Origin of the sequence: Glutamicibacter protophormiae, from assembly GCF_014647495.1 — a bacterium.
In the GTDB taxonomy this organism is placed as follows: Bacteria; Actinomycetota; Actinomycetes; order Actinomycetales; family Micrococcaceae; genus Glutamicibacter; species Glutamicibacter protophormiae.
On the sequence record NZ_BMPH01000001.1, the window covers coordinates 226,344 to 281,973 of the forward strand.

Genomic DNA, 55,630 nt, shown 5'->3' on the forward strand with positions numbered 1-55,630 from the left:
GCCGTGGAGCTGACCAGCGGCGAGCCGCGCGGGGTGCAGCTGACCTTCGCCGCCGGCACGGATGCGGCCCAGCGGGCCAAGGTCCGCGAGGCCTGGCAGCGCGCCTACGGGTCCAAGGCCTGGATCCTCAGCCGCGATGAGGCCGTGGAGCTCGGGTATTTCGGACCGGTTCGTCCCGAATTCCTGCCCCGCCTGGGTGACCTGATGATCCTGGCCGCCGAAGCCATCGCGTTCTACGATGGGCGCCGGGTCAAGCCGATGGCCTTCGAGATGGTGGGGCAGCACGGCTCGCTCACCGCGGCCGAGCGTTTCGTCCCGCTGTTCGTGCACCGTACCGCCTAGCTGGCGGGGGCCGCCGCACGCAAGAAACCCGGGAGCAGCCAACTGGCTGCTCCCGGGTTTTTGGTATTCAGTGTGGGGCGGGTGCGGACCTAGGAGTCGGTATCCTTTTTGCGCTTGCCGAACATGATGTCGTCCCAGCTGGGCACGGAAGACCGCTTGGCCTTGCGTCCGGCGCCGTCCTCGGAAGGCTCCTCGGCAGGCTTCGGGGCCAAACCGGAGGACTTGTCTGCGTCGGTGACGATCACCAGCTGCGAGGTGCGCGGAGAGATGCCCTGCGGCAGGTGCGGCAGCGACTCGTCTTCCTCGGCATCGTACTTGCTCATGCCCCGCTCGATGATTTCGTTGTAGCGGGCCTCGCGCTCCGGATCCTGGTCCTTGGGACGCTGGCCGCGGCGGGCATTGAGCAGGGATACCAGCTCCTCGGTCTCATCCGGTTCCGGGGCGGCCGGAGCCGCGGGTTCCTCGACCTGCGAGATGGCCGAGACCGGGCGGAAGTACTCCGGGGCGACCTGTTCGCTGAGGGTCTGGGCCCAGCGGTTCAGGTTGCTCAAGGTCTTGCGGGCCGGGGCGAAGGACCAACGGGCCACGTTGTCCGGCTGCGGCAGCGCATTGTCCAGTTTCTCGACATTGTCGGCCTGCAGCGGCGAATCAAATTCGACGGTGACGATCCACTGTCCCTCGGGATCCTTCCACGAGTCCCAGCGGGCCGTGAGCGGATTGATATTCAGCTGGTGCAAGCGGTGGGCGACCATGGAGCCCAGATCTGCGGGCTCCTCTCCGAAGACTTCGCGGTACTCGGCATCGGTCTGCGGACCGGAAACCTCCACGCGGCGGGCGAGCTCGGCGATGTGCTCGCGCTCGGCCAGCACCGGCCCTTCGTACTTGACGATCGACTCGACGGGAACGTCCCACTCCAGCGCCAGATCGTAGGCAGAAGCACCCGCGCGCACGCGGGCCTGGATCTCCCTGGGGGTGTGCACCGAGGATTCATCACGGTTGCGCGGCGCCCTGGAACGAGCGATTTCGGCCATGGCACTGCGCAGGGCATCGTCAACGGGCAGCTCGAAGCTCATCCCGTCGTCGCTGCTGACCTGCAGACTGGAACCATTTTCATGAATTCCTACCAGTCTCAGCTGACGCATTACTACCCTCCACACGGTTCATTTACTGTGTAAAACTTTGCCACTTGTCGCCCGATTTTCCTACCACCGGGCGGGGCGTGGCGCAAGATTAGTCGACAAGTTCACGCAGAAAGTTGCGTTCGGGCTTCCGCCGTGGGCATAGCCCGCCGAACGCGGGCAGTTTCCAGGGCCTTCGGACGTTATACTTCTATGCCGGAATGAAAATCCTTCCGCGGATTGACGTCCACTTCATCGCCTGCAGGAAAGAGCTGACAATCACCATGGCCACACAGTCTGCCGCCGTCCACCCGGCCGAAGCCGAGAAGGCGCGGGTCCGGGAAATTGCCGCGCTCAAAGCCGGGAAAACCGCGGCAATGGCGAACTTGATCGATGAATCGGAATCCGAGCTGGCCGAGCTGTTCATCCTGCCCGGGGGAGAAGCCCAGTCCGAAGAGGCCAGCATCGACATCGTGCCGGAGCAGGCCGACGAGTTCACCTGCGCATCCTGCTTCATGGTGCGCCACCGCACCCAGCTGGTGCGCGAAGCGGGCGGGCAGAAGTTCTGCGCCGAATGCGAAGGCTGAGCGGCCCCGCCTCCTGCCTGCGTGCCGCCATCCCGGAGCGCGCAAAAGAACCCCGGACCCCGCCTTGCGGCGGGTTCCGGGGTTCGATGCGTTGCGGGGAAGCCTAGGGCTCCCGGGGATGATCCTCGTCCGCCGCGGCGTCCGCCTGCCGGCCTTCGTCGGTGAATTCGTACATGATCCCGCCCAGCGCCGCGGTGAGCTCTTCGGGGCGGCGGGTCGAAGCCAGCCAGTAGGGGGTGGCGTCGCGTTCATCGGTGACTTCCATGCGGACCACCGCGTCGAGGTAGCCGCGCAGCAGCATGAAGGCCAGGCCGTGCAGCTTCTGCCCGCGCTGCTTGAAGGCCTCTTCACCGCGGTAGCCGATGACCTGCCCGATGTAGCGGCGTTCAATGGTCGCGCGGCCGACGGTGACGGTCTGCCCGGTGACCTCGATGACCGGCACGCGAAGGAGCATGATGACAGCCAGGGCCAGCATGACGATGATGCCGGTGGCGTAACCGGCAGCGATGTTGATCGGTGCCACGGCGATGCCAGCGGTGAGGGCAATCAGCAGCGGCCACATCCACGATCCGAACGATGGCCAGATCTTTTCGCGAAACAGGACGTTGGAAGCCTCTGGGCTGCTATTACTCATGAGTCCTAGTCTAGGCAATCTTTCGGGGGACGCCGAACTGCCGGATGTGGTCCGCGGTCCGGCCGGGCGCGATAGAGTTGTGCAGGTAAACGCAGACCAGCTACAACTTTCCAGAGTTCCGGGGGATGACCAAACCACGATGAGCGAGCCTACGATCTCAATCTCCATCAAGATGCTCGATAGCGAACTACCCGTTCCAAGCTATGCCCATCCTTCGGATGCGGGTGCTGACCTGCATGCACGCACCTCCTTGGTGCTCGAACCGGGACAGCGCGCCCTGGTGCCGACCGGAATCGCCTTGGCGCTGCCGCACGGATACGTCGGACTGGTGCATCCGCGCAGCGGCCTGGCCGCCAAGCATGGCATCACCATCGTCAACGCCCCGGGGACCGTCGACGCCGGATATCGTGGTGAGATCATGGTCACCCTGTTGAATACCGACAAGGACCAGGCCTTTGAAATCTCCCGCGGCGACCGCATCGCCCAGCTGGTGATCCAGAAGGTCGAGCAGGCGGTCTTCGTCCAGGTCGACTCCCTGGAGGATTCGGCCCGGGGAACCGGCGGCTTCGGCTCGACCGGTGGATTCAGCGCCAACTAGGTACGCTTGGTGCCAAGCGAAACTCTCTAAGGACATCATGATTTTCAAGCGCAAGAAGTCTAAAGCCGAGCCAGCAGCCGAGCAGGCGGCCGGCGCCGTCGAGCAGGCCGCCGAGACCGCCGCCGAGGGCGCGGACCCGGCCGAGCAGCAGCCTGCCAAGAAGCCGACGCTCAACGGCCCGTTCGACTTCGCGGACATCGAGAACACCGACGACTACCTGGACTTCGGCTCCATCCTGGTCAAGCCGGTTGCCGGGCTGAAGGTGCGCATGGACGTCGAACAGTCCAACCAGCGCGTCATCGCGGTCTCCCTGGAGCTGGCCGAGTCCCGCGTCCAGCTGATGGCGTTCTCCGCCTCCAAGTCCACTTCGCTGTGGCCCGGGATCAGCGACAAGATCCGCGAGGACATCGCCAGCCAGAACGGCGAGATCTACCAGCGCGACGGCGAATACGGCCAGGAGCTGCTGGCCCAGGTGCCGCAGCAGCTGCCCGACGGCCGCGCAGGCCACGTCGCGTTGCGCTTCGTGGGCATCGACGGGCCGCGCTGGTTCCTGCGCGCCGTCATCGGGGGCGCCGCCATCGGCGACGAGGAAGCCTCCCGGGCCGTCGACGACCTGCTGCGCAGCATCGTGGTGAACCGCGGCGACAAGCCGCTGCCTCCGCAGGAACTGCTCCCGCTGAACGTCCCGCACAACGCCCAGACCCGACCGGACGCCGAGGCGCAGGTCGATGCCGGGAACCCGGACGCGGCGGCGCAGCGTCCGGAACGCGGACCGGAAATCACCCAGATCGGCTAACCTGGTGCCCCTAGAATCCAAGCCGGTCACCCCGCAGCTCGACGGCACGCAGGCGGCCCGCACCTTCACCCGGCTGCAGTCGCTGGAGCAGCTGCCGGCCAAGGGGAGGGTGGAGCACACCGGCTACATCCAGTCGGTCAGCTATTCGGCGCCCGACGCGGCGCCGCTGCTGACCGCGGTGGTGGTCGACCGGCTGGGCAGCGGGGCGCCGCGCCGCGGAACCGCGCCGCACGTGCGGCTGAGGTTCATGGGCCAGAAGAACGTTCCGGGCATCAAACCCGGGGTGAAGGTCCGCTACGCGGGGATGGTCGCGCCCGTCGACCAGATCCCCACCATTTACAATCCGCGCTACGTCATCGTTCCCGTTCCCCGAGGGTGAACGAAGAACGCCACCGGCCGCAGCGCCTGCCGGACCAGCCCCACCAGGCGGAAGCGAGAACACCGTGAACGAAAACCCACCGACCGGCCAGCAGCCGGAGCCGGAGAAGAAGCCGAGCCTGGCCGAGGCGATCGGCGCGAACGCCAAGGTCGCGCAGAACGCCGACGGCGGCATCGACGTGCTCTCCACCGTGGGCGGGGTGCGCGGCATCCTGGAAACCGTGGTGCCGGGCTTCGTGTTCGTGCTGGTCTACGCGCTGGGCAACCAGCTGTCCTGGGCGCTGCTGTCCTCGATCGCGCTGGGTGTGGTCTTCATGGTGCTGCGCCTGCTGAACAAGTCGACGCTGGTGCAGTCTGCCAGCGGCCTGATCGGCATCCTGATCTGCGCGCTGGTGGCCCGCACCTCGGGCGACGCCCGGGACTACTACGTTCCCGGCTTCCTGATCAGCGGCGGTTACCTGCTGGCCCTGATGGCATCGATCTTCGTGAAGTGGCCGCTGATCGGCCTGCTCTTCGGCTTCATCCGCAACGAGGGCGTGGCCTGGCGCCAGCAGCCGGACCGGCTGCGCCGCTACGGCATCGCCACCTGGATCATCTGCGCGGTATTCGCGCTGCGCCTGGCCGTGCAGCTGCCGATGTACTTCACCGACCAGGTGGTTTCGCTGGGCATCGCCCGCGCGCTGATGGGGGTGCCGCTGTACGCGGCCGGCCTGTGGTTCGCCTGGCTGGTCTCGCGCCCGGCCACCGCCGGGCACGCCCCGACGCCCGAGGACCTGGCCTCCTAGTACTGCCGTCGTGTTTCCGCTCCCAGCGGCCGCGCACGGCGAAAACCCCGCCCATCCCGTTGCGGGATGGGCGGGGTTTTCCCTTTTCCGAGGCGGCGCCGGCTACCGGGTGGCCGCCTGCAGCACGCGGCGCAGCAGCGGTTCGGCCTGCGGGGTGGTGATGAAGAAGATTTCGTCGCCGCCCTCGATGACATCGTCGTCGCTGGGCGGGAACGGGGTCTTGTCGCGCACCACGGCCATGAGCGTGGTTTCCTCCGGCCACGGCACGCGCCCGATGGTGCGCCCGATCATGCCCGAATCATGCGGCACGGTGAACTCCACCAGGTAGACCTCGCCGGCCTTCAGCGTGAGCAGGCGCACTAGGTCGCCGACCTCCACGGCCTCCTCGACCAGCGCGGTCATCAGCCGCGGGGTGCTCACCGCGACGTCCACGCCCCAGGCGTCGTCGAACATCCACTCGTTCTTGGGATTGTTCACGCGGCCCACGGTGCGGCGCACCCCGAACTCGCTCTTGGCCAGCAGCGAAACCACCAGGTTGACCTTGTCGTCGCCCGTGGCGGAGACGACCACGTCGTAGTCCTCCAGCTGCAGGCGCTGCAGCACGGCGAGCTCGCAGGCGTCGCCGATCAGCCATTTGACCCCTTCGAGGTCGGCGCGCTGCCGCATTTCCGCCTTGAGGTCCACGAGCAGCACCTCGTGGTGGTTGGCCACCAGCTCGCGGGCGATGGAGGACCCGACCGAGCCGGCTCCGGCGATCATAACCTTCATTCTTCGGCCTTTCGCTTAGTCTGCAGGGGCGGGCTTGGGGGCGCTGGCCAGGATCTTTTCCACTTCCTGGCTGCGGTCCAGGTGCATCATGACGTGGATCAGGTCCCCGCCCTGCAGCCGGGTGCGGCTTTCCGGGATGGTCCCCTCGCCGAAGCGGGTCAGGTAGGCCACGCGCACCCCGGCGGCGGCCTCCAGGTCCTTGACCAGGCGGCCGTACCATTCGCGGTGCAGCGCCACCTCGGTCAACACCAGGCGGCCCGAGGGCTCGCGGAAGTCCCCGCGCATCGAGTAGTCCGGCAGGATGCGGCGCAGCACCTGGTCGGTGCTCCAACGCACCGCGGCGACCGTGGGGATGCCCAGCCGCTGGTAGATCTCGGCGCGGCCCGGGTCGTAGATGCGGGCGACCACATGCGGCACGTGGTAGGTTTCGCGGGCGACGCGGGTGGCCAGAATGTTGGAATTATCACCGCTGGAGACCGCCGCGAAGGCGTAGGCCTCGTCGATCTTCGCCTGCTCCAAGGTGTCCTTGTCGAAGCCCAGGCCGGTGACCTTGCTGCCGGAGAACTCGTCGCTGAGCCGGCGGAAGGCCTCCGGGTTCTGGTCGATGACCGCCACCGAATGCCCGGCGGAATCCAGCGTATGGGCCAACGCCACACCCACTCGGCCGCAGCCCATGATCACAAAGTGCGCCACCAAAAACTCCTCGGGGTCCAGCATCAGGATGAACATCGTCGCGGCACCGCTGCTGGTGCCACGAATGCAACAATAGCGCTGATCGGCGCCGCGTTGAGCCCAATGAAGACGGCATGCCGCGCGGAGCCTGCGATAACGTTGTCTCGTGCCTGCTTTATTTGATGGTCTGAAACGGATCCTCGTGGGCCGGCCCTTCAGCACCGAACAGCTGAAAAAGAAGCCGCTCCCACCGAAAATTGCGCTGCCGGTTTTCTCCTCCAGCGCCCTGTCCTCGCTGGCCTACGCCCCGGACGAAATCCTGCTGACCCTGGCCATGGCCGGCGTCGCGGCGACCATGCTCTCCCCGGCGGTGGGCGTGGCCGTGCTGGTGGTGCTCGTGGTGCTGGTGCTGTCCTACCGGCAGTCCATCAAGGCCTACCCCTCCGGCGGCGGCGACTACGAGATCGTGCGCACGAACCTCGGCGCCCGGCCGGGCACCGCCGTGGCCGCGGCCCTGCTGGTGGACTTCGTGCTCACCGTCGCGGTCTCCAGTTCCTCGGCCGCCCAGTACCTCAGCGGGCTGTTCCCGGTGCTGGGGGAGCACCGCGGCCTGGTCGCGGCGGGCATCGTGGTTTTCCTGGTGGTGGCGAACCTGCGCGGGCGCGGCCAGAGCCGCTGGGCGCTGGCGGTGCCGGTGTACCTGTTCGTCTTCGGCATGCTGGCGCTGATCGCGATCGGCGGGCTGCTGGCGGCCACCGGCAAGCTGGGCCTGGCGCCCAGCGCCGAGTTCACCATTGTGCCCGAGGAGCAGTTCTCCAACGGGCTGCACGGCGTGGTGGGCGCGCTGCTGATCCTGCGCGCCTTCTCCACCGGCTCCGCGGTGCTGACCGGCATCGAGGTGCCGATCTCCAACGTCCAGTCCCTGGCCAAGCCGCGCGCCCGCAACGCCGGGCGCATCCTGCTGGTGGTTGGACTGCTCTCCGGGGTGCTGACCCTGGGCACGCTGATGCTGGCGCGGGCCAGCGGCATCAAGGTCGTCGCCGACCCCCAGAAGTCCCTGATGCTGGACGGGCTGCCGGTGTCCGCGGACTATGTCCAGGTGCCGGTGCTCGGCCAGCTGGCGCAGGCGGTGTTCGGCGACTTCATGCTGGGCACCGTGGTCGTCTCGGTGCTGACCATCCTGGTGCTGCTGCTGGCCGGCAACCAGGCCTTCAACTCCTTCCCGTCGCTGGCCAGCCACCTGGCCACCGACGGCTACCTGCCCCGCCAGCTGCGCACGCGCGGTGACCGGCTGGGCTTCTCCAACGGCATCCTGTCCCTGGGCGTCGCCGCGGTGCTGCTGGTCCTGGTGTTCCAGGGCGATGTCACGATCCTGATCCAGTTGTACGTGGTGGGTGTGTTCGTCTCCTTCACGCTGAGCCAGCTGGGCATGCTCAAGCACTGGAACCGCGAGCTGGTCCCGGTCGCGGACCGGCGCATCCGCGCCGCGAAAAAACGCCAGCGCCTGCTGAACCTGGTGGGCCTGGTGCTCTCCGGGCTGGTCCTGCTGATCGTGCTGGCCACCCGCTTCGTGCACGGCGCCTGGATCGCGGTGCTGGGTATCGTGCTGCTGATGTTCGTGATGAACTCGCTGCACCGCCACTACCAGCAGGTGGATGCCGAACTGTCCATCGAGGACGGAGGCCAGGCCACCGCGCTGCCGGCGCGCGTGCACGCCCTGGTGCTGGTCTCCACGCTGCGCAAACCGGTGCTGCGCGCGCTGGCCTTCGCCCGGGCCAGCCGCCCCTCGAAGCTCGAAGCGATCATCGTCGACGTGGAGCCGCAGAAGACCCAGCGCACCCTGCAGGACTGGGAGCGGCTGCGCATCCCGGTGCCGATCACCGCGCTGGCATCGCCCTACCGCGACATCCCCGGGGCGCTGATCGAGCACATCCGCTCGATCAAGCGCGAGTCCCCGCGTGATCTGATCGTGGTCTACATTCCCGAATACGTGGTCGGCCACTGGTGGGAGCAGCTGGTGCACAACCAGACCGCCCTGCGGGTGAAGAACCGGCTGCACTATGAGCCCGGGGTGCTGATCGCCTCCGTGCCCTGGCGCCTGCTGAGCGCCAAGAACGCCCTGGGCGGCGGGCCGACCGAGGAATCCTCGGCCCACCGCGAACCCAAACCCCTGCCGAAGGACTAAACCCCGTGACTGAATTACCCACCCTGACCCTGCGCCTGGGCGCCATCGCCCACGGCGGACACACCGTGGCCCGCCACGAGGGGCGGGTCATCTTCGTCCGCCACGGCATCCCCGGCGAACTGGTCACCGTCCGGCTGACCGAGAGCGGCGAGAACGCCAAGTTCTGGCGCGCCGACGTCGTGGAGGTGCAGGAAGCGAGCGAGCACCGCGTTCCGCATTTCTGGGCCGCGGCCGACGCCCTGCGCCGCCGCGACCCGGTGGGCGGCGCCGAATTCGGCCACATCACCCTGGAGCACCAGCGCGAGCTGAAGGCCGCGGTGGCCGCCGAGCAGCTGACCCGGCTGGGCGGCCTGAAGGCCGAGGACTACAACTTCCCCGCCGTGCAGCCGGTGGCCGGGCAGGGCGACGGCCTGGGCTGGCGCACCCGCATGTCCTACTCCGTGGACGCCGACGGCAAGCTGGCCATGAGCGGCTTCCGCAGCAATACGCTCACCGCCATCGACTCCATGCCGCTGGCCCACCCGGCCATCGAGCGCACCGGGCTGTACGCGATGGACTTCAGCGGTATCGAGCGGGTGGAGGCCGCTGTCTCCAGCGCGGACGACGCCACCGTGCTGATCCTGCTGGCCGAGTCCCGCCCCGGCGCGGCCCGCAAGGCGGCCCGCCAGTTCCCCGAGGGCGTCAACGTAGCGGCCTTCAGCCAGCAGGGCGGCTCGGCCGCCGACGGCCGCGGCGAGCTGCAGGCGCTGACCGGGCGCAGCTGGCTGCAGGAGTCAGTGCTGGGGGAGGGCTTCCGCATCACCGGCGAGGGCTTCTGGCAGGTGCACCGCGCCGCGGCCACCGTGCTGAGCGAACGGGTCCTGGAACTGACCGAACCGGCGCGCGGTGAGCAGATCGCGGACCTGTACGCCGGGGCGGGCCTGTTCTCGCTGCCGCTGGCGAAGGCCGTGGGTCCCGAAGGGCGCGTGTTCTCCATCGAGGGCGCGCCGGGCACCCACGCCGATGCCAAGAAGAACCTGCGCGAGCTGCGCCAGGCCAGCGTCATCCGCGGCCGCGTGGAACGCGTGCTGCGCCAGGTCGCCCGCGACGCCCAGCTCGATGCGGTCGTGCTCGACCCGCCGCGGGCCGGAATCGACAAGCAGGTGGCCGCCGAATTGGGTTCCAGCGGTGTTTCGCGCATTTGTTACGTCTCCTGCGACCCGGCATCTTTCGCCCGGGATACCGCTCGATTGACCTCCCGTGGCTACGAATTAGCGCACATGGAGATTCACGATTTGTACCCGCACACCCACCACATGGAGTCGATCGGGCTCTTTGTACGCCGTTAGACCGGCGAATATTGCCGTTTGGACACGAATTTGGCGGAAAATTATCCCTGTTCATTCTTTTTGTCCTAGTTGGCGATAGACTGTTTTTAGCTCTGCAACGATACAAGCATGAGAATCTCAGTTAGGAACTCCTAACTGGAATGCGAGTGTGTGCGTGCAACAGAATGAGTGTCTGGCGAGAGGAGTCCCACGTGAGCAATGTGGACAGCTTCGGTGCCAAGGGCGTACTTGACGTCAATGGAACCGAATACGAAATTTACCGACTGAATACGGTCGAAGGCTCAGAAAGCCTTCCCTACAGCCTTAAGGTTCTTCTGGAGAACCTGCTTCGCACCGAAGATGGTGCGAACGTTACCGGCGAGCACGTCAAGGCGCTGGGACAGTGGGATGCTTCGGCGCAGCCGAACACCGAAATCCAGTTCACCCCGGCCCGTGTGATCATGCAGGACTTCACCGGCGTTCCATGTGTTGTCGACCTTGCCACCATGCGCGAGGCCGTCAAGGAACTGGGCGGCGACCCAACCCGTGTGAACCCACTGGCTCCTGCCGAAATGGTCATCGACCACTCGGTGCAGATCGACACCTTCGGTTTCGAAGGCGCCGTCGAGCGCAACATGGAGATCGAGTACCAGCGCAACGGGGAGCGTTACCAGTTCCTGCGCTGGGGCCAGACCGCGTTTGACGACTTCAAGGTCGTCCCACCGGGCACCGGCATCGTGCACCAGGTCAACATCGAGTACCTGGCTCGCACCATCATGACCCGCGAGGTCGACGGCGTACTGCGTGCCTACCCGGACACCTGCGTCGGCACCGACTCGCACACCACCATGGTCAACGGCCTGGGCGTGCTGGGCTGGGGCGTTGGCGGCATCGAGGCTGAGGCAGCGATGCTCGGCCAGCCTGTCTCCATGCTGATCCCGCGTGTTGTCGGCTTCAAGCTCTCGGGCGAGATCCCGGCCGGCGCGACCGCCACCGACGTGGTGCTGACCATCACCGAAATGCTGCGCAAGCACGGTGTTGTGGGCAAGTTCGTCGAGTTCTACGGTGAAGGCGTGGCAGCAGTGCCGCTGGCCAACCGTGCAACCATCGGCAACATGTCCCCTGAGTTCGGTTCGACCGCAGCCATGTTCCCGATCGACGATGTCACCCTCGACTACCTGCGCCTGACCGGCCGCAGCGAGGAGAACATCGCACTGGTCGAGGCTTACGCCAAGGAACAGGGCATGTGGCACGATCCAAGCCGCGAGATCCGTTTCTCGGAGTACATGGAACTGGACCTGTCCACCGTGGTTCCATCGATCGCCGGCCCGAAGCGTCCGCAGGACCGCATCGAGCTGTCGAGCTCGAAGGAGCAGTTCCGCAAGGACCTGCACAACTACGTGTCGGACACCGAGGACACCCAGGGCGCAGGCCGCCCATCGGTCGCCGTCGAGGTCACCAAGGAAGATGGAACCCAGTTCACCCTGGACCACGGCCTGGTCTCGATCGCATCGATCACCTCGTGCACCAACACCTCCAACCCTTCGGTGATGCTTGCAGCAGCAGTGCTGGCTCGCAACGCCGCCGAGAAGGGCCTGTCCTCCAAGCCATGGGTCAAGACTTCGGTCGCCCCGGGCTCGAAGGTCGTCACCGAGTACTACGAGGCTTCCGGCCTGCTGCCATACCTGGAGAAGCTCGGCTTCTTCGTGGTCGGCTACGGCTGCGCCACCTGCATCGGCAACTCCGGTCCGCTGGATGCCGAGATCTCCGAGGCCATCCAGGCCAACGACCTCGCCGCCACCGCAGTGCTCTCGGGCAACCGCAACTTCGAAGGTCGCATCAACCCGGACGTGAAGATGAACTACCTGGCTTCCCCGCCACTGGTCATCGCCTACGCCCTGGCCGGCACCATGGACTTCGACTTCGAGACCGACTCGCTGGGCAAGGACACCGAGGGCAACGACGTCTTCCTGAAGGACATCTGGCCATCGCCGGTCGAGGTCCAGCAGATCATCGACTCGTCGATCGACAAGGAGATGTTCGCCAAGGGCTACGAGGGAGTCTTCGAGGGCGACGCCCGCTGGAAGGCACTGGACACCCCTGAGGGTTCGACCTTCGCATGGGACGAGAAGTCGACCTATGCCCGCAAGGCACCGTACTTCGACGGCATGACCGCCGAGCCGCAGCCTGTCCAGGACATCGACGGTGCCCGCGTGCTGTTGAAGCTGGGCGATTCGGTCACCACCGACCACATCTCGCCTGCAGGTTCCTTCAAGTCGGAGACCCCGGCTGGTCGCTACCTGATCGAGAACGGCGTGGATCGCAAGGACTTCAACTCCTACGGCTCGCGCCGTGGCAACCACGAAGTCATGATCCGCGGTACCTTCGCGAACATCCGCATCAAGAACCAGCTGCTGGACGGCGTCGAGGGTGGCTTCACCCGCGACTTCACCCAGGAAGGTGCTCCGCAGTCGTACGTGTACGACGCTGCAGAGAACTACAAGGCCGCCGGCACTCCGCTGGTCGTCCTGGGCGGCAAGGAATACGGTTCGGGCTCCTCGCGTGACTGGGCCGCCAAGGGCACCGCACTGCTGGGCGTCAAGGCTGTCATCACCGAGTCCTTCGAGCGCATCCACCGCTCGAACCTGATCGGCATGGGCGTTCTGCCGCTGCAGTTCCCAGAAGGCGAGTCGGCTGACTCGCTGGGCCTGACCGGCACCGAAACCTTCGCAGTCTCCGGCGTCACCGAACTGAACAACGGTGTCACCCCGAAGACCCTGAAGGTCACCGCAACCGCTGAAGACGGCAAGGTCGTCGAGTTCGACGCAGTCCTGCGTATCGACACCCCGGGTGAAGCAGACTACTACCGCAACGGTGGCATCCTGCAGTACGTGCTGCGCCAGATCGCAGCCGCCAACTAAGGATCCCGCTTCGATCCTTGATCGACGTGAACCCTAGGTAGTTCCGCAACCCGGAACACCGTGAGACCCAAGGCCCCGGCCTTGGGTCTCACGGTGTTAAACGTGCAAGAATGTTCGGGCGGCGAGCAGCTGCCCGGATGCGTCCGGACCGCCAATCAGCCCTGCCAAGGTGAAAGCAGCGATGCGCGAGATGACGACTCGAAAACCCCGTCTAGACCAGTTCCTGGATCCAGCGCAACTCGATGCGGTCGAACGCTGGCTGCCTGACTGCACCGTAGTCGCGGACCTCTCCTGGCATGAGACCGATACCCTGGTCCTGCACCTGCGTACCCCCGGAAGCGACTACATCCTCAAAAGCGCCGGAGCCGTGAACCGTCATTTCGAGCGGGAACTTGTCGCCCACAGCGGGCCGACGGCGGCACTGGTCGAGTCGGGGTTCGGCGCTGCGCTGCGTTTCGCCGATTCCCGGGCCAGGCTCATGATCCTCGAATATCTTCCCGGACGCCTCAGCGAGCACACCGCACGGGAACTGGACCCGGAATTCCACCGCCAGGCCGGACACGCCCTGCGAACCCTGCACCAGGGCACGGGGCGGCTCGACGCAGAATACGAATCGAAGCTGCTGGCCGTGAGCCTGAAGCGGCTGGGACAAGGGCACCGGATCGAACCGGAGAACGAACGCCGGGCCTACGAGGCCCTGCGGGCCTACCGGCCGCGGCCGGTCCGGCTGGTTCCAACCCACGGCGACTGGCAGCCGCGCAACTGGTTGAGCGACCATGGAAACTTGAAGGTCATCGATTTCGGCCGTTTCGACTACCGTGCACCGTCCACCGACTTGGTGCGGCTGGCCAACCAGCAATGGCTGGGGCGCCCCGAGCTTGAAAAGGCTTTCCTGCAGGGCTACGGCGGCGACCCGCGACAGGCACGCAGCTGGCCGATCGAATGCCTGCATGAGGCTATCGGCACGGTCGTCTATGCCTACCGCCTCGGCGCCGAGGACTTCGAAGCCCAGGGCCAGCGCATGCTCGGCCGGGCCTTGCAGCTTGCCGGGTGCTGAAGACCGCCAGGCCGGCATCGGCCACCCGCCGGTGATCCACGGTGCCGGCAGCCCTATTCGGAACGCGCGGTGCGCAGCATCTTCAGGGTGTCCCGGACGGCGAAGATCCGCTGCCGAAGTCCGTGGGCGCCGAAGGGCTCCAGCGAGATGAGCATGCGGATCCGTCCGAGCAGTCCCATCCGCAGCTTCGCACGCCGGGTGCCGAGCTCCGCTGCAGCCCGCGGGAGCTGCTCGAAGATCGACCGCCCTGCGGGAACGTCCCGCCGGATGACCAGCGGAACCCAGCTGCCATCGATCCTGGCCCGTGCCCGGTATTCCCACGCGGTGGCGGTGCGCACGACGCCGCCGGCGGCCAAGGGGATCGGAGGCTTCCCGCGCCGCCCGGTGATAAACCCGGTCACGGTTCCGGGCTGCATATCATCCAGCGGCAGCCACACGGTCAGCCGCACCCCGAACCCATGCCCGGACAACTGTTCGTTCCAGCTGACGCCAACCGGCCCATCGGTCATGGCGGTGCATCGGTAATCGGCGTGAACCCCTTCCGGCCGAGACCGCTCAAGATAGGCGACCGCGTCCCGGTAGCCCATGGACATCAGCGTCGACGCGCTGATCCGCCCCAGATAGAAGACCGGGTCCAGCGGCAGCGGGTGCTCCGGCTTGATGACATGCAGGACGAATTCACGTCCAGCGGCCTTGGCCTGCTCGAAATCGGCCAGCAGCCCGCCGGTGGCGCTCATTTCGATCATGTGCACGTACTGTTCCAGCGGGCCGTTGCCCCAGTACGGGGAGTTGCCCACGCACCAGACCAACCAGATTTCCCTAGCGCCATGATCCAGCGCCGCGGTGATATTCGCATCCCGGATCCACGCCGCATCGGTCCAGGTGGCCCCGTCGCGATGCAGCGGCGCGGTGAAAATCGGCAAGCTCATGCCCGCCACCAGCAGCTGCGGGTCCACGTCTTTGGATGAGACCGCGATGCTTCGCTTTTCGGTGAAGTTCGCGATGTTGAACGTCCCGGGAGTCTTGCTTTTCCGGATGGCCTCCACATCCACGCCCATGGAGGGGAACAACTTGGTGATCATTGCCTCGGGGCTGGAAAGCGCCGGCAGGTTCCATGGCCCCCGCAGGTAGTCGCGCAGCGGCAACGGCGAGGAGAAATGGGAGACCTTCACCGAGGCCCAATGCTTCATCATCTGGTCTGCATCCTGCCCGGAGAGCATCATGGCGGTGTTCAGGATTCCGCCGGAGGTCCCGTCCACATGGGTGAACTCCAGGCCCGCTTCTTCCAGGGCCTTGAGCACGCCAGCCTGCCAGGCGACGCGCATGCCTCCGCCGGCGAGCACCAGCGAGCGTTTCACCGCAGCGTCCGTTCATGCTTCGGGAGCATCTTCGCGCCCAGGCCGGCGGCCAGCACCGCGGCCGAGAGCAGGTCGAACGCCGCGACGGCCAGCGCCCGGCGGGCGAACACGCCGCGGCGCACCCCAATCGCGACCGCGCCGACCGCGCCGGCCTTCTGGACCACGGACCAGAACAGCGCCAGGCGCATCGACTTGCGGCAGAGCATCGAGTGGGTCAACATCCCGCCGGTGACCGTCATGAACATGCCGACCGTTCCGAACAGCTGGCAGGTCGCCGGCGAATTCTCGGCCCCGACGAGCTTCAGCACGAGGCCCGGAGCAGCCGCCTGGCTTGCCCCGGACACCACGGTGACAGCACCGATGCCAAGCGCCGCGCGATCCAGCAGCGGGCCGGAACAGGATTTTACTGATGTGCGTTTCATGGCAGTGCCTCCCATAATTCATGGCCCGCCAGCAGATAACCGACCGCGGCCGCCCAGTAAACCAATGCTGCGTAGAATCTCGCCCAGTTGCGCGTGACCCACTGGCGCATCGTGGCGCGCAGCTCGGACTCGTCGGTCACCGCACCGGTCAGCAGCTGCTGGTTGACCGGACGCATGGACAGCGCAAACCACAAGGCCAGGAACATGTATGCCGCGGCGGTGGCGATGGCGAAGGCCAGCGCCCACACGTGGGTGCGGCCCAGCCACATCTGGACCAACGGGGCGACCAGCAAGGGGAGGAACATGATCCCCAGGAAACGGGTGATCGCCGTGATGGGCACAGCGAAGACCGTCGACAGCTCATCGAGCCGCAAGCCGAGAAACACCGGACGCAGGAAGAACTGCGCCACCGTCATGAATCCGAGATACAACGATGCCCCAAAGACGGTGACCAGTGCCGAAACCAGTGCGGTCCAGGCCAGTGCCGCGCTCATTGGACTCGGCTTTGGTCCCGTTGCGGAGGGTCGGGCCAGTCTTCGCCCAGCCCCAGCCCGACCACCGAATCCATGCCGTCCCCGCCGTAGGGGGCGCGGTCACGGCCGTACTGGAACCATGCCTCGTAATGGTCATCCAGCACCCCGTGCGAATCGGGGATATACAGGGTGAACACCGGCTGCGGGTCGAAATCCAACCCGGCCAGCCCTGCCACCTGAGGCAGGTCGCCGAACTCCAGCCGCGCCTTGGCCTGCCGGCCGATCGACACGTCGGCGGTGCCCTGGAAGTAGATGCTCGACTTGTAGAGCATGCCGCGGAACGAGCAGTAGTTCACCGCACCGACCTTGATCGGCAGCGCGGTGGGCGCCGGGCGGTCGATCTCCACCAGCGCGCCCTTCACCCCGTCCAGCTCGTAGGCGCTGGACACTGTCTGGTCCGTCACCTTGAAGTCGAGGCTGGCCTGGTGCTTTGGCATGCCCCAGATGCCCTTGCCGCCCTTGACCGAGATCTCCGTGCTCACCGGCAAATCCACCACGTACTGCCCCAGGTTCAGGGTTTTCTGGAACAGCATGGGCAGCAGCGGCGGCGCCGGCCGCATGCCGCGGGTGACCGCCAGGGCCAGCGAGTACTCGATATAGGCGCCGATATCCGTGGCCAGGTAATTGATCACGGTGACCATCAGCAGCGATTTCCCTCCCGGCAGACGGAACGGATGCAGCTCCTCGCCGGGGATCAGCCGCGCGGCCGCTTTGGCGTCGACGGGGAACGCGGTCATCAGGACCGGCGAGGGCTCGGAGTTCACCGGCAGCAGGTAGCTGATGCCGTCCACGGTGGCCTTCTGCCCGGACAGCTGCCGCTGGCGAGCCGGCAGCGCGGAGGGCAGCAGGCGCAGCGCCGAACGCAGCGGGGGTAGCAGATTCATGATGCAAGCTCCTGAAGGATCAGAGGATAGGTGTCGCGCCAGGCGTCCCTGCCGAAAATAAGGTCCAGATGCCCGTAGCCGGGAATCACGTGCAGCGAATGCTTCCCGGGGGCGTAGTGGTCGAAGAACTCGTAGGTGCGCCGCTGCCCCTGCGGCAGGAAGCAGCGGTTGTCCGCCCCGGCGATGAAGGAGAACCGCGCCTCGGTGCGCGGCGGCCCGTCCACCAGCGAGGCGGGAAGCTGGCTGCGCTTCCCGGTGGGCACCAGGTATCCTGCCTTGACGCTGTCGGCCATCTGGCGGAAGAAGGACAACGGGGCGCCGGCGAACTCCCCGATGATCCAGCGGTGGGTGGCGTCATCCAGGTTCGCATGGGACCACAGGGCCGGGTGCCCTGCCCCGTAGGTGAAGGACACCAGCCGGCAGACGGTGTTGTCGCATTCGTGGTGGGTCAGCTTCACCCCTGAACGCACGATGCGCGAGAAATACCCCTGGGACTTGTAGCCCCAGCGCGGGGAGAGCATCGGGGTGAACCCGCCCAGCAGCGGCAGCAGGTGGGTGATCTTCTGGCGGGACACCCAGGGGACGTCCACGAACAGCGAGGAGGCATTGGAGACGATGGTGCGCACCTGCGGCAGCAGCCCGGCCACGGCCGCGATGGTGAAGGAGGTCGACCCCTGGCAGTGCACGAACGCCGCGAGCGACTCCGCCCCGGTGCGGGCCAGCACCTCGCGCACCGCCGCCGGATGGTCGAACACTGCCGCGTCATCCAGCGTCCAGGCCACCGGCGGCAGGTCGATGGACGCGCGCCAGTTCAGCATCCACACGTCCCAGCCCTCGTCCAGCAGGGCGTCCACCAGGGTGCGGGCGATCGGCGGCCGGAACAGCTCGGCGCGCACCCCGGCCCCGTGCACCAGCAGCACCGGTCCGCGCGGGGCGTCCGGGCAACGGCGCGATGATACGTGGATGAGTGTCAGCGGCAGCCCGTCGTCAGCCGAAAACTGCACCACCTCGGTCGCATGATCGGCGCGGGTTGTCTGCACTGTGGTCATTGGACACCTCCCGGGGTGCTGAAGCCGTTGATGCTCACGATGATCGGATCCTCCAGCAGGCGCAGCTGCGGCAGCCCGCCGACGGGCACCGGGCGCATCTGGTTACGGGTGCTGGGCCCGGTCTCCCAGTCGTGGACGACGGTGTCGGCAATCACCGGATAGATCACCAGGGTGCCGTCCTCGCGCAGGTGCATACGCAAGAACCCCTTGCCGTCCTCGTAGGCCAGCGCCGTCATCTTCAGCCGGCCCACCGCCCCGGACGGGGCGAACACCAAATGCAGTGCAAAGGCCATCGTGCCGGCGGCCGCGCCCAGCACCGTGGCATAGACCGCGGCCAGCAGCACGGTGATCCACCCGGCGCTCCAGCTCCGCTGCCAGGGCAGGGCGATGAGCCCCGTGAAGATGCCCGACGCCAGCAGCAGCTGCACCCCGACAAGAAGCAGCGGCTGCACCAGCGGGCTGGCTCTCCCGGAGTCCCCGGGCCCGGCCTTGACCAATCCCCGGGCGTTGCGCGCCAGCCACAGCAGCAGGGCCACCAGCAGCGGCACCACGAACAGGAACACCACAATGCCCGCGGCGTGGACCCAGTCGCCCGAACCCAGCGCCTCGGGGTACGAATCCCCGGTGATCCCGGAGAAAATGGTGCACAAGAACATGAAGCAGCCCAGGTGCACCACACCCAGCCCGGTGCTGAACCACGGGTTGCGCCAGGGCAGGAAAAATTGGCTGAACGGGTTGGCCAGCTTCCAGTGCAGCGCCCGCTCCTGCGCGGGCGTCGGGTATACGGTGTCGGCCAGCGCATACCGCTGGCGCTCGGCCGGATTCACCATCTCCCGCGAACCGGTGGGCGGCAGCAGCAGCTCGGGCGACAGGTGCCGGGCCCCCGAAAGGTAGGCCCCGCCCAGCCCGCAGGTCAGCAGCTGCTCGCGCCGCGGGTCTTCCGGCCCTGCCTGCTCATGCAGCTGGGCGTAGCGCGCGTAGTGGTGCTTGTCCCCGCTCAACCGCACCCGGATCTGCGCCCCGGTGGGCGTCGATTCCCCGGTCGCCGGATCCGTCCGCCGCAACAGGTAGTGGTTCTCGAAGTAGCGCAGCGCGTTGTTCGCGTTCGGGTCGCCGTCCGGCAGCGTCCCGGTGGCCTCCCAGGTGGGGGAGGAGGCGCACAGGATGATCGCGTCGCCCGGCTTCAGGTGCCGCGTCACCTCCGCCTCGAAGTACTGCAGCTGCGGCCGGTCGATGTAGCTGCCCAGTTCGCTGTCCAGCGCCACCAGCCACCAGGTCTTCTGCACGGTGTTGGCTTCCAGGTTCGTCAGCCGCGCGGCGAAGTAGCCGCGGGACTGCAGGGTCTGCCACCCGCCGATCTTCGCCTGCTGGCAGAAGATGCGTTCGAAGGCCGTCAGCCCGTCGTACCAGTCGTGGTTTCCGGGCAGCGCCAGCAGCGCGGCCGGCGGCCCCGGGAGCGACGCGGCCCGGTAGGGGCGCACCAGCCGGTCCTCGTAGGCGCGTTCGGACGCTGCGGGGTAGACCTCGTCACCGCCCATGACCAGCAGCTGCGACTTGGGCAACGCCACCTGCGGCCGGCCGGGATCCGCGGCCTGTACCTGCAGCTCGGGCTGGGCCAGCGCCCAGGCCATGGTGTAGGTCGCGTCGAAGCCGTCGCCCAGGTCAGCGATGAAGTCGATCCAGCGGCCCTGCTCCTGCGGCGGGAAGCCGCCCAAGTCCAGGGCCCGCTGCGGAAAGATGCTCTGCGTTTCCCGGTTGTCCATGAACCCCAGGAAGACGTGGGCGGCCAATGACTGGATGCCGGTGCGCAGCAGCTCGGGCGGGGACAGCCAGCGCACCGCCGGCCGGGGGCGGAACCCCAGTTCATGCTCGAACTGCGCCAACTCATGCTGGTTCATGATCAGGCTTCCCGGAGCGGCGCGGTGCAAGGTAGCTGCGGTACAGCGACCCGAGGAACAGCCCTCCGAAGGCCGACAGCGCCTGGAGTTTGCGCGGGCCCTGCGCCCTGAAGGTCGTGAGCTGGCGTGCGAAGTCCAACGGCTCGATGTACAGGACGCCGGATCCCAGCACCGCCGGGTCCTCGGAGGCCAGCAACCCGGAGGCCGCGGGCAGTTCCGGAGGCGGCGGGAAGACGTGTCCGTCCAGCAGCTGCACGAACAGCGTCGTGGTGTCCGGCCAGAGGTCCAGGCCCGGCCCGTCCTGGATGTCCTTGAACCCCACCATGGTCAGCTTCCGCCCGCCGGGGGACTGGATGTGCAGCCGGTACAGCATCAGCCGGCGCTGTTGCCCGTCGGGCACAAACAGGTTGAACCAGCCGCGCAGCACCGGGCAATGCCCGCCCAGCACGTCCGCGTCGAGGAAGCCCTCGGCGCTCGCCGGGTGGCGTGGGTCGTCGGTGAAGCGCTCGATGTCCTTGGCGGTGATGGTCAGGGTGAACATCATCCGCTCATGGCGCAGCGACGCCTGCTCCAGGCCGGATTTCGGTTCGCCCACACCCAGGGTGACGTGCCCGCGCATGGTCTCCGTGAACGCCACCGTGGTGGCCCGGGGATTAAAGAGCCCGGCCGGATCCTGCGCGTCCGTGGCGGTGTCCTCGGCAGCTGCGTCGGCGGGGGCGGCCCCGGCCGCGGCGCCAGGGGAGGCCCACTGCTGGTCGAGCAGGTGCTCGCAGGCCCGGTCCGCCATCGCGGCGATGGTCAGCGACGGATTCGGGCCGACCGGACCCGGCATGGCGGCGCCGTCCACCACGTACAGGCCCGGCTGGCCGTACACCGCGGACCACGGGTCGCAGACCCCGACCCGGTCGTTCGCGCCGATCGGCGCCCCGCCCAGCGGATGCACCGTGACCACGCGCTGGGCCTTCCACAGCGGGTTGTCCTTGAAGGCGGCGCCCAGCTGGTCGCCGATGCCGCGCATGGTGCCGCGCACGGATTCGAAGTACTCCTGTGATGTGGACAGCGTCCAGTCCGCGGCCAGGCGGCCCTCGCGCAGGTACATGCGCCCGTCGGGCACATCCCGGCCCATGCCCAGCAGCGGCAGCGCGGTGCTGGAGAAGCTCCCCTGGCCCAGCGCCATGGCCAGGTCGGCGGAGATGCTGCTGCGGTTCTGCTGGAACAGCCGGTTCTCGAGGATCTTCGCGGCCACCTTGCCGGCGCGCGGCAGGGCCTGGCGGAACTGCGAGAGTTCCATGAGCCAGTTGAAGAACGCCGGGTAGCCGGCGTCCTGCAGGTAGTAGCCGCGTCCGGTGGCCCCGTTGCCGTCCGCTGCGTCCGCGACTCGCACGGTGCTGGTGATGACCGGGCCGTGGTTGCCGTAGAGCCGGCGCGGCACCGTGCGGCCTTCCACCTGTTCGCTGGCGTTGAACAGCAGTCCCAGCAGGTCTCCGTTGCTGCTGAATCGGGTGCCCAGCGCCGGGCTGATCCCCGGCAGGGTCATCCGGTTGCGCAGCAGCAGGTAGCTGGTGCCAAAGGTGCCGGCGGCCAGCAGCAGCTTGGCGCAGCGGATCAGCCGTTCGGGCAGGTCTGCGGTGGCGGCGGGCTGCTGCGGGTCGTGGACGACGTAGCGCACCAGCCAGCTGCCGTCGGTCTCTCGGGAGAAGCCGCGCACCTCGTGCAGCGTGCGGAGATCGGCGTTGCCGGTTGCCGCCGCCGCGGAAAGGTAGTTGTGGTCCAGGGTGTTCTTGGCTCCCGAGTTGCAGCCCAGATCGCATTCGCCGCACAGCGTGCAGGTGGTGCGGGGCTTGCCGTGGATGTTGCCGTAATCCGCCAGCGGCAGCATCCTGCCCGGCTGGGCGGGGGAGCTTGCATCGGTGGAGAAGCTCACCGCCAGCGGCGGACGGAACACCGTGTGGCCGCCGGCCCGGGCGGCCTGCTCGAAGGCGTTGGTCTTGGCGGTGTCAGGGTAGGGGTAGCGGTTCACGCCGATCATGTCCTCGACGCGCTGGTAGTGCTGCTCCAGGTCCCGGTACCCGATGGGCCAGGATTCATAGCCGCCGCCGGGCAGCGGGGATTCGTTGACGAACCACTTCTCGTCCTTGCGCAGCAGCACGTTCGCGTAGATCAGCGAGCCGCCGCCCAGACCGCTGGAGACCAGCCCCTCCAGGCCGCGCAGTGTCCAGGCGTCGAACAGCCCGTAGAGTTTTTCGCTCGGATCCCAAAAGGCGGTGGCCAATTCCGCCGGGGAGCGGGCGAAATCGCCGGGCCCGTAGGATCGGCCGCGTTCCATCAGGACCACTTGCTTGCCGGCCTCGGCCAGGCGGTAGGTCGCCACCGAACCGCCGAACCCCGAACCGACCACAACTGCATCTACATATTCCGTCGGCACCCGGCCGGCACGAATTTCCCCCATGTCCCCCTCCTGGGAAGACCTAGCAGATTCGCGAGGTGGATAGCCTCGTGTCCAGAATTAGGCTCATCTTACCTACGCCGGACGAGTGTGGAAAGAGGGAAACTCGACAGCTTCTAGTTTCTTTTCCGTCGTCGTGACCGCGGTCGAACTGGGCGTAGCCAACATCATCATCGAAAAATTGGTTTCAGCCCAAAAGGTGGCGGATAATGGGAGCAGTCAAGTGCGCGATAGACTAGTTGTTTCGCACGGACTTGCGGTGCCCGCACGGGCAGAAATGTGAAGGGGATGACTGTGTCTTTACTCGAGACCATAAAGAAACCAAGCGACCTGCGGGCGCTTACCCTGGATCAGCTCACCCAGCTGGCGCAGGAGATCCGCGCCTTCCTCATCGACAACGTCGCCCGCACCGGCGGCCACCTGGGCCCGAACCTCGGTGTGGTGGAACTGACCATCGCCATGCACCGCGTGTTCGATTCCCCGACCGACTCCATCGTGTTCGACACCGGCCACCAGTCCTACGTGCACAAGCTGCTGACCGGACGCCAGAATTTCCAAACGCTGCGCCAGCAGGGAGGCCTGTCCGGATACCCCGACCGCGGCGAATCCGAGCACGACATCGTCGAGTCCTCCCACGCCTCGTCCTCGCTGTCCTGGATCGACGGCATCTCCCGGGCCAACAAGCTGACCGGCCGCACCGAAAGCTACGCGGTGGGCCTGGTGGGCGACGGCGCGCTGACCGGCGGCATGGTCTGGGAAGCGGTGAACAACATCGCCGCGGACAAGGAGCGCAAGGCCGTGATCGTGGTCAACGACAACGGACGCTCCTACGCCCCGACCATCGGCGGTCTGGCCGACCAGCTCGCGGGCCTGCGCCAGCAGCTGGACAAGGTCCGTACCCACCCGGCGTACGAAACCGCCATGGACAAGCTCAAGGGCCGGCTGAAGGATTCCGGCCCGGTCGGCAACTTCACCTACAAGTCGCTGCACGCCACCAAGAAGGGCATCAAGGACTGGTGGGCCCCGCAGGGACTCTTCGAGGACCTGGGCCTGAAGTACATCGGCCCGATCGACGGCCACAACCTCGCCGCCGTGGAGGAAGCACTCCAGCAGGCCAAGCAGTACGGCGGCCCCGTGCTGGTGCATGCGCTCACCGAAAAGGGCCACGGCTATGCGCCGGCCTTGGCCGACGAGGCGGACCAGTTCCACGCCGTGGGCGTCATCGACCCGGCCACCGGCGCCCCGGTCGCCAAGCCCAGCGCGCAGAGCTGGACCAGCGTCTTCGGCGACGAGATCGCCAAGATCGCCGACGAGCGCGAGGACGTCGTGGCGATCACCGGAGCCATGCTGCTGCCGGTGGGGCTGAAGAAGATGTCCGACGCCCACCCGGACCGCGTGCTGGACGTCGGCATCGCCGAGCAGCATGCCATGACTACCGCCGCCGGCCTGGCCTTCGGCGGGCTGCACCCGGTGGTGTGCGTCTACGCCACCTTCCTGAACCGCGCCTTCGATCAGCTGCTGATGGACGTCGCGCTGCACAAGGCCGGGGTCACCATCGTGCTGGACCGCGCCGGCGTCACCGGCCCGGACGGAGCCAGCCACCACGGCATGTGGGACATGGCGCTGACCCAGATCATCCCGAACCTGCATCTGGCCGCACCGCGCGACGCCACCCGCCTGCGCGAGGAGCTGCGCGAAGCCATGGACATCAACGACGCCCCGAGCGTGGTCCGCTTTTCCAAGGGCTCGGTGGGCGAGGAAGTCGAGGCCATCGACCGGCTGCCCGACGGCGTGGACGTGCTGGCCCGGCTGGGCGACCGCGCCGCGCCTGACGTGCTGATCATCTCCGTGGGCGCGATGAGCGAGCTGTCCCTGGACGTGGCCGCGCGGCTGAACAGCCAGGGCGTCTCGGTGACCGTGGTCGACCCGCGCTGGGTGCTGCCCATGCCGTCCTCCGTGATTTCGCTGGCCGCCCGCCACCGAATTGTGGTCTGCATCGAGGACGGGGTGCGCGCCGGCGGCGTCGGTTCGCGCCTGCGCACCGAAATGCGCGCCGCCGGGGTGGACACCGCGCTGAACGAGGTCGGCCTGCCCACCAAGTTCCTGGCCCACGGCACCCGCGCCGAAGTGCTGGAGCGCGTGGGGCTGACCGCCCAGCAGGTCGCCCGCGATACGCTGGCCCAGGTGCTGGGCACCAAGGTCCCGTTCGCCCGGCCGCTGCCCGGCCAGGACCTGCCCACCGGACAGATCCCCAAGCTGTGAGCGCCAAGCCCGGTTGCCCCGAGCACCTGCCGCGCAACCCCCAGGCCGTCGCCGTCGGAGCACTGGTGGTGGCGCGCGCTTGGAAGTACGACGCCAGCCCGCATTGGGTGGTGCCCGGTTTCTACCTGGGGAGCGACGACCACGGCCACTGGGTCCACCAGCCCGCCGGCTCGCTGGTCTCCCGACCGGGCACCGCGCACCTGGCCGCCTGCGACGCGCTGTGCCTTTTCCCGTCCGAGGGACAGTGGATCGCCACGCTGTACGACGACCCGGATGAGGATTTCGACGTCTACATCGACCTGGCCGGCGGCATCGGCTGGCAGCAGATGAAGCGCGGCGCCTGGGAAGTGAACTCCATCGACCTGGACCTGGACGTGATCCGCTCGCACAGCCGCGGCACCTTCCTGGACGACGAGGACGAGTTCGAGCAGCACCGGCTGGAAATGGGCTATCCCGAGGCATTGCAACGCTCGATCCGCGCCGAAAGCCGCAGGCTGCTTGACGCCGTGCGCGCCGATGCGGCCCCGTTCACCGCGGAGCACCGGCGGCACTGGCTGGAGCGGGCCCGCACCCTGCAGCGCGTCGGCTGAGCCGGCCCGACGCACCGAAACCATGCAAGACACCGAGACACCAACCCCTGGGGGAGACCGATGGCGATCATTCGCACATACCGGATGAACGAGAAGAACGAACTGCAGTTCCGCGAAGCGTGGTTCCAGCAGTTCGAGGACGACGAGCTGGGCCAGTTCGTGATCAACCACGGACCGGTAGGCCACATGTCGCAGACCAGCCAGGTGCAGGACGTCACCGCCGACCGCGCCGACGAGCTGTTCGCCGGCTTCGTCGCGGCCTGCGCCGCCGAGGACTACAAGGAGCTCGCCGACGAGGAGCAGTCCTGGGTCATCGTGCAGTACGCGCTGAAGACCGCCGAGGGCACCGCGCGTGACAAGTACCTGCAGAACAAGGCCACCGAAGCGCTGACCGGCCACTTGGCCTGGCGCGGACTGGGCACCGTGGAATCCAGCGATTTCGGCAACCGCAAGCTGAACATCCGCATCCTCACCCCGGCCCCGAAGCTCGCGGTCAACGCCGTCAAGGTCTGCATCCGCGAAGCGAAGCTGGACTTCACCAAGATGGTCATCGCCACCGCGCCGTACGACGGCCTGGACAAGGCGCGCATGGCCTACCCGATGCCGCCCAAGCCGTTCAGCCTCGACTAGGAGCTGCAAGCCATGCCGACGCCGGCGTTCAGCATCCAGCCACTGGAACCGGGGGACTACCCGGCCGTGCGCGAACTGTCCCGGAGCCTGGGGCGGTGCAGTGCGCCGGAGCGCTTCGCTCCCGGCGGCTGCCTGCTGGCCGCCCCGTCGGAGAACGGGCGCCTGGTCGGCTGGGCCAAGGCGCAGTGGTGGGATCCGCAGGATCCGGTGGCCCCGGCGGGCTACTACCTGGGCGGGGTCGAGGTCGACCGCCGCTGGCGGCGCCGCGGCGTGGCCGCGGCGTTGGGCCTGGCCCGGCTGCGCTGGGTGGCACAGCGGGCGGACGCCGCCTGGTGCGTGGTGAACACGCGAAATAGCGCCTCGCTGGCCTTGCAGCGCTGCCTGGGGTTCACCGTCCGGGCGCGGGGCGCAAGCTTCGGCACGGTGGAGTTCACCGGGGGAGCGGGTCTGCTGCTGTGCCGGCCACTGGAAGATTTCGCGCCCCGCGACGGCGCGGACAACGACGAGCAGAAGTAAGGACACATGATTCCTCAAGAAGACCGGGACGAGAACCCCGGCGCCAAGCGCAAGCCGGTGCACATGGGTGCCACGCGGGTGCCGCTGCACCTGGTGTTCCAGGCCTGCGTGGGCGTCATCATCGGCATCGGCATCACCTCGCTGTTCTCCGGCATCGGCCATGCCCAGCTGGCGCTGGCCGGCGTGATTGTGGTGATCGCCGCCTGGATCGTCGAACAGGGCTTCCATCTGCCCGAACCGAACACCAGGACCGGCGCCCGGATCCGGCTGATCCTGCGCATCGTCTCGCTGGTCGGCTTCACCATTGCGGTCAGCCCGCTGCTGCAGCTGATCGAGGCGTAGCCGCGCCCGTCGAACAGGACAGGCGCACGCTGAAATCCCTGCTGTGGCCGGCCGCCCAGGTGCTGATCGGTTTCGCCGCGGGGCTCGTGCTGGCCAAGACGATGTCGCTGCCCGAGGAGCAGATCGCCCTGATCGGCACCGTGATCACCCTGGTGACCTGGCTGACGGACGAGGCGGTGAAGCTCCCGTCGAAGGAAACCCGGCTCGGAGCGGTGCTGCATGGATCCCTCAGGTTCCTGTCGCTGGTCGGCTTCATCATGGCGCTGCAGTCCCTGGCTACGCTCAACGGGCTTGTCGCCTAGGCCGGCGCCCGCAGACCCAGGCGGCAAAAAGGCCCGGGCGGTTGCTTCCAGTCAAGGAAGCATCCGCCCGGGCCTTCGTCGTCTAATGACTCAGCGCAGGAGCCTAGTCGGTGCCGGAATCAAAGGCAGCCAGCTCGTTCACGCGGTCGGTGGCCAGCTCGTCGCTGTCCGCCGGGGTGGCGTCCACGATGGCGTCGGCTCCGCCGGCCTCCAGCGAGCCCACGAGCTTGGCGGTGGTGCCGCCGACCAGGCCCATGGCTGCGTACTGTTCCAGGCGGCCGCGGGAATCGGCGATGTCCAGGTTGCGCATGGTCAGCTGGCCGATGCGGTCCACCGGACCGAAGGCGGCGTCGCCCACGCGCTCCATGGACAGCTTGTCCGGGTGGTAGCTCAGGTTCTCGCCGGTGGTGTCGACGATGGTGTAGTCGTCGCCGCGGCGCAGGCGGATGGTCACGGTGCCGGTGATGGCCGAGCCGACCCAGCGCTGCAGCGACTCGCGCAGCATCAGGGCCTGCGGGTCAAGCCAGCGGCCTTCGTACATCAGTCGGCCCAGGCGGCGGCCTTCGTTGTGGTAGCTGGCCACGGTGTCTTCGTTGTGGATCGCGTTGACCAGGCGCTCGTAGGCGATGAACAGCAGCGCCATGCCCGGAGCCTCGTAGATGCCGCGGGACTTGGCTTCGATGATGCGGTTCTCGATCTGGTCGCTCATGCCCAGGCCGTGGCGTCCGCCGATGATGTTCGCCTCGTTGACCAAGGCGACCGGGTCGACGAATTCCTTGCCGTTGATGGCGACCGGGCGGCCGGCGGAGAAGGTCACGGAAACATCTTCCGAGGCGATCTCGACGCTTTCGTCCCAGTACTTGACACCCATGATCGGCTCGACGTTCTCGATCGAGCTGTTCAGCAGCTCCAGGGTCTTCGCCTCGTGGGTGGCGCCCCAGATGTTGGCGTCGGTGGAGTAGGCCTTCTCGGCCGAGTCGCGGTACGGGAAGCCGTGGGCGACCATCCACTCGCTCATCTCCTGGCGGCCGCCCAGCTCGGCGACGAACTGCGGGTCGAGCCACGGCTTGTAGATGCGCAGCTTCGGGTTGGCCATCAGGCCGTAGCGGTAGAAGCGCTCGATGTCGTTGCCCTTGTAGGTCGAACCATCGCCCCAGACGTCCACGCCGTCCTCGCGCATGGCGCGCACCAGCAGGGTGCCGGTGACCACGCGGCCCAGCGGGGTCGTGTTGAAGTACGACTTTCCGCCCGAGCGGATGTGGAAGGCGCCGCAGGCCAAGGCGGCGAAGCCCTCTTCGACCAGGCCCGGCTTGCAGTCGACCAGGCGCGAAGCCTCGGCGCCGTACTCCAGGGCGCGGCCCGGAACGGCGTCGATGTCCGGCTCGTCGTACTGGCCGAGATCACCGGTGTAGGTGTACGGAATGGCGCCGTTGTGGCGCATCCAGGCGACGGCAACGGAGGTGTCGAGGCCACCGGAGAACGCGATACCGACGCGCTCGCCTACTGGGAGATTGGTAAGAACTTTAGACATGTTTCCATCCTAATGGATAAATATGCATTGTAGTGAATTGAGACTGAATGCCGGGGCGCGGAGACCTACCAGATAGCCTATGGGTATACGACGCTCCAGTGAAGCGGAGCACAACTATGAAGTGAAGAGGTGTCCATGGAATTCCGCCAACTTGGCCGCAGCGGCCTGAGTGTTTCCGTCGTCGGTCTGGGCTGCAACAACCTGGGGCGGACCGGTACCGCCACCGAATCCCAGGAGGGGACCAACGCGGTGGTCCACGCCGCGTTGGAGGCAGGAATCACGCTGTTCGACGTGGCCGACACCTACGGGCGTGAACCGGGTCTGTCCGAAATCCGCCTGGGCGCCGCGCTGGGCAGCGCCCGCGAGGATATCATCCTCGCCACCAAATTCGGCATGGACATGGGCGGGGTGAACGGACCGGACTTTTCGGCGCGCGGATCGCGCCGCTATGTCGTCAAGGCGGTCGAGGCCTCGCTGAAGCGTCTGGGCACCGACTACATCGACCTGTTCCAGTTCCACACCCCGGATCCGAACACCCCGATCGAGGAGACCCTTCGGGTGCTGGACGATCTGGTGGCCAGCGGCAAGGTCCGCTACATCGGGCATTCAAACCGGTCCGGCTGGCAGATCGCGCAGGCCGAGTACGTGGCCCGGGAGCTGGGCACCGAACGCTTCATCTCCGCGCAGAACCACTACAACATGATCGACCGCCGCGCGGAGCTGGAGGTGCTTCCGGCCGCGAGGGAATTCGGGCTCGGCGTGCTTCCCTACTTCCCGCTGGCCAACGGGCTGCTCACCGGCAAGTACTCCAAGGGCCACGCGCCCGAAGGAAGCCGCCTGACGCATTCGCGGCAGCACCTGGTGGAATCCAGCAACTTCGAGCAGCTGCAGCAGTTCTCCGACTTCGCCGCCGCGCGCGGGCTCACCGAGATCCAGCTGGCCTTCTCCTGGCTGGCCGCCCAGCAGCCGGTCGCCTCGGTGATCGCCGGAGCCACCCGCCCCGAGCAGATCACCGCCAACGCGCAGGCAGTCAGCTGGGTCCCGACCCCGGCCGAGCGCGCGGAACTGGACGAGATCTTCCCGGCCCCGGAGAAGATCGCGCCATTCTAAACGGAGCTTAAAGCACCATGCGGCGGAACCCCCGAATCGGGAAGTCCGCCGCATGGCGCTTTAACCAGCAGTAAGCCAGCCGGAATCTAGGCGTCGGCGGTGACGTAGACGACGATGTTCTTGTCCTTGATTTCCGCGGCGTAGCGCGGCAGGGCCGCCTTGGCCGGGCCGGCCACCACGGTGCCGTCCTTCGGGGCGAACTTCGAGCCATGGCAGGCGCAGTAGAAATTCTCATCCTGCGACTTCGGCGTCAGCGCGCAGCCCTGATGGGTGCACTTGTTCGAGTAGGCCAACACGGTCTTCTCATCCGGACGGAACACCATGACCGCGGTCGCGCTGCCGTCCGGGTAGGTGGCCGGCGCCGAGGCGCGCGAGCCGACCGGCAGGTCCGAGACCGGCATCAGCACCTGGCCTTCGCCGCTCGGTTCGGGGATGGATTTGGCCTCTGGGGTTTCTACCGCTGATTCTCCGTTGCCGCAGGCGGTCAGCAGGGCTGCCGATCCGATCGCGGCGGAAGCGCACATGAACGTGCGGCGGGCTGGTCGGGCGAAGTCAGTCATGGGTTCATTGTCGCAGAATTATCTGTGACGGCGCCAAGAGGGCGCACCACACCCTGTTTCCGGATGTCGTATTTCTGTAGAGTGGGCGAATTCGCCAATGCCCGCGGCGAAGGACCCGATCCAAGGAGAACCCATGCGCACCTTGACCTACTACGTGGCGGTAAGCCTGGACGGATTCATCGCCGGACCGGCAGGGGAATTCGACGCGTTCCTCGCCGAGGGGGACCACATGCAGGCCATCGGCGAGCAGTTCCGGGGCACCGTGCCTACCGTCCTGGCTGACGCCGTGGGTATCCCGGTCCAAGACGGGCCCTTCGACACCGTGCTGATGGGATGGAACACCTACGCGGTCGGGATGCCCGACCAGCATCTGGCCAGCCCCTATGCCCACCTGCGCCAGGTCGTATTCACCCATGGCCGGCAGGGCCCGGAAGGCAGCCAGGACGTGCTGTTCACGGACCGGGATCCGGTGCAGCTGGTGCGCGAACTGAAAAAGGAAGACGGCAAGGACATCTGGCTGTGCGGCGGAGGCTCGCTGGCCGCCGCGTTGGCCGGGGAGATTGGCCGGCTGGCGCTGAAGATCAACCCGGTGACCTTCGGCAGCGGCATCCGTCTGTTCGGCGACCGCTCCTACCAGCCGCAGCCCTGGCGCAGCACGTCCGTGCAGGCCTTCGAATCGGGGGTCACGCTGGTGCAGTACGAACGGGCCTAGACAGTACACCCAGCGCTTCCCTCCAGCCGCAGAACATGACGGCGGGGTCCTCGGCCGGCGTATGCCGCCGCCGAGGACCCCGCCGTGGTGCGCCGGATCAGCTGTTGAACTTTGCTCCGTTGACGCGTTCGGAGGCGCCGACCTGGTCGAGGTACGGGGTGATGCCGCCCAGGTGCATCGGCCAGCCCGCACCGGTGATCATGCACAGGTCCACATCGGCGGCTTCGGCCACCACACCCTCGGAGAGCAGCAGGCCGATCTCCTGGGCCAGCGCGTCCTGGACCCGGGTCAGGATCTGCTGTTCGCTCGACGGGCTGCTGCCCTGCGTGATGACCTGCGCCGCGGCCGGATTCAGCACCTGGCCGCCCTGCTCGTCGTCGACCCACAGCGAGGTGACCTTCGCGTCGATCAGCTTCTGCAGGTTCTGGGACACCGCGAAACGGTCTCCGAAGGCCGCGTGCAGCGATTCGGTGACATGCTGGGCCACCGGCAGCCCGACCATCGACAGCAGGGTGAACGGGGTCATCGGCAGGCCCATGCCGGACAGGGCGTTGTCCGCGGTCTTGGCGTCGGTGCCTTCGTCGAAGGCCGCCTGGACCTCGCTGAGCAGGCGCAGCAGCACGCGGTTGACCACAAACGCCGCCGCATCCTGGGTGAGCACGGTGGTCTTCCTCAGTGCCTTGCCCAGCACGAACGCGGTGGACAGCGCGGTGTCATTGGTCCATTCGGTGGCGGCGATCTCCAGCAGCGGCATAACCGCCACCGGGTTGAAGAAGTGGAAACCCACCAGGCGTTCGGGGTGCAACAGGTCCCGGCCCATCTCGGTGACCGAGAGTGAGGAGGTGTTGGTGGCCAGCACGCACTCGGGGGAGACAACCGCCTCGACCTCGGCGAAGACCTGCTTTTTCACCCCCAGCTCCTCGAAGACCGCCTCGATGACGAAGTCCGCGTCGGCGAAGCCGTCCTTGGAGACCGAGCCGGAGACCAGCGCCTTGGCGCGGTTGACCGCGTCCTGGCTCATCCGGCCCTTGGCATGCAGCTTGTCGATCTCGCCGTGGATGTAGCCCAGGCCCTTGTCGATGCGCGACTGGTCGAGGTCGGTGATGACCACCGGCACGTTCAGCCGGCGCACGAACAGCAGCGCCAGCTGGCTGGCCATCAGCCCGGCCCCGACGACACCCACCTTGGTGACCGGGCGCGCCAGCTTGGCGTCGGGCGCTCCGGCCGGGCGCTTGCCGCGCTTCTGCACCAGGTCGAAGAAGGCGTAGACGGTGTTCTGGAACTGCTTGCTGCCCATCAGCTCGGTCAGCGCCTGGATTTCCAGCTGTGCCGATTCGGGCTGGGTCAGGGTCAGGCCCTGGCGGAAGACCTCCAGCACCTTGGACGGTGCGGGGGCGGCGCCGTGCAGCTTCGCGTCGACGAATGCCTGCGCGGCGTCCGCTGCCTCCAGCCAGCGGCGGGCCACCTCGGGATCGCGCGGGTCCACTGCGTTGGGACGTCGCGCCTCGGTCTCGCCGCCGAGCACGCCGTCGACGAACGCGACCGAATGCTCGATGAAGTCCGCCGGCTCGAACAGGGCGTCGGCCACACCCATCTTGTAGGCGGCCGGGCCGGAGAGCGTCTTGTTGTTGTTCAGCGGGTTCTCGATCATCACCTTCAACGCGTTCTCCGGCCCCACCAGGCGCGGCAGGCGGTAGACGCCGGCCCAGCCCGGGATCAGCCCGAGGAACGCCTCGGGCAGGCCCAGCGCGCCGGCGGCGGTGCTGACGGTGCGGTAGGTGCAGGCCAGCGCGATCTCCATGCCGCCGCCCAGGGCCAGCCCGTTGACGAAGGCGAAGGTCGGCACGCCCAGATCGGCGAGCAGGTCGTAGGCGTAGTGCCCCAGGGCGGCCATGGCGCTGCCTTGTCCCGGCGAGGAAAGCCGGGTGACCGCGGACAAATCCGCGCCGGCGATCAGGAAGTGCGGCTTGCCGGTGATGGCCAGCGCGTGGATCTCCCCGGCCTTGGCGCGCTCGGCCTGGGTTTCCAGCGCTGCGCGCAGCTCGATCAGCCCGTTGGGGCCCAGCGTGGTCGGCTTGCGGTGGTCCAGCCCGTTGTCCAGGGTCAGCAGGGCCAGCACCTTGCCGCTGGGCAGGGCGACGTCGGAGACCAGCGAGTGGGTGACGGTTTCATCGTGCATGAGCTCGGCGATGGCCGAGAAGTCCTGCGAAGTTGTGGCGGTCATGGTTCTGCTCCTTTAAGCCTTGCTGCCGAAGTCGGGGTGGTTCGGGTTTTCCCAGATCACTGTGCCGCCCATGCCCAGGCCGATGCACATGGTCGTGATCCCGTAGCGCACCGAGTGGTCCTCGGAGAACTGGCGAGCCAGCTGGGTCATCAGCCGCACGCCGGAGGAAGCCAGCGGGTGGCCGACGGCGATGGCGCCGCCGTAGCGGTTCACCCGCGGGTCGTCCTGGTCGATGCCGTAGTAGTCCAGGAAGGAGAGCACCTGCACGGCGAAGGCCTCGTTGATCTCGAACAATCCGATGTCCTGGATGTCCAGCCCGGCCTTGGCCAGCGCCTTCTCGGTGGCCGGGACCGGGCCGTAGCCCATCACGTCCGGCGCGACGCCGGCGAAGGCGAAGGAGACCAGGCGCATCTTCGGGGCCAGTTCCAGCTCGCGCACGGCCCGGCCGCTAGCCAGCAGCGCGGCGGTGGCCCCGTCGTTCAGGCCTGCCGCGTTGCCGGCGGTGACCCGGCCGTGGGCGCGGAAGGGGGTGCGCAGTTCGCCCAGCGATTCCATGGTGGTTCCCGGGCGCGGCGGCTCGTCCACGCTGTGCACCGCCCAGCCTTCGCCCGGGCGCTTGGCGGCCACGGAGACCAGGTCAGGTTGGATCTGATGGTTCTCGTAGGCGGCGGCGAGCTTGGCCTGCGAGGCCACGGCGTAGCGGTCGGCGCGTTCCTTGGTGATCGCGGGGAAGCGGTCGTGTAGGTTCTCCGCGGTGTTGCCCATGTTCAGCGCCTGCGGGTCGACGATGCGCTCGGATACGAACCGCGGGTTCGGGTCGGCCCCGGCGCCCATCGGGTGGTTGCCCATGTGCTCCACGCCGCCGGCGATGACCAGGTCGTAGGCGCCGAAGGCGATGCCGCCGGCGGTGGAGGTGACCGCGGTCATCGCTCCGGCGCACATGCGGTCGATCGCGTAGCCGGGCACCGACTGCGGGATGCCGGAGAGCAGCGCCACGGTGCGCCCGATGGTCAGGCCCTGGTCGCCGGTCTGCGTGGTGGCTGCCAGCGAGACCTCGTCGATCTTCTCGGCCGGCACCTGCGGGTTGCGCTCCAGCAGGCCGCGCACGGTCTTCACTGCCAGGTCGTCGGCGCGCGTGCCGTGGTAGATGCCCTTCTCGCCGGCGCGGCCGAACGGGGTGCGGACCCCGTCGACGAAGACGACATCGCGGTCATCGAGCATTCTGCTTGCGTTCTCGTGCTCGGTCGTGGTGTTGGCACTCACCGGCGGGCTCCTTGCGGGGTAGGTTCTGCCTGCCGGAGGGGCCCGGCAGTGGCCACCGTCACAGTGACCTGCCTCATACGTTACTCATGAGTAACTTTTAGCGCAAGTGCAGACCCGGCCAGCTGGCCGGCATCGGGGCCGCGGGGGATGCAAAAGCCGCATGCGGCACCCGCGCCGAGGGCTCGGCGGCAGGGTGCTGCATGCGGCAGCGGTATTCAATGGTGCGGCCCGCGGGCCGGACGCGGCCTGGCCCGAATTTCGGCTAGGCCTTCAGCGCGGCGGCCAGCTTGCCGGCCAGCAACTCGCGCTGCCACGGGCGGGCGCCCAGCGTGCTCAAAGCCTCGTCGATGGAGCCCTCGCTGAGCACCGCCGGGGGAGTCCAGCACAGTTCGCGCAGGAACTTGGGGGTCAGCAGGTTCTCGGCGGGAATGTTCCAGGCCTCGCTGACCTCGGCCACCACCAGCTTGGCGGCGGCCAGCCGGTCCGCGGCCTTGGGGTTCTTCTCGCTCCAGGCGCGCGGGTTGGGCAGCCCGGTCTTGTCAGTGCGCAGCTCGGGCAGGTCGCGGGTGCTGCGTCCGCGCTGCACCGCATCCAGCCAGCGCGGGGCGTCGCGCTTCACGCTGCGCCCGTGGAAACCGGGGATCTGCAGCAGCGCCGGCACCGAGTTGGCCCGGTGCTCGATCGCCGCCATGATGGCCCGGTCAGGCAGCAGCCTGCCCGGGGCGACGTCTCGGCTCTTGGCCAGCGATTCGCGCGAAAGCCACAGCTCGCGGGCCACGGCCAGATTGCGTTTGCTCTTGATCTTGTGGATGCCCGAGAGCTTGCGCCACGGCTCGGCCACCTCGACGGCCTGCGGCGGGATCAGCTCGAAGGCGAATTCCTGCCGGGCGAACTCCAGCTTGCCCTGCTCCTCGAGTACGCCGGTGATCTCCTGGCGCAGCTCTTCGAGCACCTCGACGTCCAGCGCCGCGTAGGTCAGCCAAGACTCGGGCAGCGGGCGGGTGGACCAGTCGGCGGCGGAGTGCTCCTTGGCCAGCGCCAGGCCCAGCAGCTCGGCGACCATGGTGCCCAGCGAAACGCGCGGGAACCCGGCCAGGCGCCCGGCCAGCTCGGTGTCGAACAGCGAGGTCGGGGCCAGGCCGAGCTCGTTCAGGCAGGGCAGGTCCTGGGTGGCGGCGTGCAGGATCCATGGCTGCTCGTTGGCGAACTCGACCAGCGGGGACAGGTCATCCAGGGTTTCCGGGTCGATCAGCCAGGTGCCGGCGCCTTCGCGGCGGATCTGGATCAGGAAGGCGCGCTGGCCGTAGCGGAAGCCGCTGGCGCGTTCGGTGTCCACCGCCAGGTCGCCGGTTCCTGCGCGCAGGGCGCGCACCGCGCGGCGCAGCGCCGGCGGGGTGTCGATGACTTCGGGCACGCCGTCGCGCGGCGCGGTGATTGGGATCAGCGGCGGCGCGGAAGGCTGCGAGTCGTCGGAGGCGGATGACGGTGCGGTCGGCTGGGAATTGCTCATGGTGATTCCATTCTAAGACCGCGCGGGGAACTTCGGCGCTAGCTCAGGCGGCGGCGCGGCAGCTGCTGCACGCCCTCGGGCAGCGGAGGCAGCCCGGCGAAGGTGCAGACCATGTCCGCCCAGGCGCTCAGGTGCACCCCCAGATCCTCGGATTCCGGGGACCAGGAGGCGCGCAGCTCGATGTCGATGTGGTCCTGTTCCCCGGCCATGTTGCCGAAGGATTCGGAGATCACGCGCGTGGCGGTGCCGCCGGCCGAATGGTAGGCCGCGCCGCGTTCGCACAACGCGTCCTCCAGCCAGCTCCAGGCGACCGAGGCGAGCATGGAGTCCTGCCCCATGTCGTTTTCAAGCCGGGCGCGGATGTAGGTGACGATGCGGAACTTGCCGTTCCACAGCTGCTGCCCGGCCGGGTCGTAGAGCAGGATGAAGCGGCCGGTGGCCAGCTGCTCGGCCGGCTGCAGGAAGGGGGTGCGGCCCATTTCCTTGCCGAGGCGACCGTGGCTGGGACCTGCGTGTTCAAGCACGTCGCCGCTCAGGGCGAGGGCGAAGGGGGCGAGGCGTCCGGGGGCCGGGATTTCGGTGAACTGAAGCTCTTTGCGCACCGTGGCGCGGGACAACTCGTCCAGGGCCTTGGCGAAGGCCGGCGGGGTGGCGGCTGCAGGGCGTTCATTGGTCACAGTCAGAGTCTAAAACGCGCCGCACCGCTGGTGCGGTACGGCGCGCCGGTCGGCCGGGGGCCAACTGGGGGTTCGAAGCTAGGCGGTCGCGAACTGGCCCATCAGTTCTTCGAGTTTCGCGGTGAAGGCGTCCACGTCGGCCTCGGTGGTGTCGAAAGAGCACATCCAGCGCACCTGGCCGGCGGCGCGGTCCCAGTCGTAGAAGCGGAAGTGCTGGCGCAGCTCGTCGCTGACCGACGTGGGCAGCTGGGCGAACACGCCATTGGCCTGGGTCGGGTAGACCAGCTCCACGCCGTCGATGCGCTGCACCGCGGCGGCCAGCTTCGCGGCCATGGCGTTCGAATGCCCTGCCAGCTCGCGCCACAGCCCGGTGCCGTAGAGCTCGATCAGCTGCGCGGAGATGAAGCGCATCTTGCTGCCCAGCTGCATGTTCATCTTGCGCAGGTACTTCATGTCGGCGGCCAGCTCGCTGCGCAGGGTCAGGATGCCCTCGCCCAGCAGCATGCCGTTTTTGGTGCCGCCCAGCGAGACGATGTCCACCCCTGCGTCGGTGGTCAGCTCGCGCAGCTCGACCCCCAGCGAGGCGGCGGCGTTGGACAGCCGCGAGCCGTCCAGGTGCACCTTCATGCCCAGCTGGTGCGCGTGCGCGGTGATCGCCTTGATCTCCTCGGGGGTGTACAGCGTGCCCAGCTCGGTGGCCTGGGTGATCGACACGGCCAGTGGCTGCGCCCGGTGCTCGTCGCCCCAGCCCCAGGCCTGCTGGTCGATCAATTCAGGGGTCAGCTTGCCGTCAGGGGTGTCCACCTGCAGCAGCTTGAAGCCGCCCACACGCTCCGGGGCGCCGTTCTCGTCCACGTTGATGTGGGCGCTGGAGGCGCAGATCACCGCACCCCAGCGCGGCAGCAGCGACTGCAGGGCGGTGACGTTGGCGCCGGTGCCGTTGAACACCGGGAAGATCGCAGCCTGCTCGCCGAACAGCTCGCGCGCCAGCGCATCGAGCTGCTCGGTGTACTGGTCCTCCCCGTAGGAGATCTGGTGGCCGCCGTTGGCGCGCTCGATGGCCGCCAGGATCCGCGGGTGCACGCCCGAGTAGTTGTCCGAGGCGAATCCGCGCAATGCCGTGTCGTGGCTGAAGGTCATGATGGGGGAGATCCTTTGCAGGTCGGGGCCGGCCGGTGGGCCGGGGAAAATGGTGGGCGCGGCACATCGGCCGGTGGGCCGTGTTCCGCGCCGGTGGCGGCAGGACGCCTGCCCGCCGCCGGAAGCGGCTGCGGGCAGGCATGCGCAGGCTAGGACTTGGGCGCCGCGGGCTTGGCCTTCGCGCCGGCCTTGGGCAGCGCGACGCGGGTGCCGTTGAGCTTCGCGGCGTCGGGCCGCAGCGCGTCCACCGCGGCCTTGGCCAGGAACTCGACCGGGGTGTGCCCCTCGGGCGCCTGGTCCGCCGGCTTGTCGCTGAGCGCCTTGACCACCCAGCTGAAGGCCGAGGCCTGCGGCGCCTGCTTGCTGAACAGCCGTGCCACGGCGTTGACCCAGTGCTCCGCGGCGGCCTTGACGGCGCCGTAGTTCGCGTTGGACGGGGTCGGGTTGACCACCGATTCGGAGCTGACGATCGCCAGCCGCCCGGCCTCGGAGGCCACCAGGTCCTCGACGAACACGCGGCTGGTATTGCGCAGCGTGGTCATGACGGACTCGTGCAGGAAGTCCCAGTCCTCGTCGCTCTGCCCGGCGATCGACTTGCCGCCGCGCCAGCCGCCGACCAGGTGCAGCAGCACGTCGATCGGGCCGTGCTGGCCGTGGATGGTGTCGCGCAGGTGCTCGACCGCCGGGTGGTAGGCAAGATCGCACTGGTAGCGCAGCACGCCGCGCGGCATGCGCTCCACTAGCCGATCCGCATCGCTGCCGATGGCCAGCACCTTGGCTCCCGCCTCCATCAGCGCTTTCGCGCAGGCGATGCCGGATGCCGAGGTGGCCCCGGCGATGAGAACCACCGGGGCCTTGCGGCCTTGCTGCTTCTGGTCCAATGTTTGTTCGCTCACGTACCTAGCCTAAATCAAGCGGGCCTGAAAAGGGCCGACTAGATGCGGTCAGCGCCGGTCATGCCGCGAGTGGACTCGATGACCGCGGTCATCTTCTTGGACAGCGCCTCGTAGAACATGGACAGCGGGAACTCGTCGTCCATCACCTGGTCGGTGATCTCGCGCAGCGGCGAGGTCAGCGGCAGCGCCTGAGGGCCCTTGGCCCAGACCGAAGCCGGGTGCGGAGTGACGGTGGCGGAAACCAGCTCGTAGGCGGCCAGCCAGTGCGCCAGCTTCGGGCGGTCGATGGACTTCCAGTACAGCTCGTCGATCTTCTCGCCCAGCGCGGCGACCACCGCGGGCACCTCGGCCCAGTCGATGCGCAGCTTGGTGTCGGTCCAGTGCAGCACGTGGTGCTGGTGCATCCAGGCGAACAGCAGCTGGCCGCCCAGGCCGTCATAGTTGCGCACGCGCGAGCCGGTGATCGCGAAGCGGAAGATCCGGTCGAAGATCACCGCGTACTGCACGAGTGCGGCCATTTTCGCGGTCTTTTCGTCCGCTGAGGGATCCGCGGCGATCTTCATGCATTCGCGGAATGCGGTCAAGTCGCAGCGCAGCTCCTCCAGCGAGTACAGGAAGAACGGCATACGCTGCTTGATCATGAACGGGTCGAAGGGAAGGTCCCCGCGCATGTGGGTGCGGTCATGGATCAAATCCCACATGATGAACGCCTCTTCAGCCAGCGGCTGGTCCTCGAGCAGGCGCGCCGCCTCGGCGGGCAGTTCCAGGTTCGTGATCTGCGCGGCGGCCTTGAGCACCTTGCGGAATCGTGCTGCCTCGCGGTCCTGGAAGATCGCGCCCCAAGTGAACGACGGGGTCTCGCGGATCGCGACCGACTCGGGGAAGAGCACCGCAGAGTTGGTGTCGTAGCCGGCGGTGAAGTCGATGAAGCGCAGCGGCACGAACAGCTTGTTCGAGTACTCGCCGGCCTCGAGCTGCGAAATGAACTCGGGCCAGATCACCTGGACCAGCACCGCTTCGAGGTGGCGGTTGGTGGATCCGTTCTGGGTGTACATCGGGAAGAGCACCAGGTGCATCAGCCCGTCCACGCGCTGGGTCTGCGGCTGGAATTCCATAAGCGAATCGAGGAAGTCCGGCACGCCGAAGCCCTGCTCGGCCCAGCGCCTCAGGTCTGCGACGAGCTTGTCCAGGTAGTCGGCCTCGTGCGCGAAGAAGCCGCGCAGGGTCTGGATGGAGTCGACGATCGTGTCGACCAGCTCGCCGGCGCGGACGCGCTGCTCGGGCTCGGCCACGGAGCCGTCCTTGAGCTGCAGACCCTGGAATTCAGTGGCGGCGGCCTTGAGTCCAAGCCATGCGTCGGACTCGGCGATGCGGCGGGCGTCGGAGGGGCTGGTTGGCCGTGGTTCTGCGGAAATCTGGGTCATTGAGATACACCTTCTTCTTCGGTAGGGCAGCGTTCAGTTGCTTAACTAGAACGCTACGCCCATCGAAAGGAAAAGTAATCCTGACTCCTCGGTGAATAAGCAATGCTTATTCTTGGGGTGACTTGCGTCGCTTCACGCTGAGCACTGTTTAGCCCTGCGTTTCGCGCAGCTTCAAGCTCAGCGAATTCATGCAGTACCGCAGGTCGGTCGGGGTTCCGAAGCCCTCGCCCTCGAACACGTGGCCCATGTGCGAATCACAGTTGGCGCAGCGCACCTCCACGCGCTTCATCCCCATCGACTCGTCGGTGATGTAGCGGACGCGGTCTTCGGCCAGCGGTGCGAAGAACGAGGGCCAGCCGCAGCCGGCGTCGAACTTGGTGGTGCTGGCGAACAGTTCGGAGCCGCAGGCACGGCAGGAATACACGCCCTCGGTCGTCGTGTCCCAGTATTCGCCGGTGAACGGGCGTTCGGTGCCGGCCTGTCGCAGGACGTGGAATTCTTCGGGGGAGAGAACCTGGCGCCAATCGATCTCGGCGGGGTTCCGGTCTTCGGTGTTCTGGTTTTCGTTCATACTTAGGAAACTACCTCCGGGGCGTGATGATTCCCAACACGCCATCTGCAAAGATGAAAACATGGCTCGGAAAATCGTCGACAAGCTCGAACCACGCAAGACAGTTCCCGCGACCCTGATCGGCGCCGGTCTGGGAGTCGCGGCAGGTTCGCTGGTGGCCGCCAGCGTTTCCGCGCTGGCCGGGTACTTCGCCCGGCGCGTGGTCACCCCGGAGGAGCGGCGCGCCTCGAACGCGGTCATCCGCGAGATCACCACCGACGCTCAGGGCAAATTGTGGATGCATCTGGCCCGCGACGCGGAGACCGCCGAACCCGGCGGGTGCACCTTCCTGGCCGAATTCGATGCCTGCGCGGTGCGTTTGTCGGCTCCGCAGGATGTCGCGGGCAAACCGAAGATCGTGGCCCGGCAGATCGAGCAGGTCTACCGCGGCAGCCTGGACGGGGTCAAACGCGGCTACCTCTCCGGGGCGATGTACGAGCACCCCTCGGATCTGGGCTTCGAGGCCGAAGACGTGGCAGTCAGCCTCGACGTGGGCGACGGGCCAGCCTGGCTGGTGCCCGGGACCAGCAACAAGGACGTCTGGGTGATCGGGGTGCACGGCCGCGGCGCGCGCCGCACCGAATCCATCCGCGCGCTGCCGGCCCTAGCCAAAGCCGGGGTGAGCACCCTCTTGATGAGCTACCGCAACGACGGGCTGGCGCCGACCGCCCCCGACGGGCGCTACGGGCTGGGCGACACCGAATGGCTGGATGTCGAAGCCGCGGTCCACTTCGCGACCTCGCGCGGCGCCCGGCAGGTTATCCTGCTGGGCTGGTCCATGGGCGGGGCGATCAGCCTGCAGATGGCCGACCGCTCGGACCTGGCCGACCGGGTGGATTCGCTGATGCTGGTGGGGCCGGTGATCAACTGGGTCGACGTGCTCTCCCACCAGGCGCGGGCGAACAAGATCCCGCAGTCGGTCGGGCGGTTCGGCCAGTGGCTGCTGTCCAACGAGGCCGGGCGCTGGATCACCGGGCAGGCCGCACCGGTGAACCTGAAGCGGCTGAACTGGGTGGACCGCGCCGACGAGCTGTCCCACCCGATCCTGCTCATGCACAGCAGGGACGACCAGTTCGTGCCCAACGGGCCGAGCCTGAAGCTGGCGGCGCTGCGCCCGGACCTGGTCAGCCTGAAGACCTTCACCCTTGCCGGCCATACCAGGGAGCCGAACGTGGATCCACAGGGGTTCGCGCAAACGGTCAGCGACTTCCTCGCCGCGCGCATTGACGCGAATACGAACAGGTAGCCGACCGCCGCGGTTGATCGCCTAGCTGGCGGCGATCGGCGCCCAGATGGCTCCGGTGGCTCGCGCGGCATCGAGCGGAGCGATCTCCAGGCTGAAGCCGCGGCGCCCGCCGGAGATGAACACCGTGTCGAATTCCAGGGCGCTCTGATCGATCACGGTGCTCGAGTGCTGGCGCTGCCCGAAGGGCGAGATTCCGCCCAGCACGTAGCCGCTGCGCCGCTGGGCGGCGGCCTTGTCGGCCATCTGCACCTTCTTGGTGCCCAGCGCCGCGCCGACCGCCTTCAAATCCAGCATGCTGTCCACCGGCACCACCGCGACGGCCAGGTCCTGGGCCGCGGTGGCGCCGGCGGCGACCATGAGCGTCTTGAACACCCGGGCGCCGGGCACCCCCAGCTGCTCGGCCGCCTCGCCGCCGTAGCTCTCCGCCGCGTCGCTGTGCGTGTAGCTGTGCGCCACATAGCTGATCCCGGCGGCATCCAGGGCCGCGGTGGCCGGGGTGGAGGCCGCATGTTTCTTCTTGCCCACGGGCGTTTGAACCTTCCTTCGCGGTGTGGCGCGCGCCGCGCCTAGGCGGCGAGCTGTTCTGCGATCTGGCGCTTGATGCGGCCCAGCATGGCGGTCATGCCGCGCATGCGCAGCGGCGAGAGCGCGCGGGTCAGGCCCAGCTGCTGCGGCATGTCGTCGGGCACCGCCAGGATCGCGGCGGCGTCCTTTCCGTCCAGCCCGGCGGCCAGCACCGAGGCGAACCCGCGGGTGGTCGGCGCTTCCGGCGGAGCGGAGAAGAACAGGCTCACCGGATGCGCGTCCGCGTCGGACACCTCCACCACCAGGAACAGCGGCGACTGGCATTCGACGACCTGCTCGAACAGCTCCGGGTGCTCGGCCAGGCGCGCGGGCAGCTCGGGCAGCTCGCGGGAGTATTCCAGCAGCAGCTCCAGGCGGTCGGCCTCGGGCACCTCGGTGAACTCCTCGATGATTTCGGTCAGTTCTGCGGGAATCGTGCTCATGCGCGCACCCCGCGCTTCGCTGGAACCTCGCCCTGCTCGGCGCCGCGGACGATCGGCACGCCCACGGCGTTGCCCCACTCGGTCCACGAGCCGTCGTAGTTGCGCACGGACTCGAAGCCCAAAAGGTGCTTGAGCACGAACCAGGTGTGGCTGGAGCGTTCGCCGATGCGGCAGTAGGCCACCACGTCGTCGCCCGGCTTCAGCCCGGCCTCGTCCAGGTAGATCGCTTCGAGCTCTTCGCGGGAGCGGAAGGTGCCGTCCTCGGCGGCGGCGCGGGCCCACGGCACCGAGGCGGCGCTCGGGATGTGGCCGCCGCGCAGCGCGCCCTCTTCCGGGTAGTTCGGCATGTGGGTGCGCTCACCGGTGTACTCCTCGGCGGAGCGCACGTCGATCAGCGGGTTGCCCAGGTGCTCCAGCACCTGCGGCAGGAAGGCGCGGATGGCCTCGTCCGAACGCTCGATCACCGGGTACTGCGACGGCGCCACCGTCGGCTTCTGCGTGCTCAGCTCGCGGCCCTCGGCGATCCACTTGTCGCGTCCGCCATCCATCAGGCGCACGTCCTCGTGCCCGAACAGGGTGAAGACCCACAGCGCGTACGCCGCCCACCAGTTCGACTTGTCGCCGTAGATCACCACGGTGCTCTCGCGGCTGATGCCCTTGGCCTGCATCAGCGCGGCGAAACCCTCGCCGTCGACGTAGTCGCGGGTGACCTCGTCGTTCAGCTCGGTATGCCAGTCGATTTTCAGCGCGCCCGGCACATGCCCGGTGGAGTACAGCAGGATGTCCTCGTCGGACTCCAGCACCACCAGGTTCTCGGCGCCCAGGTTGTCCGCGACCCACTGCGTGGAGACCAGCCGTTCCGGATGGGCATACGCTGCATACTTCTCGTTGGACTCAACGGGCAAAGGCATTTTCTATCACGTTCCTTGACGGTATCGGGGCGGCGGGAGGCCCCCGCCGATCGCTTGCTCTGCTCCTAGCCTAGTGCTCCGAGCGCAATGGCACCGTGCGGGGTGCGGCATTTCACCGTTTATCCGGGTCATTCAAGGTAAACTGGCCGATGGGCTGCGCACGGAGCGCCCGCACATCACCGCATTCAACCGAAGGATCCACGAAGCCCATGGCGACGATCACCCACCTGAGCGAAACCATCCCGCAGCTGTCGATCGACGAGCTGCTCGCCGGATTCCATCCGTCATACCGCTTCGGTGAGGTGTCCTTCAATACCTACCGCCCGGACCCCAACCAGCCTTCGCAGACCGAGGCCGTCCACAAGCTCACCTCCTTCGCCGAGTCGGTAGGCAAGTCCTCCTCGGGGTCCTTCTTCGGCAAGCTGTTCGGCAAGAAGAAGGAGAGCAAGAACGGCATCTACCTCGATGGCGGCTTCGGCGTGGGCAAGACCCACCTGCTCGCCTCCTTGTGGCACGCGGCCCCGGGGCGCAAGGCCTTCGGCACTTTCGTCGAATACACCAACCTGGTCGGCGCGCTGTCCTTCCGCCAGACCGTCGACGTGCTCAGCCAGTACTCGCTGGTCTGCATCGACGAATTCGAGCTGGACGATCCGGGGGACACCGTGCTGATGTCCCGACTGATGCGCGAGCTGTCCGATGCCGGCGTGAAGCTGGCCGCGACCTCCAACACCCTGCCCGGCGCGCTGGGCGAGGGCCGCTTCGCCGCCGTGGACTTCCAGCGCGAAATCAAGACCCTTTCCGAGCAGTTCGACGTGCACCGCGTCGAGGGCGAGGACTTCCGCCACCGCGGCCTGCCCGAGGCGCCGCAGCCGCTGGACGATGCCGACATCGAAGCCTTCGCCGCACAGCGCTACCCGGACAAGACGCTGGCCGTGGACAACTTCGCCGACCTCGTCGCCCACCTGTCAAAGGTCCACCCCTCGCGCTACCGCCAGCTGCTCTCGGAAACCGACGCGCTGGTGCTGCACAACGTCGACACCATCACCGACCAGGCCATCGCCCTGCGCTTCGTGGTGCTCGCCGACCGCCTCTACGACAAGGATGTGCCGATCGTTGCCTCGGGCAAGCCGTTCAGCGAGCTGTTCACCCCGGAAATGATGGCCGGCGGATACCAGAAGAAGTACTTCCGCGCCGTCTCCCGCCTGACCGCGCTGGCCCGCGAAGGCCAGATCGGCGAGTCGGCGCTCTAAGCCGCGCCATCCACTTCCAGATCATCGCCGAGCAGCGACCTGCTCGGCGATGATGTGCGTTAACAGCCCGATTACCAGCGCCCAGAAGGCCCCGCCGATACCGAACAGCGTCACATTCGCCGCGGCGACGAGCATCGTGGCCAAGGCGCTGAGCTGCCAGCGCGGTTCCTTCATGGCCCCGAGCATTGCGTTCGCCAGGGTCGCCAGCAGGGCCAGTCCCGCGGCGGCCTCGAACAGCCCGGCGGGGGAGAGCGTTGCCAGGGAGGCGACCAGCGCCGACCCCAGCGCGAACAGCAGGTAGAACACCCCGGAGGAGGCCGAGGCCTTCCATCGCTGCCCGGGATCCTTGCCGCCGGCCTCGCCCGCCGACAGGGCTGCGGAAATCGCTGCCAGGTTGATCGCATGGCCGCCGAAGAATGCGCCCGCCGCGCTGCCGAAGCCGGTGGACAGCATGCTCGAACGCCATGGGGTGGCAAACCCGAAGGATGACATCACGGCAACACCCGGGATGTTTTGCGAAGCCATGGTCACGATGAACAGCGGCAGGCTGATGCTCGCCACCGCCTGCCACGAAAATTCCGGAGCCACGAATTCAAGCGTCGGCAACGCCTGGATTTGCGACCAGGCCTGCGAACGGCCGATCGAGAAGAGGCCGTAGCCCACGGCGCTGAGCATGCTCAAGGCCACCGCGTAGCGCGGCAGGAAACGCAGCCCCGCCAGGAACACCGCCAGGATCAGCACCGCCGCCACCGGGATGCTGCCCAACGCAGTGAACGGCTTCAGACACAGCGGAATCAGCACCCCAGCCAGCATTCCCTGCGCGATAGGCACCGGGATCGAGGTCAGCAGCCGGTGCAGCACCGGGACGAGCCCGGTGAGCATGATCAGCACTCCGCTGACGATGAATGCGCCGACGGATTCGGCGAAAGTGAAACTGCCCGGAGCCAGGCTTGCCAGCAGGGCCGCCCCCGGTGTGGACCACGCAATCGTCAATGGCAGGCGGTGCTTCAGGGACAATACCAGGGAAGCGGCGCCTACCAGGAAGGTCAGCGCGAGCAGGCCGGAGGAAGCCTGCGCGGGACTCGCGCCCGCCTGCAGCAACCCCGTGATGACGACGGCAAAGGACGAAGTGAAACCGACCATGGTGGTGATGAATCCCGCGAGAACTGCCTCGCGTGGCAAACTCGGACGGCTGATGATGTTGCTTCCCATGCTTAGTTTCTATCCGCTCGAGAGCCTGGTGGGAAATTCCGGCGATGCGGTGACCAAGATGTGGGATCGATATGATCGGTGGGCATTTCTCCGGAAAACTAGAAAAGCGCCACCCGCTTGGGGTGGCGCTTTCCTACGTGCCTAGGGGAAGGCCAAAGATCTATCGACTGGACGTTAAGCCTGATCCTTGTTTCCGAGGTTGCCCAGGAAGTTCTTAGCTCCATCCTGGACGCCATCGACCTTGTCGGCATACTTGCCGCCGGTTTTGCTGTCGATGAAGTCCCCGGCCTTGTCGATGCCGTCTGAAATCTTGTCAGAGTTCTGGCTCGCGAATTCTCCGGCTTTGTGTGCCAGTCCTTCGACCTTGCCCTTTAGCTCGTTAAAACCTGCCAATGGACACCTCCCTTCAACACGGAGGGCCTCTTGCCCTCAACTCTTGGGTCCATCATAGGATGCAACATCCATGTTGGGTAGCGCGCACAATGAACATGTATGTTTCCGAGTTGCAGAGGATCGGCGAAAGTCACGGCTGAGTAGTAAATTAATAGCAGTTTTCGCTGATAAAGAAACTTGGGACCCACACCGAAGTGTGGGTCCCAAATTATTTGGAGCGGTCAACGAGGTTCGAACTCGCGACCTCAACCTTGGCAAGGTTGCGCTCTACCAGCTGAGCTATGACCGCAGGATTTGTATGAAGTTATGGAGCGGTCAACGAGGTTCGAACTCGCGACCTCAACCTTGGCAAGGTTGCGCTCTACCAGCTGAGCTATGACCGCATGGACACATACATGTATCCAGTGCGCGATACTGGGATCGAACCAGTGACCTCTTCCGTGTCAGGGAAGCGCGCTACCGCTGCGCCAATCGCGCCGAAGATTCGGTTAAGAATCCCGACAGAATCATCATTTTACCGATGAATTCTTGGAGCGGTCAACGAGGTTCGAACTCGCGACCTCAACCTTGGCAAGGTTGCGCTCTACCAGCTGAGCTATGACCGCATATATTTAGTTATGAAATTCGTAGCCTGGTGGACTACGAGTTCCGTGCGCGATACTGGGATCGAACCAGTGACCTCTTCCGTGTCAGGGAAGCGCGCTACCGCTGCGCCAATCGCGCAAAAAAGATGTGCAATCTTCATTGCGAGGTGGGGACGGGATTCGAACCCGCGTATACGGCTTTGCAGGCCGCTGCCTCGCCTCTCGGCCACCCCACCAAATCCGGCCGAAGCCAGGTGACTATTTTTACGTAGTCGGTGCATCTTTTTGCGAGCGGACAACGAGGTTCGAACTCGCGACCTCAACCTTGGCAAGGTTGCGCTCTACCAGCTGAGCTATGTCCGCAAAAGGGTTGTTTTCGGAACGTTTTCGTTCTTTCCAACGAGTAAAAACTCTATACGAGTTTTCCCAAGCTTCCAAATCGAAGTGCTGAGATCTGGTTCACAAAGCTCAAAACCCCCGGAAATACGCGGAATAATTCCTAAACGTGCAGCGACTAGGGGTGAAGTGTCCACCTGCGGTGCAATCATCGTGTATATGACGTCACCGAAATTAGCGATTCAGACCGATCTCGGCCGCATGTACAGCCGACGAGTCGGCGGCGAGGCAACGGTTCCATCGATTACGACAATCATTGGTATGGACCATGTCGACCTCACCGGTTGGGCGGGCTATATGGCCGCCAAGTCTTTGTCCGAGGATGCACGGCTTGCCTCGTCGATCTCCGAACCTGGCCGGATGAGATCGCTCGTGCGCGATTCCGCCTCCGCGGCAGAGATATACCGCGATGCGGCAGCCGCCCGGGGAGACCGCGTGCACAATTACGCAGAGCAGTGGGCGCTGGCGGAGCTTGGCCAGCCCCATGAAGTGGACTCAGCGCGCCAGCTGCTGCAGTCGCACGGTGAACAGGACTACGCCGAGCACTTCGAATACTGGTGGCGGGACTACCGGGTAGAGCCTGTGGCGGCGGAGGTGACCGTATGGAACCAAAGCATCGGTTACGCCGGCACCATCGACCTGGTCGCGAGGATCGGAGGAAGGGAGTGCCTGGTTGACTACAAGACCAAGACCAGCGACCGCGATGGCTTCGTGAAACGGCCCGATGACAAGGTGATCATGCAGCTCGCCGCAGCCTGCAAGGCGGAGGAGCAGGTTGCCGACGCGGAGTCCGGTCAATGGGAGCCCTGGCCCTACGGTTCGGACACCATGCTGCTCGCGGTGGCGCTCGGCCCCACCGGGAGTCGGACCTTTATGGCTCCTCCCGAGGCCATGCCCGACTATTGGGCCAAGTTCTATGCACTGCGGCGCAACTGGGAAGCCGCCTTCAAGATTGCACGGTCCCGGGCCACGCTGGTGGAAATCACTCCACCACCTCAGCAGTAGCCGGTGCCGACCGCGTAGACTGGATGGGCTTGGGTTCCCGCGGTAGAACTGCGGCCGGACCGGGCGATCCGCTGAAATCAACAGAAGGTAGTCGGAAGCACTATGGCAATTTTGGGAATTCGGATCATCGGTGATCCAGTCCTTCGCACCCCAGCGCAGGAGGTGACCGAGTTCGGCCCGGAAATCCAAAAGCTGGTCGAGGACATGGATCAGACCATGGAAAACGTCGACGGTGCCGGCCTGGCCGCGCCGCAGGTGGGCGTTTCGCTGCGCGTGTTCACCTACCAGATCGGCGAAGAGCGTGGGCACATCATCAACCCCGTGCTCGAGCTGAGCGAGGACTACCAGGATGACCAGGTTGAGGGCTGCCTGTCCATCCCCGGCATCGCCGCCCCCGTTCCGCGCCGCCGCCATGTACGTGCCACCGGCTTCGACAAGCACGGCAACCCGCTGGTGCTCGAGGGCGAAGGCATGCTCTCGCGCTGCGTGCAGCACGAAACGGACCACTTGGACGGGATCCTCTTCCTGGACCGGCTGCCGGCGGAGGAGAAAAAGGCGGCGTGGCGCAAGCTTCGCGCCACCGATTACTCGCAGACCGCCGGCCGGACCGTCGCCAAGCGCTCCGGGTCGCTGGGCTCCAGCTTCGGCGCGGGATTGGGGAAGTAGTCCATGCGCATACTTTTCGCCGGAACCCCGCAGGTCGCGGTCGCCTCGCTGAATCATCTGCATGCGGCCGGATTCGATATCGCCGCCGTGCTCACCCGTCCCGATGCGCCGCTGGGCCGCAAACGCGTGCTCACCCCTTCGCCGGTCGCCGCCCGCGCCGAGGAACTGGGCCTGCCGCTCATCAAGTCCTCCAAGATCACCGATGACGTTACCGAGCAGTTGCAGGCGCTGAACCTGGACGCCGCAGCGATCGTTGCCTTCGGCGGGCTGGTTCCGCAAGCGGCACTGTCCGTCCCGCGCCACGGGTGGATCAACCTGCACTTTTCACTGTTGCCGAACTGGCGCGGCGCCGCGCCGGTGCAGCACTCGATTATCCACGGCGACGACATCACCGGCGCGGTGACCTTCCAGCTGGAAACCGGGCTGGACACCGGCCCGGTCTTCGGCCAGGTGACCGAGGTGGTCAACGAACTGGATACCGCAGGCGTCATGCTCGAACGGCTCAGCGAGTCGGGCTCGATGCTGCTGGTGCAGACCTTGCAGGCGCTGGATGCAGGCCGGGCCGTCGCGGTTCCCCAGACCGGATCGCACACCTACGCACCGAAGATCACCGACGTGGATGCACAGCTGGACTTCAGCCGTCCGGCCACCGAAATCCGCCGCCGAGCCCACGGCACCACCCCGTTCCCCGGCGCCTGGAGCGCCGTGGGGGAGCAGCGCTACAAGTTCGGTCCGTTGCGCGAACGCCGCGACGTCACCGACTTGGCCTCCGGCGAACTGCGCATCGTACCGGGCAAACAGCCCACCGTGCTCATCGGCACCGCCACGTGGGCCCTTGAACCAACTCAAATCCAGCCCCCGGGCAAGAAGATGATGAACGCCTCAGACTGGGCCCGCGGCATGCTGGCCCAGGGAACGGAAGTGAGCTTCGCATGAGCGCCAATGAACAGCGCGGGGATTCCCGCGGGGATCGCCGGAGCATGGACCAGGGCGACGGCCAGCGCCGCAGCGAGTCCGGCCGCACCCGCAACCGCGGCCAGGGCGGACGCCCGCGCCAGTACTCGCAGGCCGCCCCCGGCCAGCGCAAGCGCAGCGCGGACCCGGCCCGCTTGGTCGCTTTCAAGACCCTGCGCGAGGTTTCAGGCGCCGACGCCTACGCCAACCTGGTGCTGCCCAAGCTGATCCGCGAATACCAGCTGGACCGCCGCGATGCCGGCTTCGCCACCGAACTGGCCTACGGCGCGTTGCGCGGACAGGGGTTGTACGACGCGATCCTGACCACGCTGGTCGACCGGCCGCTGTCCGAGCTGGACCCGGCGGTTCTTGATGCGCTGCGCTTGGGCGCCCACCAGCTGATGGCCATGCGCGTGCCCAAGCACGCTGCGCTGGACGAGACCGTCTCACTGGCCCGCGCGCAGATCGGCGCCGGCCCCTCGGGGCTGATCAACGCGGTGCTGCGCCGCGTGAGCGAACAGGAGCCCGCGGCGTGGGTCGCCCAGCTGACGGCCGGCGCGGAGAACGACTCCGCGAAGCTGGCCATCGAGCACTCGCACCCGGACTGGATAGTTCGGGCGCTGCGTGGCGCGCTGATCGCCCACGGCCGCGACGCCGGGGAACTGTCCGCGTTGCTGCAGGCCGACAACGCCGCCCCGGTGGTTAACCTGGTGGCCCTGCCGGGCCTCGGGGACCTGGACGGCGCGATGGAGAACGGCGCGGAGCCGGGAACCCTGGTGGAGGGCTCCGCCACCTACAAGCACGGCGACGTGGCCCGGGTCCCCGGGGTGCGTGAAGGCACCGTGCGCGTACAGGACGCCGGAAGCCAGGTCATGGCCCGCGCCCTGGCCAACGTCGAGCTGCCGGCCGATGGCGATGACCGCTATTGGCTGGATCTGTGCGCGGGGCCCGGCGGCAAGGCGGCGCTGCTCGGCGCGCTGGCCGTGCAGCGTGACGCCCGGCTGACCGCCAACGAGCCCACCGCGCACCGCGCCCGGCTGGTGGAGAACTCCATGGACGCGGTGCCCCGCGACTACTGGATGGTCACCGAGCTGGACGGCCGCGCCTACGGCGGGGAAGACTACGCCGGCGACTACGACCGCATCATGGTCGATGCCCCCTGCTCCGGCCTGGGCGCGCTGCGCCGCCGACCGGAATCGCGGTGGCGCAAGGCCCCCCGCGATATCCCGGAGCTCACCGCCCTGCAGGGCGAACTGCTGGACGCCGCCTTCAGCGCCGTGCGCGTGGGCGGGGTCGTCGGCTTCGTCACCTGCTCGCCGCACCAGGCTGAAACCCGCCTGGTGGTGGAGGATTTCCTCAAGCGCACCGGACAGGCCAAGCTGCTGGACACCGGCGCCGAGGTCGCGAAGGTGATGTACGAGGACGCGCCGGCCGCCGGACACCCGCTGGGCGAGGGCTCCACCGCCCAGCTCTGGCCGCACCTGCACGGCACCGACGCGATGTTCATGGCGCTGCTGACCAAGGTCGCCCCGACCGAATAGCACCGCGCCGCGTCACCAACTGCCAGCGTCCGCCCGGACGCTGGCAGTATTGCATCAAGAACCTTTCCGCCCCTGCCAGAACCCAAGGAGCCCCCGTTGAGCACCGCGCGCATCCACCCCTCGATCCTCTCCGCCGACTTCGCCAACCTGCAGCGCGAACTGACGCGCATCCACACCGCAGACGGCGTGCACGTGGACGTCATGGACAACCACTTCGTGCCCAACCTGACCCTGGGAATGCCCGTGGTCGAGGCGCTGCACAAGGTCAGCGAGCTGCCCATCGACGTGCACCTGATGATCGAGGACGCCGACCGCTGGGCTCCGGAATACGCGCAGCTGGGCGTGGACTCGGTGACCTTCCACGCGGAAGCCTCCGCCGCGCCGATCCGGTTGGCCCGCGAGCTGCGCGCCGCCGGATCCAAGGCCGCCATGGCGCTGCGCCCGGCCACCGGCATCGAGCCCTACCTGGACATGCTCGGCGAGCTGGACATGCTGCTGCTGATGACGGTCGAACCGGGCTTTGGCGGCCAGAAGTTCCTGGACCTGGTGCTGCCCAAGATCCGCCGCGCCCGCGCCGCCATCGACGGCTCGGGCCGGCCCATCGCCCTGCAGGTCGACGGAGGGGTCTCCCGCGACACCATCCTGCGCGCCGCGGAAGCGGGGGCCGACGTGTTCGTCGCCGGCTCCGCGGTGTACGCCTCGCCCGAGCCGTCGGTGGAAATCGACGTATTACGCAATCTTGCCCTCGGCGCGCACTGAAGCGCCACAAAGTATGCAACAATAACGAATGTAAACGTAAATACGTGCTCCGGGGTCGGTGAAAGTCCGAACCGGCGGTGATAGTCCGCGACCCGCATCCAAAGCCACAAGCCGAGGAAGCGGTTGAGCCGGTGGAATTCCGGTACCGACAGTTAAAGTCTGGATGGGAGAAGCACGAATTTGATTTGCCTTGCGGTATTGCCGGCGGCTCCCTGAGCGGAGCCGTATTCTTCGGCCTACGCCGCAGGTCCATCAAATGCACACCCCCGGAGCCGCCGCTTCGAGAAGGGTGGAAAGATGGATTTCCTGCGGTGGCTCATTGAAGCTTTTAATTCACAAATTGCGGTTGGTTCCTCGGCGCTGCTGGTGCGCGAGGTCGTCGGCAACATCTTCGGGCTGGCCAGCGCCGTGGGCGGCATGCGCCGCAAGGTCTGGGCCTGGCCGGTCGGCATCGTCGGCAACCTGCTGCTGCTGACCGTGTTCCTGGGCAGCCTGTTCGACACCGACTACGCCGCGAACCTCTGGGGCCAGGCAGGACGCCAGATCATGTTCATCGCGGTCTCCGTCTTCGGCTGGTACCGCTGGAAGCAGGCCCGCGACGGCAGCGGCAGCGCAGTCACCCCCGCATGGGCCTCGAACAAGGTCCGCCTGGGATTGGCCGTCACGCTGGTGCTGGGCACCATCGCGCTGACCCCGCTGTTCCGCATCCTGGGCTCCTACGAGCCGGTGTGGGCCGATGCCTGGACCTTCGTCGGCTCCCTGCTGGCGACCTTCGGCATGGCCAAGGGCTGGGTTGAGTTCTGGCTGATCTGGGTCGCGGTCGACGCGGTCGGCGTGCCGCTGCTGTTCTCCGCCGGCTACTACGCCAGCGCATTCATGTACCTGTTCTACGGCGCGTTCACGCTGATCGGCTTCTTCGTCTGGGCCCGGGCCAAGAAGGGCGACAAGCCAGCGGTGGAAACCGAGCTGCCCGACCCGACCCTCCAGGGCAAGCGGTAACCGCGATGGCCACCGAACAGCAGCTGGATGCGACGCTGGAAACCGCGCTGGAAACCGCCCGCCGGGGCCACCGCGGCGCCAACCCGCTGGTCGGCGCGTGCATCCTCGACGAGCACGGTTCGCTGATCGCCACCGGCTACCACCAGGGCGCCGGCACCCCGCACGCTGAAATCGACGCGCTGCGCCGGCTGGGCAGGATCTCCCGCGAGCGCGCCGCGCGGCTGACCATGGTCGTCACCCTTGAACCGTGCAACCACACCGGGCGCACCGGCCCCTGCGCGGCGGCCATCGCCGAGGCCGGCATCGGCGCGGTGCACTACGCGCTGGGCGACGACACCGACGCCAGCGGGGGAGCTCGCTACCTGGCCGCCGCCGGCGTCGCGGTCAGCCGGGCGCGCGAAATCTCCGCGATCCGCGAGCTGAACCACCGCTGGATCCGCGCCAAGGAGCAGGGCCGCCCGTTCATCACCGTGAAGACCGCGCAGTCGCTGGACGGGCGCATCAACGCCCCGGACGGCACCAGCCAGTGGATCACCTCCGCACAGTCCCGGGCGCACGCGCACTCGCTGCGCGCCCGGGTGGACGCGATCGTGGTCGGCACCAACACCGTGGTGCACGACGATCCCCGGCTGAACGCCCGCGCCGCCGACGGCACCGCGCTGCCGCGCCAGCCGCACCGGCTGGTCATGGGCACCCGCGAGCTGCCCGGCACCCTGGCCCTGGCCTTCGACGAGCACTGGGAACAGGTGCGCACGCGCGACGTGCGCGAACTGATCGCCCGCGCCGGCGAACTGGGCTACGGGCACCTGCTGGTCGAGGGCGGGGCCACCATCGCCTCGGCCTTCATCGCCGCCGACCTGGCGGACGAGATCTACTGCTACCAAGCGCCGATCATCATCGGCGCCGGGGACTGCTCGGTGAACCTCTCCGGCACCCGCACCCTGGGTGACGCGCGCGCCTACCGGATCGACGCCTACAGCGGCGAAACGCTCGCCCGGCTCGGCCCCGACATCATGCTGCACCTGGAACCGCTGCCGCAGCACTAAACACCCCCGCCTCACCTTCCGCGCACCGGCGGCGGCCTCGCCGTACCCGAAAACCCGCGGATCCGCCAACTTCTGAGAAGGAAACCACCCATCATGTTCACCGGAATCGTCACCGGAACCGGCACCGTCACCGGCATCACCACCGACCCAGGCAAGGGCCTCGCGGTCCTCACCCTGAAGGCCCCGGGCCATACGCAGGACCTGGGCCTGGGCGGCTCGCTGGCCGTGAACGGCGTCTGCCTGACCGCCACCGCGCTGGACGGGGACACGCTCAGCGTCGACGTCATGGGCGAAACGCTGGAGCGCACCACCACCGGCCAGCTGGCCGAAGGCTCCACCGTCAACCTGGAACGCTGCACCCCGGCCGGGGCCCGGCTGGACGGGCACGTCGTGCAGGGCCACGTCGATGCCGTCGGCTCCGTGCTGGCCCGCGAGGACCACGGCCAGTGGACCACCTTCCGCATCTCGGTGCCCGACGCGTACGCCCCGCTGACCGCGGAAAAGGGCTCGATCGCGCTGGATGGCATCTCGCTGACGCTCACCGCCGTCTCCCCGGCCGACGCCCCGGCCGGCGGGCACTGGGTGGAGGTGGGCATCATTCCCATCACCCTGGCCGAAACCACC

The 55,630-nt window shown here is 67.3% G+C and carries 54 protein-coding genes, 7 tRNA genes and 1 riboswitch (2 of these 62 only partly in view); of the genes, 28 read left to right on the forward strand and 33 right to left on the reverse strand.

Annotated features, from left to right (window positions below; genetic code table 11):
- Positions 1–342: the 3' portion of an alkaline phosphatase family protein gene (locus IEY43_RS01000; RefSeq protein WP_188946717.1), read on the forward strand. 831 nt of this gene lie to the left of the window's left edge; only the last 342 of its 1,173 coding nucleotides appear in the window; the start codon falls outside the window, past its left edge; it ends in the stop codon at positions 340–342.
- A gap of 89 nt (positions 343–431) precedes the next feature.
- On the opposite strand, the gene sepH is transcribed toward IEY43_RS01000, so the two are convergent.
- Positions 432–1,484 carry a septation protein SepH gene (gene sepH / locus IEY43_RS01005; RefSeq protein ID WP_188946718.1) on the reverse strand — a complete coding sequence of 351 codons (1,053 nt, stop codon included), beginning with the start codon at positions 1,482–1,484 and terminating at the stop codon, positions 432–434.
- Positions 1,485–1,744: 260 nt separating this feature from the next.
- Between sepH and IEY43_RS01010 the strand changes: the two genes are divergently transcribed.
- A complete protein-coding gene (locus tag IEY43_RS01010) occupies positions 1,745–2,047 on the forward strand; it encodes a DUF4193 family protein (RefSeq protein ID WP_188946719.1) in 303 nt (100 codons plus the stop codon).
- A 103-nt stretch (positions 2,048–2,150) separates the two neighbouring features.
- Here IEY43_RS01010 and IEY43_RS01015 read toward each other — a convergent pair whose 3' ends face one another.
- Entirely contained in the window at positions 2,151–2,681 is a 531-nt protein-coding gene (locus IEY43_RS01015; protein ID WP_188946720.1) for a DUF3093 domain-containing protein, read from the reverse strand.
- A gap of 139 nt (positions 2,682–2,820) precedes the next feature.
- Between IEY43_RS01015 and dut the strand changes: the two genes are divergently transcribed.
- The 4 genes from dut to IEY43_RS01035 all read left to right on the forward strand — a co-directional run bounded on the left by dut (position 2,821) and on the right by IEY43_RS01035 (position 5,238).
- Positions 2,821–3,279: a dUTP diphosphatase gene (dut, locus tag IEY43_RS01020; RefSeq protein ID WP_188946721.1), complete on the forward strand. Its 459-nt coding sequence runs from the start codon at positions 2,821–2,823 to the stop codon at positions 3,277–3,279.
- Between the two features lie 37 nt (positions 3,280–3,316).
- Complete coding sequence (locus tag IEY43_RS01025; RefSeq protein ID WP_188946722.1) at positions 3,317–4,075, forward strand: DUF3710 domain-containing protein; 759 nt, start codon at positions 3,317–3,319, stop codon at positions 4,073–4,075.
- Positions 4,076–4,079: 4 nt separating this feature from the next.
- Positions 4,080–4,454 (forward strand): hypothetical protein, encoded by a 375-nt coding sequence (locus tag IEY43_RS01030; protein WP_188946723.1) that lies wholly within the window; start codon positions 4,080–4,082, stop codon positions 4,452–4,454.
- Between the two features lie 64 nt (positions 4,455–4,518).
- Complete coding sequence (locus IEY43_RS01035; RefSeq protein ID WP_188946724.1) at positions 4,519–5,238, forward strand: DUF3159 domain-containing protein; 720 nt, start codon at positions 4,519–4,521, stop codon at positions 5,236–5,238.
- 102 nt (positions 5,239–5,340) lie between these two features.
- Here IEY43_RS01035 and IEY43_RS01040 read toward each other — a convergent pair whose 3' ends face one another.
- Positions 5,341–6,006, reverse strand: a complete 666-nt coding sequence (locus tag IEY43_RS01040; protein WP_188946725.1) for a potassium channel family protein — start codon at positions 6,004–6,006, stop codon at positions 5,341–5,343.
- A 15-nt stretch (positions 6,007–6,021) separates the two neighbouring features.
- Positions 6,022–6,699, reverse strand: a complete 678-nt coding sequence (locus tag IEY43_RS01045) for a potassium channel family protein (RefSeq protein ID WP_308425033.1) — start codon at positions 6,697–6,699, stop codon at positions 6,022–6,024.
- Positions 6,700–6,844: 145 nt separating this feature from the next.
- Between IEY43_RS01045 and IEY43_RS01050 the strand changes: the two genes are divergently transcribed.
- The 4 genes from IEY43_RS01050 to IEY43_RS01065 all read left to right on the forward strand — a co-directional run bounded on the left by IEY43_RS01050 (position 6,845) and on the right by IEY43_RS01065 (position 14,148).
- Positions 6,845–8,863 carry an APC family permease gene (locus IEY43_RS01050; RefSeq protein ID WP_188946726.1) on the forward strand — a complete coding sequence of 673 codons (2,019 nt, stop codon included), beginning with the start codon at positions 6,845–6,847 and terminating at the stop codon, positions 8,861–8,863.
- Positions 8,864–8,868: 5 nt separating this feature from the next.
- On the forward strand, positions 8,869–10,191 hold the full coding sequence (locus IEY43_RS01055) for a class I SAM-dependent RNA methyltransferase (protein ID WP_188946727.1): 1,323 nt from the start codon (positions 8,869–8,871) through the stop codon (positions 10,189–10,191).
- 164 nt (positions 10,192–10,355) lie between these two features.
- Positions 10,356–13,091: an aconitate hydratase AcnA gene (gene acnA / locus IEY43_RS01060; RefSeq protein WP_188946728.1), complete on the forward strand. Its 2,736-nt coding sequence runs from the start codon at positions 10,356–10,358 to the stop codon at positions 13,089–13,091.
- A 181-nt stretch (positions 13,092–13,272) separates the two neighbouring features.
- A complete protein-coding gene (locus tag IEY43_RS01065) occupies positions 13,273–14,148 on the forward strand; it encodes a phosphotransferase (protein ID WP_188946729.1) in 876 nt (291 codons plus the stop codon).
- Positions 14,149–14,201: 53 nt separating this feature from the next.
- On the opposite strand, the gene IEY43_RS01070 is transcribed toward IEY43_RS01065, so the two are convergent.
- From IEY43_RS01070 to IEY43_RS18390, 7 genes are read right to left on the reverse strand one after another with little or no spacing between them, the layout of a single operon-like run.
- On the reverse strand, positions 14,202–15,506 hold the full coding sequence (locus tag IEY43_RS01070; RefSeq protein ID WP_188946730.1) for a patatin-like phospholipase family protein: 1,305 nt from the start codon (positions 15,504–15,506) through the stop codon (positions 14,202–14,204).
- Complete coding sequence (locus IEY43_RS01075; protein ID WP_188946731.1) at positions 15,503–15,928, reverse strand: hypothetical protein; 426 nt, start codon at positions 15,926–15,928, stop codon at positions 15,503–15,505. The genes IEY43_RS01070 and IEY43_RS01075 overlap by 4 nt, the downstream gene beginning before the upstream one ends.
- On the reverse strand, positions 15,925–16,422 hold the full coding sequence (locus IEY43_RS01080; RefSeq protein ID WP_188946732.1) for a hypothetical protein: 498 nt from the start codon (positions 16,420–16,422) through the stop codon (positions 15,925–15,927). Before IEY43_RS01080 ends, IEY43_RS01075 begins: the two co-directional genes overlap by 4 nt.
- On the reverse strand, positions 16,419–17,345 hold the full coding sequence (locus tag IEY43_RS01085; RefSeq protein ID WP_188946733.1) for an acetoacetate decarboxylase family protein: 927 nt from the start codon (positions 17,343–17,345) through the stop codon (positions 16,419–16,421). Before IEY43_RS01085 ends, IEY43_RS01080 begins: the two co-directional genes overlap by 4 nt.
- Complete coding sequence (locus IEY43_RS01090) at positions 17,342–18,394, reverse strand: alpha/beta hydrolase (RefSeq protein WP_188946734.1); 1,053 nt, start codon at positions 18,392–18,394, stop codon at positions 17,342–17,344. Before IEY43_RS01090 ends, IEY43_RS01085 begins: the two co-directional genes overlap by 4 nt.
- Entirely contained in the window at positions 18,391–20,292 is a 1,902-nt protein-coding gene (locus tag IEY43_RS01095; protein ID WP_188946735.1) for a hypothetical protein, read from the reverse strand. The genes IEY43_RS01090 and IEY43_RS01095 overlap by 4 nt, the downstream gene beginning before the upstream one ends.
- Entirely contained in the window at positions 20,279–22,741 is a 2,463-nt protein-coding gene (locus IEY43_RS18390; protein ID WP_188946736.1) for a GMC oxidoreductase, read from the reverse strand. Before IEY43_RS18390 ends, IEY43_RS01095 begins: the two co-directional genes overlap by 14 nt.
- Positions 22,742–23,032: 291 nt before the next feature.
- On the opposite strand from IEY43_RS18390, the gene dxs reads away from it, so the two are divergent.
- The 6 genes from dxs to IEY43_RS01130 are packed head-to-tail and all read left to right on the forward strand — an operon-like array spanning position 23,033 to position 27,380.
- Positions 23,033–25,000 carry a 1-deoxy-D-xylulose-5-phosphate synthase gene (gene dxs, locus IEY43_RS01105; RefSeq protein ID WP_188946737.1) on the forward strand — a complete coding sequence of 656 codons (1,968 nt, stop codon included), beginning with the start codon at positions 23,033–23,035 and terminating at the stop codon, positions 24,998–25,000.
- Positions 24,997–25,590: a DUF402 domain-containing protein gene (locus IEY43_RS01110; protein ID WP_188946738.1), complete on the forward strand. Its 594-nt coding sequence runs from the start codon at positions 24,997–24,999 to the stop codon at positions 25,588–25,590. Before dxs ends, IEY43_RS01110 begins: the two co-directional genes overlap by 4 nt.
- A 60-nt stretch (positions 25,591–25,650) precedes the next feature.
- The gene (locus tag IEY43_RS01115) at positions 25,651–26,220 is read left to right on the forward strand and encodes a hypothetical protein (RefSeq protein ID WP_188946739.1); all 570 of its coding nucleotides are present in this window, start codon (positions 25,651–25,653) and stop codon (positions 26,218–26,220) included.
- 12 nt (positions 26,221–26,232) lie between these two features.
- On the forward strand, positions 26,233–26,736 hold the full coding sequence (locus IEY43_RS01120) for a GNAT family N-acetyltransferase (protein ID WP_188946740.1): 504 nt from the start codon (positions 26,233–26,235) through the stop codon (positions 26,734–26,736).
- Positions 26,737–26,742: 6 nt separating this feature from the next.
- Complete coding sequence (locus IEY43_RS01125; RefSeq protein ID WP_188946741.1) at positions 26,743–27,078, forward strand: hypothetical protein; 336 nt, start codon at positions 26,743–26,745, stop codon at positions 27,076–27,078.
- A 59-nt stretch (positions 27,079–27,137) separates the two neighbouring features.
- Positions 27,138–27,380, forward strand: coding sequence for a hypothetical protein (locus IEY43_RS01130; protein WP_188946742.1), 243 nt, complete (start codon positions 27,138–27,140; stop codon positions 27,378–27,380).
- Between the two features lie 103 nt (positions 27,381–27,483).
- Here the strand turns inward: IEY43_RS01130 and argG are convergent, their stop codons facing one another.
- Positions 27,484–28,911: an argininosuccinate synthase gene (gene argG, locus IEY43_RS01135; RefSeq protein ID WP_188946743.1), complete on the reverse strand. Its 1,428-nt coding sequence runs from the start codon at positions 28,909–28,911 to the stop codon at positions 27,484–27,486.
- Positions 28,912–29,046: 135 nt separating this feature from the next.
- Between argG and IEY43_RS01140 the strand changes: the two genes are divergently transcribed.
- Positions 29,047–30,021, forward strand: a complete 975-nt coding sequence (locus IEY43_RS01140; protein ID WP_188946744.1) for an aldo/keto reductase — start codon at positions 29,047–29,049, stop codon at positions 30,019–30,021.
- A gap of 86 nt (positions 30,022–30,107) precedes the next feature.
- On the opposite strand, the gene IEY43_RS01145 is transcribed toward IEY43_RS01140, so the two are convergent.
- Positions 30,108–30,581 carry a Rieske (2Fe-2S) protein gene (locus IEY43_RS01145; RefSeq protein WP_188946745.1) on the reverse strand — a complete coding sequence of 158 codons (474 nt, stop codon included), beginning with the start codon at positions 30,579–30,581 and terminating at the stop codon, positions 30,108–30,110.
- 133 nt (positions 30,582–30,714) lie between these two features.
- On the opposite strand from IEY43_RS01145, the gene IEY43_RS01150 reads away from it, so the two are divergent.
- On the forward strand, positions 30,715–31,293 hold the full coding sequence (locus IEY43_RS01150; protein WP_188946746.1) for a dihydrofolate reductase family protein: 579 nt from the start codon (positions 30,715–30,717) through the stop codon (positions 31,291–31,293).
- Between the two features lie 97 nt (positions 31,294–31,390).
- On the opposite strand, the gene IEY43_RS01155 is transcribed toward IEY43_RS01150, so the two are convergent.
- The 8 genes from IEY43_RS01155 to msrB form a co-directional block, all read right to left on the reverse strand.
- A complete protein-coding gene (locus tag IEY43_RS01155; protein ID WP_188946747.1) occupies positions 31,391–33,517 on the reverse strand; it encodes a 3-hydroxyacyl-CoA dehydrogenase NAD-binding domain-containing protein in 2,127 nt (708 codons plus the stop codon).
- 12 nt (positions 33,518–33,529) lie between these two features.
- A complete protein-coding gene (locus IEY43_RS01160; RefSeq protein WP_188946969.1) occupies positions 33,530–34,738 on the reverse strand; it encodes a thiolase family protein in 1,209 nt (402 codons plus the stop codon).
- Between the two features lie 304 nt (positions 34,739–35,042).
- Positions 35,043–36,290 carry an HRDC domain-containing protein gene (locus IEY43_RS01165; RefSeq protein WP_188946748.1) on the reverse strand — a complete coding sequence of 416 codons (1,248 nt, stop codon included), beginning with the start codon at positions 36,288–36,290 and terminating at the stop codon, positions 35,043–35,045.
- 38 nt (positions 36,291–36,328) lie between these two features.
- Positions 36,329–36,967 (reverse strand): DUF3000 domain-containing protein, encoded by a 639-nt coding sequence (locus IEY43_RS01170; protein WP_188946749.1) that lies wholly within the window; start codon positions 36,965–36,967, stop codon positions 36,329–36,331.
- 78 nt (positions 36,968–37,045) lie between these two features.
- Positions 37,046–38,107 (reverse strand): threonine aldolase family protein, encoded by a 1,062-nt coding sequence (locus IEY43_RS01175; protein WP_188946750.1) that lies wholly within the window; start codon positions 38,105–38,107, stop codon positions 37,046–37,048.
- A gap of 149 nt (positions 38,108–38,256) precedes the next feature.
- Positions 38,257–39,003, reverse strand: coding sequence for an SDR family NAD(P)-dependent oxidoreductase (locus IEY43_RS01180; RefSeq protein ID WP_188946751.1), 747 nt, complete (start codon positions 39,001–39,003; stop codon positions 38,257–38,259).
- A 38-nt stretch (positions 39,004–39,041) separates the two neighbouring features.
- Positions 39,042–40,427 carry a DUF6421 family protein gene (locus tag IEY43_RS01185; protein WP_188946752.1) on the reverse strand — a complete coding sequence of 462 codons (1,386 nt, stop codon included), beginning with the start codon at positions 40,425–40,427 and terminating at the stop codon, positions 39,042–39,044.
- A 148-nt stretch (positions 40,428–40,575) separates the two neighbouring features.
- A complete protein-coding gene (gene msrB, locus IEY43_RS01190; RefSeq protein ID WP_047119417.1) occupies positions 40,576–40,998 on the reverse strand; it encodes a peptide-methionine (R)-S-oxide reductase MsrB in 423 nt (140 codons plus the stop codon).
- A 61-nt stretch (positions 40,999–41,059) separates the two neighbouring features.
- Between msrB and IEY43_RS01195 the strand changes: the two genes are divergently transcribed.
- On the forward strand, positions 41,060–42,283 hold the full coding sequence (locus tag IEY43_RS01195) for an alpha/beta hydrolase (protein ID WP_188946753.1): 1,224 nt from the start codon (positions 41,060–41,062) through the stop codon (positions 42,281–42,283).
- 21 nt (positions 42,284–42,304) lie between these two features.
- Here IEY43_RS01195 and ybaK read toward each other — a convergent pair whose 3' ends face one another.
- From ybaK to IEY43_RS01210, 3 genes are read right to left on the reverse strand one after another with little or no spacing between them, the layout of a single operon-like run.
- The gene (gene ybaK / locus IEY43_RS01200) at positions 42,305–42,808 is read right to left on the reverse strand and encodes a Cys-tRNA(Pro) deacylase (RefSeq protein WP_188946754.1); all 504 of its coding nucleotides are present in this window, start codon (positions 42,806–42,808) and stop codon (positions 42,305–42,307) included.
- Positions 42,809–42,849: 41 nt separating this feature from the next.
- Positions 42,850–43,290 (reverse strand): SufE family protein, encoded by a 441-nt coding sequence (locus IEY43_RS01205; RefSeq protein ID WP_188946755.1) that lies wholly within the window; start codon positions 43,288–43,290, stop codon positions 42,850–42,852.
- Positions 43,287–44,201: a sulfurtransferase gene (locus IEY43_RS01210; protein ID WP_188946756.1), complete on the reverse strand. Its 915-nt coding sequence runs from the start codon at positions 44,199–44,201 to the stop codon at positions 43,287–43,289. The genes IEY43_RS01205 and IEY43_RS01210 overlap by 4 nt, the downstream gene beginning before the upstream one ends.
- A 209-nt stretch (positions 44,202–44,410) precedes the next feature.
- Between IEY43_RS01210 and zapE the strand changes: the two genes are divergently transcribed.
- Positions 44,411–45,451 (forward strand): cell division protein ZapE, encoded by a 1,041-nt coding sequence (gene zapE, locus IEY43_RS01215; RefSeq protein ID WP_188946757.1) that lies wholly within the window; start codon positions 44,411–44,413, stop codon positions 45,449–45,451.
- Between the two features lie 21 nt (positions 45,452–45,472).
- Here the strand turns inward: zapE and IEY43_RS01220 are convergent, their stop codons facing one another.
- The 9 genes from IEY43_RS01220 to IEY43_RS01260 form a co-directional block, all read right to left on the reverse strand.
- The gene (locus IEY43_RS01220; protein WP_188946758.1) at positions 45,473–46,663 is read right to left on the reverse strand and encodes a benzoate/H(+) symporter BenE family transporter; all 1,191 of its coding nucleotides are present in this window, start codon (positions 46,661–46,663) and stop codon (positions 45,473–45,475) included.
- Positions 46,664–46,837: 174 nt separating this feature from the next.
- Positions 46,838–47,056, reverse strand: coding sequence for an antitoxin (locus IEY43_RS01225; protein WP_188946759.1), 219 nt, complete (start codon positions 47,054–47,056; stop codon positions 46,838–46,840).
- A gap of 213 nt (positions 47,057–47,269) precedes the next feature.
- A tRNA-Gly gene (locus IEY43_RS01230) sits at positions 47,270–47,345 on the reverse strand.
- An 18-nt stretch (positions 47,346–47,363) separates the two neighbouring features.
- Positions 47,364–47,439 (reverse strand) — tRNA-Gly (locus tag IEY43_RS01235).
- A gap of 22 nt (positions 47,440–47,461) precedes the next feature.
- A tRNA-Val gene (locus IEY43_RS01240) sits at positions 47,462–47,533 on the reverse strand.
- Between the two features lie 52 nt (positions 47,534–47,585).
- A tRNA-Gly gene (locus IEY43_RS01245) sits at positions 47,586–47,661 on the reverse strand.
- 46 nt (positions 47,662–47,707) lie between these two features.
- Positions 47,708–47,779 (reverse strand) — tRNA-Val (locus IEY43_RS01250).
- A gap of 26 nt (positions 47,780–47,805) precedes the next feature.
- Positions 47,806–47,876 (reverse strand) — tRNA-Cys (locus IEY43_RS01255).
- A 54-nt stretch (positions 47,877–47,930) separates the two neighbouring features.
- Positions 47,931–48,003 (reverse strand) — tRNA-Gly (locus IEY43_RS01260).
- Between the two features lie 192 nt (positions 48,004–48,195).
- Between IEY43_RS01260 and IEY43_RS01265 the strand changes: the two genes are divergently transcribed.
- The 8 genes from IEY43_RS01265 to IEY43_RS01300 form a co-directional block, all read left to right on the forward strand.
- Complete coding sequence (locus IEY43_RS01265) at positions 48,196–49,041, forward strand: 16S rRNA (guanine(1207)-N(2))-methyltransferase RsmC (RefSeq protein WP_229777213.1); 846 nt, start codon at positions 48,196–48,198, stop codon at positions 49,039–49,041.
- Between the two features lie 102 nt (positions 49,042–49,143).
- Positions 49,144–49,707, forward strand: a complete 564-nt coding sequence (gene def, locus IEY43_RS01270; RefSeq protein WP_188946760.1) for a peptide deformylase — start codon at positions 49,144–49,146, stop codon at positions 49,705–49,707.
- A 3-nt stretch (positions 49,708–49,710) separates the two neighbouring features.
- Positions 49,711–50,643 carry a methionyl-tRNA formyltransferase gene (fmt, locus tag IEY43_RS01275; protein WP_188946761.1) on the forward strand — a complete coding sequence of 311 codons (933 nt, stop codon included), beginning with the start codon at positions 49,711–49,713 and terminating at the stop codon, positions 50,641–50,643.
- Complete coding sequence (locus tag IEY43_RS01280) at positions 50,640–52,202, forward strand: RsmB/NOP family class I SAM-dependent RNA methyltransferase (protein ID WP_188946762.1); 1,563 nt, start codon at positions 50,640–50,642, stop codon at positions 52,200–52,202. Before fmt ends, IEY43_RS01280 begins: the two co-directional genes overlap by 4 nt.
- A gap of 96 nt (positions 52,203–52,298) precedes the next feature.
- Entirely contained in the window at positions 52,299–52,961 is a 663-nt protein-coding gene (gene rpe / locus IEY43_RS01285; RefSeq protein WP_188946763.1) for a ribulose-phosphate 3-epimerase, read from the forward strand.
- A 41-nt stretch (positions 52,962–53,002) separates the two neighbouring features.
- A riboswitch (FMN riboswitch) is annotated at positions 53,003–53,140 on the forward strand.
- Between the two features lie 118 nt (positions 53,141–53,258).
- Entirely contained in the window at positions 53,259–53,960 is a 702-nt protein-coding gene (pnuC, locus tag IEY43_RS01290; RefSeq protein WP_188946764.1) for a nicotinamide riboside transporter PnuC, read from the forward strand.
- A gap of 5 nt (positions 53,961–53,965) precedes the next feature.
- Entirely contained in the window at positions 53,966–55,006 is a 1,041-nt protein-coding gene (gene ribD, locus IEY43_RS01295) for a bifunctional diaminohydroxyphosphoribosylaminopyrimidine deaminase/5-amino-6-(5-phosphoribosylamino)uracil reductase RibD (protein ID WP_188946765.1), read from the forward strand.
- A 93-nt stretch (positions 55,007–55,099) separates the two neighbouring features.
- A protein-coding gene (locus tag IEY43_RS01300) for a riboflavin synthase (protein WP_188946766.1) crosses the window boundary here: on the forward strand, positions 55,100–55,630 show its 5' portion. It continues 96 nt past the right edge of the window; the window shows 531 of its 627 coding nt (coding positions 1–531); the start codon lies at positions 55,100–55,102; the stop codon falls past the right edge of the window.

Excerpts from the sequence above, each read along its gene's own strand:
- sepH (WP_188946718.1), bottom strand. The coding sequence starts at position 1,484 with ATGCGTCAGCTGAGACTGGTAGGAATTCATGAAAATGGTTCCAGTCTG.
- IEY43_RS01010 (WP_188946719.1), top strand. The coding sequence starts at position 1,745 with ATGGCCACACAGTCTGCCGCCGTCCACCCGGCCGAAGCCGAGAAGGCG.
- IEY43_RS01015 (WP_188946720.1), bottom strand. The coding sequence starts at position 2,681 with ATGAGTAATAGCAGCCCAGAGGCTTCCAACGTCCTGTTTCGCGAAAAG.
- dut (WP_188946721.1), top strand. The coding sequence starts at position 2,821 with ATGAGCGAGCCTACGATCTCAATCTCCATCAAGATGCTCGATAGCGAA.
- IEY43_RS01025 (WP_188946722.1), top strand. The coding sequence starts at position 3,317 with ATGATTTTCAAGCGCAAGAAGTCTAAAGCCGAGCCAGCAGCCGAGCAG.
- IEY43_RS01040 (WP_188946725.1), bottom strand. The coding sequence starts at position 6,006 with ATGAAGGTTATGATCGCCGGAGCCGGCTCGGTCGGGTCCTCCATCGCC.
- acnA (WP_188946728.1), top strand. The coding sequence starts at position 10,356 with ATGAGTGTCTGGCGAGAGGAGTCCCACGTGAGCAATGTGGACAGCTTC.
- IEY43_RS01065 (WP_188946729.1), top strand. The coding sequence starts at position 13,273 with ATGCGCGAGATGACGACTCGAAAACCCCGTCTAGACCAGTTCCTGGAT.
- IEY43_RS01075 (WP_188946731.1), bottom strand. The coding sequence starts at position 15,928 with ATGAAACGCACATCAGTAAAATCCTGTTCCGGCCCGCTGCTGGATCGC.
- IEY43_RS01080 (WP_188946732.1), bottom strand. The coding sequence starts at position 16,422 with ATGAGCGCGGCACTGGCCTGGACCGCACTGGTTTCGGCACTGGTCACC.
- IEY43_RS01085 (WP_188946733.1), bottom strand. The coding sequence starts at position 17,345 with ATGAATCTGCTACCCCCGCTGCGTTCGGCGCTGCGCCTGCTGCCCTCC.
- IEY43_RS01090 (WP_188946734.1), bottom strand. The coding sequence starts at position 18,394 with ATGACCACAGTGCAGACAACCCGCGCCGATCATGCGACCGAGGTGGTG.
- IEY43_RS01095 (WP_188946735.1), bottom strand. The coding sequence starts at position 20,292 with ATGAACCAGCATGAGTTGGCGCAGTTCGAGCATGAACTGGGGTTCCGC.
- IEY43_RS18390 (WP_188946736.1), bottom strand. The coding sequence starts at position 22,741 with ATGGGGGAAATTCGTGCCGGCCGGGTGCCGACGGAATATGTAGATGCA.
- IEY43_RS01115 (WP_188946739.1), top strand. The coding sequence starts at position 25,651 with ATGGCGATCATTCGCACATACCGGATGAACGAGAAGAACGAACTGCAG.
- IEY43_RS01120 (WP_188946740.1), top strand. The coding sequence starts at position 26,233 with ATGCCGACGCCGGCGTTCAGCATCCAGCCACTGGAACCGGGGGACTAC.
- IEY43_RS01125 (WP_188946741.1), top strand. The coding sequence starts at position 26,743 with ATGATTCCTCAAGAAGACCGGGACGAGAACCCCGGCGCCAAGCGCAAG.
- argG (WP_188946743.1), bottom strand. The coding sequence starts at position 28,911 with ATGTCTAAAGTTCTTACCAATCTCCCAGTAGGCGAGCGCGTCGGTATC.
- IEY43_RS01140 (WP_188946744.1), top strand. The coding sequence starts at position 29,047 with ATGGAATTCCGCCAACTTGGCCGCAGCGGCCTGAGTGTTTCCGTCGTC.
- IEY43_RS01145 (WP_188946745.1), bottom strand. The coding sequence starts at position 30,581 with ATGACTGACTTCGCCCGACCAGCCCGCCGCACGTTCATGTGCGCTTCC.
- IEY43_RS01150 (WP_188946746.1), top strand. The coding sequence starts at position 30,715 with ATGCGCACCTTGACCTACTACGTGGCGGTAAGCCTGGACGGATTCATC.
- IEY43_RS01155 (WP_188946747.1), bottom strand. The coding sequence starts at position 33,517 with ATGACCGCCACAACTTCGCAGGACTTCTCGGCCATCGCCGAGCTCATG.
- IEY43_RS01160 (WP_188946969.1), bottom strand. The coding sequence starts at position 34,738 with ATGCTCGATGACCGCGATGTCGTCTTCGTCGACGGGGTCCGCACCCCG.
- IEY43_RS01165 (WP_188946748.1), bottom strand. The coding sequence starts at position 36,290 with ATGAGCAATTCCCAGCCGACCGCACCGTCATCCGCCTCCGACGACTCG.
- IEY43_RS01175 (WP_188946750.1), bottom strand. The coding sequence starts at position 38,107 with ATGACCTTCAGCCACGACACGGCATTGCGCGGATTCGCCTCGGACAAC.
- IEY43_RS01185 (WP_188946752.1), bottom strand. The coding sequence starts at position 40,427 with ATGACCCAGATTTCCGCAGAACCACGGCCAACCAGCCCCTCCGACGCC.
- msrB (WP_047119417.1), bottom strand. The coding sequence starts at position 40,998 with ATGAACGAAAACCAGAACACCGAAGACCGGAACCCCGCCGAGATCGAT.
- IEY43_RS01195 (WP_188946753.1), top strand. The coding sequence starts at position 41,060 with ATGGCTCGGAAAATCGTCGACAAGCTCGAACCACGCAAGACAGTTCCC.
- IEY43_RS01205 (WP_188946755.1), bottom strand. The coding sequence starts at position 43,290 with ATGAGCACGATTCCCGCAGAACTGACCGAAATCATCGAGGAGTTCACC.
- IEY43_RS01210 (WP_188946756.1), bottom strand. The coding sequence starts at position 44,201 with ATGCCTTTGCCCGTTGAGTCCAACGAGAAGTATGCAGCGTATGCCCAT.
- zapE (WP_188946757.1), top strand. The coding sequence starts at position 44,411 with ATGGCGACGATCACCCACCTGAGCGAAACCATCCCGCAGCTGTCGATC.
- IEY43_RS01220 (WP_188946758.1), bottom strand. The coding sequence starts at position 46,663 with ATGGGAAGCAACATCATCAGCCGTCCGAGTTTGCCACGCGAGGCAGTT.
- IEY43_RS01265 (WP_229777213.1), top strand. The coding sequence starts at position 48,196 with ATGACGTCACCGAAATTAGCGATTCAGACCGATCTCGGCCGCATGTAC.
- def (WP_188946760.1), top strand. The coding sequence starts at position 49,144 with ATGGCAATTTTGGGAATTCGGATCATCGGTGATCCAGTCCTTCGCACC.
- fmt (WP_188946761.1), top strand. The coding sequence starts at position 49,711 with ATGCGCATACTTTTCGCCGGAACCCCGCAGGTCGCGGTCGCCTCGCTG.
- IEY43_RS01280 (WP_188946762.1), top strand. The coding sequence starts at position 50,640 with ATGAGCGCCAATGAACAGCGCGGGGATTCCCGCGGGGATCGCCGGAGC.
- pnuC (WP_188946764.1), top strand. The coding sequence starts at position 53,259 with ATGGATTTCCTGCGGTGGCTCATTGAAGCTTTTAATTCACAAATTGCG.
- ribD (WP_188946765.1), top strand. The coding sequence starts at position 53,966 with ATGGCCACCGAACAGCAGCTGGATGCGACGCTGGAAACCGCGCTGGAA.